General features: G+C 64.8%; 55 protein-coding genes, 1 tRNA gene and 2 pseudogenes (1 of these 58 cut by a window edge). 29 read left to right on the top strand and 29 right to left on the bottom strand.

Features of this window, described 5'->3' with window-relative positions:
* Window positions 1-348, bottom strand: partial view of an NAD(P)/FAD-dependent oxidoreductase gene (locus tag ACFFWD_RS28590; protein WP_376970948.1) — the start only. It extends 756 nt beyond the left edge of the window; the window shows 348 of its 1,104 coding nt (coding positions 1-348); its start codon is at window positions 346-348; its stop codon lies beyond the left edge, outside the window.
* 271 nt (window positions 349-619) lie between these two features.
* On the opposite strand from ACFFWD_RS28590, the gene ACFFWD_RS28585 reads away from it, so the two are divergent.
* From ACFFWD_RS28585 to ACFFWD_RS28575, 3 genes are all read left to right on the top strand, one after another.
* Window positions 620-3,313: a sensor domain-containing protein gene (locus ACFFWD_RS28585; protein WP_376970946.1), complete on the top strand. Its 2,694-nt coding sequence runs from the start codon at window positions 620-622 to the stop codon at window positions 3,311-3,313.
* Between the two features lie 340 nt (window positions 3,314-3,653).
* Complete coding sequence (locus tag ACFFWD_RS28580; RefSeq protein ID WP_376970944.1) at window positions 3,654-5,177, top strand: ABC-F family ATP-binding cassette domain-containing protein; 1,524 nt, start codon at window positions 3,654-3,656, stop codon at window positions 5,175-5,177.
* Between the two features lie 65 nt (window positions 5,178-5,242).
* Window positions 5,243-6,706 carry a glycerol-3-phosphate dehydrogenase gene (locus tag ACFFWD_RS28575; protein WP_376970942.1) on the top strand — a complete coding sequence of 488 codons (1,464 nt, stop codon included), beginning with the start codon at window positions 5,243-5,245 and terminating at the stop codon, window positions 6,704-6,706.
* Window positions 6,707-6,714: 8 nt separating this feature from the next.
* Here ACFFWD_RS28575 and ACFFWD_RS28570 read toward each other — a convergent pair whose 3' ends face one another.
* Entirely contained in the window at window positions 6,715-7,944 is a 1,230-nt protein-coding gene (locus ACFFWD_RS28570) for a tetratricopeptide repeat protein (RefSeq protein WP_376971053.1), read from the bottom strand.
* A 280-nt stretch (window positions 7,945-8,224) separates the two neighbouring features.
* On the opposite strand from ACFFWD_RS28570, the gene ACFFWD_RS28565 reads away from it, so the two are divergent.
* From ACFFWD_RS28565 to ACFFWD_RS28555, 3 genes are read left to right on the top strand one after another with little or no spacing between them, the layout of a single operon-like run.
* The gene (locus ACFFWD_RS28565; protein ID WP_376971051.1) at window positions 8,225-9,325 is read left to right on the top strand and encodes an ABC transporter ATP-binding protein; all 1,101 of its coding nucleotides are present in this window, start codon (window positions 8,225-8,227) and stop codon (window positions 9,323-9,325) included.
* Window positions 9,322-10,236 (top strand): ABC transporter permease, encoded by a 915-nt coding sequence (locus ACFFWD_RS28560; RefSeq protein WP_376970940.1) that lies wholly within the window; start codon window positions 9,322-9,324, stop codon window positions 10,234-10,236. Before ACFFWD_RS28565 ends, ACFFWD_RS28560 begins: the two co-directional genes overlap by 4 nt.
* On the top strand, window positions 10,236-11,051 hold the full coding sequence (locus ACFFWD_RS28555) for an ABC transporter permease (protein ID WP_376970938.1): 816 nt from the start codon (window positions 10,236-10,238) through the stop codon (window positions 11,049-11,051). Before ACFFWD_RS28560 ends, ACFFWD_RS28555 begins: the two co-directional genes overlap by 1 nt.
* Before the next feature lie 4 nt (window positions 11,052-11,055).
* On the opposite strand, the gene ACFFWD_RS28550 is transcribed toward ACFFWD_RS28555, so the two are convergent.
* From ACFFWD_RS28550 to ACFFWD_RS28535, 4 genes are all read right to left on the bottom strand, one after another.
* Window positions 11,056-11,907, bottom strand: a complete 852-nt coding sequence (locus tag ACFFWD_RS28550; protein ID WP_376970936.1) for a carbohydrate ABC transporter permease — start codon at window positions 11,905-11,907, stop codon at window positions 11,056-11,058.
* Window positions 11,904-12,773 carry a carbohydrate ABC transporter permease gene (locus ACFFWD_RS28545; protein ID WP_376970934.1) on the bottom strand — a complete coding sequence of 290 codons (870 nt, stop codon included), beginning with the start codon at window positions 12,771-12,773 and terminating at the stop codon, window positions 11,904-11,906. The genes ACFFWD_RS28550 and ACFFWD_RS28545 overlap by 4 nt, the downstream gene beginning before the upstream one ends.
* Before the next feature lie 221 nt (window positions 12,774-12,994).
* Window positions 12,995-14,338 (bottom strand): ABC transporter substrate-binding protein, encoded by a 1,344-nt coding sequence (locus tag ACFFWD_RS28540; protein WP_376971048.1) that lies wholly within the window; start codon window positions 14,336-14,338, stop codon window positions 12,995-12,997.
* Window positions 14,339-14,585: 247 nt separating this feature from the next.
* Complete coding sequence (locus tag ACFFWD_RS28535; RefSeq protein WP_376971046.1) at window positions 14,586-16,517, bottom strand: AsmA family protein; 1,932 nt, start codon at window positions 16,515-16,517, stop codon at window positions 14,586-14,588.
* 244 nt (window positions 16,518-16,761) lie between these two features.
* Here ACFFWD_RS28535 and ACFFWD_RS28530 point away from each other — a divergent pair, with 244 nt between their 5' ends.
* The 6 genes and pseudogenes from ACFFWD_RS28530 to ACFFWD_RS28505 all read left to right on the top strand — a co-directional run bounded on the left by ACFFWD_RS28530 (window position 16,762) and on the right by ACFFWD_RS28505 (window position 22,189).
* Window positions 16,762-17,469, top strand: a complete 708-nt coding sequence (locus ACFFWD_RS28530) for a CoA transferase subunit A (protein WP_376970932.1) — start codon at window positions 16,762-16,764, stop codon at window positions 17,467-17,469.
* A 24-nt stretch (window positions 17,470-17,493) separates the two neighbouring features.
* Window positions 17,494-18,144 (top strand): 3-oxoacid CoA-transferase subunit B, encoded by a 651-nt coding sequence (locus tag ACFFWD_RS28525; protein ID WP_376970930.1) that lies wholly within the window; start codon window positions 17,494-17,496, stop codon window positions 18,142-18,144.
* A 22-nt stretch (window positions 18,145-18,166) separates the two neighbouring features.
* Window positions 18,167-18,727: a GNAT family N-acetyltransferase gene (locus ACFFWD_RS28520; protein WP_376970928.1), complete on the top strand. Its 561-nt coding sequence runs from the start codon at window positions 18,167-18,169 to the stop codon at window positions 18,725-18,727.
* A gap of 950 nt (window positions 18,728-19,677) precedes the next feature.
* Window positions 19,678-20,697: a GlxA family transcriptional regulator gene (locus ACFFWD_RS28515; RefSeq protein ID WP_376970926.1), complete on the top strand. Its 1,020-nt coding sequence runs from the start codon at window positions 19,678-19,680 to the stop codon at window positions 20,695-20,697.
* Window positions 20,698-20,800: 103 nt separating this feature from the next.
* Window positions 20,801-21,328: a tautomerase family protein gene (locus ACFFWD_RS28510; protein ID WP_376970924.1), complete on the top strand. Its 528-nt coding sequence runs from the start codon at window positions 20,801-20,803 to the stop codon at window positions 21,326-21,328.
* A gap of 13 nt (window positions 21,329-21,341) precedes the next feature.
* Window positions 21,342-22,189: pseudogene (locus ACFFWD_RS28505) on the top strand (nitrilase-related carbon-nitrogen hydrolase).
* 307 nt (window positions 22,190-22,496) lie between these two features.
* Here ACFFWD_RS28505 and ACFFWD_RS28500 read toward each other — a convergent pair.
* The gene (locus ACFFWD_RS28500; protein ID WP_376970922.1) at window positions 22,497-26,162 is read right to left on the bottom strand and encodes a PAS domain-containing protein; all 3,666 of its coding nucleotides are present in this window, start codon (window positions 26,160-26,162) and stop codon (window positions 22,497-22,499) included.
* A 324-nt stretch (window positions 26,163-26,486) separates the two neighbouring features.
* Between ACFFWD_RS28500 and ACFFWD_RS28495 the strand changes: the two genes are divergently transcribed.
* The 3 genes from ACFFWD_RS28495 to ACFFWD_RS28485 all read left to right on the top strand — a co-directional run bounded on the left by ACFFWD_RS28495 (window position 26,487) and on the right by ACFFWD_RS28485 (window position 27,846).
* Window positions 26,487-26,870: a phasin family protein gene (locus tag ACFFWD_RS28495; protein ID WP_376970920.1), complete on the top strand. Its 384-nt coding sequence runs from the start codon at window positions 26,487-26,489 to the stop codon at window positions 26,868-26,870.
* 279 nt (window positions 26,871-27,149) lie between these two features.
* A complete protein-coding gene (locus ACFFWD_RS28490; RefSeq protein ID WP_376970918.1) occupies window positions 27,150-27,584 on the top strand; it encodes a phasin in 435 nt (144 codons plus the stop codon).
* A gap of 185 nt (window positions 27,585-27,769) precedes the next feature.
* Window positions 27,770-27,846, top strand: a tRNA-His gene (locus tag ACFFWD_RS28485).
* Window positions 27,847-27,961: 115 nt separating this feature from the next.
* On the opposite strand, the gene ACFFWD_RS28480 is transcribed toward ACFFWD_RS28485, so the two are convergent.
* Window positions 27,962-28,414 (bottom strand): hypothetical protein, encoded by a 453-nt coding sequence (locus ACFFWD_RS28480; RefSeq protein ID WP_376970916.1) that lies wholly within the window; start codon window positions 28,412-28,414, stop codon window positions 27,962-27,964.
* A gap of 289 nt (window positions 28,415-28,703) precedes the next feature.
* Window positions 28,704-29,309, bottom strand: coding sequence for an NAD-dependent epimerase/dehydratase family protein (locus ACFFWD_RS28475; RefSeq protein ID WP_376970914.1), 606 nt, complete (start codon window positions 29,307-29,309; stop codon window positions 28,704-28,706).
* A gap of 158 nt (window positions 29,310-29,467) precedes the next feature.
* Between ACFFWD_RS28475 and ACFFWD_RS28470 the strand changes: the two genes are divergently transcribed.
* A complete protein-coding gene (locus ACFFWD_RS28470; RefSeq protein ID WP_376970912.1) occupies window positions 29,468-29,797 on the top strand; it encodes a hypothetical protein in 330 nt (109 codons plus the stop codon).
* A gap of 175 nt (window positions 29,798-29,972) precedes the next feature.
* Window positions 29,973-30,284 carry a hypothetical protein gene (locus tag ACFFWD_RS28465; protein ID WP_376970910.1) on the top strand — a complete coding sequence of 104 codons (312 nt, stop codon included), beginning with the start codon at window positions 29,973-29,975 and terminating at the stop codon, window positions 30,282-30,284.
* A gap of 21 nt (window positions 30,285-30,305) precedes the next feature.
* Here ACFFWD_RS28465 and ACFFWD_RS28460 read toward each other — a convergent pair whose 3' ends face one another.
* Window positions 30,306-30,524, bottom strand: coding sequence for a hypothetical protein (locus ACFFWD_RS28460; RefSeq protein ID WP_376970908.1), 219 nt, complete (start codon window positions 30,522-30,524; stop codon window positions 30,306-30,308).
* A gap of 34 nt (window positions 30,525-30,558) precedes the next feature.
* Between ACFFWD_RS28460 and ACFFWD_RS28455 the strand changes: the two genes are divergently transcribed.
* Window positions 30,559-31,239 carry an AAA family ATPase gene (locus ACFFWD_RS28455; protein WP_376970906.1) on the top strand — a complete coding sequence of 227 codons (681 nt, stop codon included), beginning with the start codon at window positions 30,559-30,561 and terminating at the stop codon, window positions 31,237-31,239.
* A 131-nt stretch (window positions 31,240-31,370) separates the two neighbouring features.
* Here the strand turns inward: ACFFWD_RS28455 and ACFFWD_RS28450 are convergent, their stop codons facing one another.
* The 3 genes from ACFFWD_RS28450 to ACFFWD_RS28440 form a co-directional block, all read right to left on the bottom strand.
* Entirely contained in the window at window positions 31,371-31,571 is a 201-nt protein-coding gene (locus tag ACFFWD_RS28450; RefSeq protein WP_376971057.1) for a hypothetical protein, read from the bottom strand.
* Window positions 31,572-31,654: 83 nt separating this feature from the next.
* Window positions 31,655-31,804: a hypothetical protein gene (locus tag ACFFWD_RS28445; RefSeq protein WP_376970904.1), complete on the bottom strand. Its 150-nt coding sequence runs from the start codon at window positions 31,802-31,804 to the stop codon at window positions 31,655-31,657.
* A 125-nt stretch (window positions 31,805-31,929) separates the two neighbouring features.
* Window positions 31,930-32,223 carry a DUF4282 domain-containing protein gene (locus ACFFWD_RS28440; protein ID WP_376970902.1) on the bottom strand — a complete coding sequence of 98 codons (294 nt, stop codon included), beginning with the start codon at window positions 32,221-32,223 and terminating at the stop codon, window positions 31,930-31,932.
* A 178-nt stretch (window positions 32,224-32,401) separates the two neighbouring features.
* Between ACFFWD_RS28440 and ACFFWD_RS28435 the strand changes: the two genes are divergently transcribed.
* The 3 genes from ACFFWD_RS28435 (at window position 32,402) to ACFFWD_RS28425 (ending at window position 33,648) form a co-directional block, all read left to right on the top strand.
* The gene (locus tag ACFFWD_RS28435) at window positions 32,402-32,857 is read left to right on the top strand and encodes a MaoC family dehydratase (RefSeq protein ID WP_376971044.1); all 456 of its coding nucleotides are present in this window, start codon (window positions 32,402-32,404) and stop codon (window positions 32,855-32,857) included.
* An 8-nt stretch (window positions 32,858-32,865) separates the two neighbouring features.
* Window positions 32,866-33,348 carry a MaoC family dehydratase gene (locus tag ACFFWD_RS28430; RefSeq protein WP_376970900.1) on the top strand — a complete coding sequence of 161 codons (483 nt, stop codon included), beginning with the start codon at window positions 32,866-32,868 and terminating at the stop codon, window positions 33,346-33,348.
* A gap of 156 nt (window positions 33,349-33,504) precedes the next feature.
* A complete protein-coding gene (locus ACFFWD_RS28425; protein ID WP_376970898.1) occupies window positions 33,505-33,648 on the top strand; it encodes a hypothetical protein in 144 nt (47 codons plus the stop codon).
* 46 nt (window positions 33,649-33,694) lie between these two features.
* Here ACFFWD_RS28425 and ACFFWD_RS28420 read toward each other — a convergent pair whose 3' ends face one another.
* From ACFFWD_RS28420 to ACFFWD_RS28395, 6 genes are all read right to left on the bottom strand, one after another.
* Entirely contained in the window at window positions 33,695-33,832 is a 138-nt protein-coding gene (locus ACFFWD_RS28420) for a hypothetical protein (RefSeq protein ID WP_376970896.1), read from the bottom strand.
* A 203-nt stretch (window positions 33,833-34,035) separates the two neighbouring features.
* Window positions 34,036-34,452, bottom strand: coding sequence for a hypothetical protein (locus ACFFWD_RS28415; protein ID WP_376970894.1), 417 nt, complete (start codon window positions 34,450-34,452; stop codon window positions 34,036-34,038).
* A 155-nt stretch (window positions 34,453-34,607) separates the two neighbouring features.
* Complete coding sequence (locus tag ACFFWD_RS28410; RefSeq protein ID WP_376970892.1) at window positions 34,608-35,516, bottom strand: hypothetical protein; 909 nt, start codon at window positions 35,514-35,516, stop codon at window positions 34,608-34,610.
* A 166-nt stretch (window positions 35,517-35,682) separates the two neighbouring features.
* Window positions 35,683-36,117: a nuclear transport factor 2 family protein gene (locus tag ACFFWD_RS28405; RefSeq protein WP_376970890.1), complete on the bottom strand. Its 435-nt coding sequence runs from the start codon at window positions 36,115-36,117 to the stop codon at window positions 35,683-35,685.
* A 200-nt stretch (window positions 36,118-36,317) separates the two neighbouring features.
* Entirely contained in the window at window positions 36,318-36,584 is a 267-nt protein-coding gene (locus ACFFWD_RS28400; RefSeq protein ID WP_376970888.1) for a hypothetical protein, read from the bottom strand.
* Window positions 36,585-36,911: 327 nt separating this feature from the next.
* Window positions 36,912-37,361 carry a nuclear transport factor 2 family protein gene (locus tag ACFFWD_RS28395; RefSeq protein WP_376970886.1) on the bottom strand — a complete coding sequence of 150 codons (450 nt, stop codon included), beginning with the start codon at window positions 37,359-37,361 and terminating at the stop codon, window positions 36,912-36,914.
* A gap of 295 nt (window positions 37,362-37,656) precedes the next feature.
* On the opposite strand from ACFFWD_RS28395, the gene ACFFWD_RS28390 reads away from it, so the two are divergent.
* Window positions 37,657-37,893, top strand: a complete 237-nt coding sequence (locus tag ACFFWD_RS28390) for a hypothetical protein (RefSeq protein WP_376971042.1) — start codon at window positions 37,657-37,659, stop codon at window positions 37,891-37,893.
* A 94-nt stretch (window positions 37,894-37,987) separates the two neighbouring features.
* Entirely contained in the window at window positions 37,988-38,179 is a 192-nt protein-coding gene (locus ACFFWD_RS28385) for a hypothetical protein (protein ID WP_376970884.1), read from the top strand.
* Between the two features lie 1,067 nt (window positions 38,180-39,246).
* On the opposite strand, the gene ACFFWD_RS28380 is transcribed toward ACFFWD_RS28385, so the two are convergent.
* The 8 genes and pseudogenes from ACFFWD_RS28380 to ACFFWD_RS28345 all read right to left on the bottom strand — a co-directional run bounded on the left by ACFFWD_RS28380 (window position 39,247) and on the right by ACFFWD_RS28345 (window position 47,157).
* On the bottom strand, window positions 39,247-39,468 hold the full coding sequence (locus tag ACFFWD_RS28380; RefSeq protein ID WP_376971040.1) for a hypothetical protein: 222 nt from the start codon (window positions 39,466-39,468) through the stop codon (window positions 39,247-39,249).
* Between the two features lie 18 nt (window positions 39,469-39,486).
* A pseudogene (locus tag ACFFWD_RS28375) lies at window positions 39,487-40,014 on the bottom strand (DpnI domain-containing protein); the annotation flags it as partial.
* 111 nt (window positions 40,015-40,125) lie between these two features.
* Window positions 40,126-41,184 carry a hypothetical protein gene (locus tag ACFFWD_RS28370; RefSeq protein WP_376970882.1) on the bottom strand — a complete coding sequence of 353 codons (1,059 nt, stop codon included), beginning with the start codon at window positions 41,182-41,184 and terminating at the stop codon, window positions 40,126-40,128.
* A gap of 66 nt (window positions 41,185-41,250) precedes the next feature.
* Window positions 41,251-44,178, bottom strand: coding sequence for an excinuclease ABC subunit UvrB (gene uvrB, locus ACFFWD_RS28365; RefSeq protein WP_376970880.1), 2,928 nt, complete (start codon window positions 44,176-44,178; stop codon window positions 41,251-41,253).
* A 99-nt stretch (window positions 44,179-44,277) separates the two neighbouring features.
* Window positions 44,278-44,469, bottom strand: a complete 192-nt coding sequence (locus ACFFWD_RS28360; RefSeq protein WP_376970878.1) for a hypothetical protein — start codon at window positions 44,467-44,469, stop codon at window positions 44,278-44,280.
* A gap of 11 nt (window positions 44,470-44,480) precedes the next feature.
* Entirely contained in the window at window positions 44,481-44,717 is a 237-nt protein-coding gene (locus ACFFWD_RS28355) for a hypothetical protein (protein WP_376970876.1), read from the bottom strand.
* A gap of 324 nt (window positions 44,718-45,041) precedes the next feature.
* On the bottom strand, window positions 45,042-46,262 hold the full coding sequence (locus tag ACFFWD_RS28350) for an NAD(P)-binding domain-containing protein (RefSeq protein WP_376970874.1): 1,221 nt from the start codon (window positions 46,260-46,262) through the stop codon (window positions 45,042-45,044).
* The gene (locus ACFFWD_RS28345; protein WP_376970872.1) at window positions 46,255-47,157 is read right to left on the bottom strand and encodes a LysR substrate-binding domain-containing protein; all 903 of its coding nucleotides are present in this window, start codon (window positions 47,155-47,157) and stop codon (window positions 46,255-46,257) included. The genes ACFFWD_RS28350 and ACFFWD_RS28345 overlap by 8 nt, the downstream gene beginning before the upstream one ends.
* A gap of 91 nt (window positions 47,158-47,248) precedes the next feature.
* Here ACFFWD_RS28345 and ACFFWD_RS28340 point away from each other — a divergent pair, with 91 nt between their 5' ends.
* The 3 genes from ACFFWD_RS28340 (at window position 47,249) to ACFFWD_RS28330 (ending at window position 49,156) form a co-directional block, all read left to right on the top strand.
* Complete coding sequence (locus ACFFWD_RS28340) at window positions 47,249-48,010, top strand: TSUP family transporter (RefSeq protein ID WP_376970870.1); 762 nt, start codon at window positions 47,249-47,251, stop codon at window positions 48,008-48,010.
* 21 nt (window positions 48,011-48,031) lie between these two features.
* Window positions 48,032-48,265 carry a hypothetical protein gene (locus ACFFWD_RS28335; protein ID WP_376970868.1) on the top strand — a complete coding sequence of 78 codons (234 nt, stop codon included), beginning with the start codon at window positions 48,032-48,034 and terminating at the stop codon, window positions 48,263-48,265.
* A gap of 183 nt (window positions 48,266-48,448) precedes the next feature.
* Window positions 48,449-49,156, top strand: coding sequence for a glutathione binding-like protein (locus ACFFWD_RS28330; protein WP_376970866.1), 708 nt, complete (start codon window positions 48,449-48,451; stop codon window positions 49,154-49,156).
* Between the two features lie 156 nt (window positions 49,157-49,312).
* Here ACFFWD_RS28330 and ACFFWD_RS28325 read toward each other — a convergent pair whose 3' ends face one another.
* Complete coding sequence (locus ACFFWD_RS28325) at window positions 49,313-50,104, bottom strand: crotonase/enoyl-CoA hydratase family protein (RefSeq protein ID WP_376970864.1); 792 nt, start codon at window positions 50,102-50,104, stop codon at window positions 49,313-49,315.
* 92 nt (window positions 50,105-50,196) lie between these two features.
* Between ACFFWD_RS28325 and ACFFWD_RS28320 the strand changes: the two genes are divergently transcribed.
* Entirely contained in the window at window positions 50,197-50,793 is a 597-nt protein-coding gene (locus ACFFWD_RS28320) for a TetR/AcrR family transcriptional regulator (RefSeq protein WP_376970862.1), read from the top strand.
* A 136-nt stretch (window positions 50,794-50,929) separates the two neighbouring features.
* On the opposite strand, the gene ACFFWD_RS28315 is transcribed toward ACFFWD_RS28320, so the two are convergent.
* A complete protein-coding gene (locus tag ACFFWD_RS28315) occupies window positions 50,930-51,604 on the bottom strand; it encodes an HAD family hydrolase (protein WP_376970860.1) in 675 nt (224 codons plus the stop codon).
* Between the two features lie 329 nt (window positions 51,605-51,933).
* Between ACFFWD_RS28315 and ACFFWD_RS28310 the strand changes: the two genes are divergently transcribed.
* Window positions 51,934-53,502 (top strand): DUF1800 domain-containing protein, encoded by a 1,569-nt coding sequence (locus ACFFWD_RS28310; RefSeq protein ID WP_376970858.1) that lies wholly within the window; start codon window positions 51,934-51,936, stop codon window positions 53,500-53,502.
* A 2-nt stretch (window positions 53,503-53,504) separates the two neighbouring features.
* The gene (locus tag ACFFWD_RS28305) at window positions 53,505-54,728 is read left to right on the top strand and encodes a DUF1501 domain-containing protein (protein WP_376970856.1); all 1,224 of its coding nucleotides are present in this window, start codon (window positions 53,505-53,507) and stop codon (window positions 54,726-54,728) included.
* The last annotated feature ends 46 nt before the right edge of the window (window positions 54,729-54,774 follow it).

Raw genomic sequence — 54,774 nt, 5'->3', positions numbered from 1 at the left:
GTCGTCGACGCCGTTGGCCTCGGCGTGGGCCCGGATCGACTGCAGCTTCTCGGTCTCCTTCGCCGTGGTGGCGACGATCAGTTTGCCGCAATTCCGGTACGGGATGCCGTGCTCGACGCAGTAGCGGTACAGCGCGCGCTTGCCGCTGACGCACATCCGCGCCATCAGGCTGCCGGCGCGGTAGTAGATGCCGGCATGGATCACCTCGCTGTTGCGCGAGGAGGTCACCGTCCCGATCCCCTCGGCCTCCTCGAGGACGACCACCTCACGCCCGGCCTGTGCCAGCCGGCGCGCCACCGCGAGGCCGATCACCCCCGCACCCACGACCACGCAATCAACCCTGTCCATCTTGTCCTTCAAGTCCGGGATTCTGGCGCGACAACAGGCAGCCATCGCGCGCGATCATCGTCGTTCCGGCGGGAATCGTCACGGCCAAACTCACCAGCAAGTGCTTGGAGCGCTTTGACTAAGTTCCCGAGCCGTGCCCCGTTAGTGGACTATTAATCACGTCAGGGCAATTGCCGTAAATTAAGTCACATTTTCCAGTTGCATCGGAACGCGTTTACCCGATCCAAACCGCCCAAGTCGGACACTCCGCGCGGAAATTCGCGGGTGACTGATGGCTGGTAAGAATTGGCAGGCAGGCGGGAAAGATTCGATTCCGGCACGGGCCGCGCTTTGCCTGGTGGCCGTCGTCACGCCATGCGGCTTCGCATCGGCGGCGTCCGGTGCATTCGCGCCCGCGAGCTATCTCGGTGACCTCGATCCCAATTTGGTCTGGGAGCTGCTGATCGGCAGTGTGGTTGTCGTTGCTTTCCTCGGCGCGGTCGGGCTGTGGGTGCTTTCGGCGCTGCGCAGGGCCAAGCGGTTGCAACTGCGGCGCAATGTCTTCATCTCCTCCGCGCTCAATCACCTGAACCAGGGCGTGGTGATGACTGATCCACGCGGACGGATCATCCTGTGCAACGACCGCTACCTTGACATCTACGGCCTGTCGCGCACCGACATTTCGCGCAATATGACTGGCACTGAGCTCCTGGAACTGCGCCGCAGCCGCGGCGTGCTCGATGTCAGCGACGACGATTACTTCAGCAAGGCGGCAGCGCCCGAAGGACACGTCACCGAACTTCCGAACGGCAAATCGGTGTTGGTGAAGTATTTCGCGCTGCCGAACGGCGGCTCGGTCGCGACCCACCTGGATTGCACCGATCAGCGCAAGCTGTCGCGCAAGCTCGCCTCGACCACGCAATTCCTGGAATCGGTGCTCGACAACGTCCCGGTCTGCGTCGCTGCCAAGAACATCGAGGACGGCCGCTACATCTTCGCCAACCGCGCATTCGAGCGCTTCTCCCGCTTCTCGCGCGATCACATCGTGGGCCGGCGCGCCGACGAGATCTTCGGTCTCGAGACCGCCGCCAGCATCGAGGCCGCCGATCAGGCGGCGCTGAATGCGCCTCAGGGCTACCACCGCAGCGAATTCTTCGTCGAGCGCGGCGCGGAGAAGCGCATCCTCGCGTCCAACCGCGTCATCGCCCGGAACGAGGTCGGCGATCCGGAATTCCTGATCGCGTTGTTCGAGGACGTTACCGATCGCCGCGCGCTGTCACGCGAGATCGAGACCAACAAGAAGTTCCTGGAGCTCGTGGTCGACAACATACCGGTCGCGCTGATCGTCGAGCGCGTCAAGGACGGTCGCTACCTGCTCGCCAACCGCAGCGCCGAGACGATCCTCAACCGCCGTCGCGAGGATGCCACGGGGCTCACCGCCGCCGATATCTTCAATCCGCGCGAGGCCAAGCTGATCATCGCCCGCGATGAAGCCGCGATCAGGAAGCGCAGCATGGTCGCGGAGGAGCATCCGATCTCGACCAAGGACGGCTTGCGGCTGTTCCTGACCCGCCGCATGACCGTGCTCGATGACAATGGCGAGCCGCAATACCTGATCAAGACTCATGAAGACGTCACCGACCGGCGCCAGACCGAGTCGCGCATGGCGCACATGGCCTATCACGACGGCCTGACCGATTTGCCGAACCGCGCGGCTTTCCTGCAGGCTCTGACGCAGATGATCGAGGCCTGCGCCGGTACCGACGAGGAGTTCGCCGTGCTCTGCGTCGACCTCGACGGGCTGAAGGAGATCAACGACGTGTTCGGGCACGCGATGGGCGACAAGGTGCTGATCGAGGTCGCCCAGCGCCTGCAGGCCGTCGCGCGCGGCGGCGTGGTTGCGCGCCTGTCCGGCGACGAGTTCGGCCTGATCATCGACGGCAAGCAGCCCGCCGCCGGTATTGCGCTCGCCGAACAGGCGGCGGAGGCTTTGGGCCAGGACTTCCCGATCGACGGCAAATCGGTCCGCACCGGCGCCACCACCGGCATCTCGGTGTTCCCGCACAACGGTTCTGACGCCGCCTCGCTGCTCGCCAATGCCGGTGCGGCGCTGTTCCGCGCCAAGGTCAAGTCGCGCGGCACGATCTCGATCTACGAGCCGCAGATGGACGAGCAGATCCGCGACCGCCGCGTGCTGCATCAGGAGCTTTCAGTCGCGATCAAGAACGGCGAATTGTCGCTCTATTACCAGCCGCAGGCGGCGGCGGGCCCGACGGTTGCGGACAGCGAGGCGATCGGTTTCGAGGCGCTGGCGCGCTGGCACCATCCGGTGCGCGGCTTCGTTCCGCCCGGCGATTTCATTCCGCTCGCGGAAGAGAGCGGCCTGATCGTCGAGATGGGCGAATGGATCCTGCGTGAAGCGTGCCGGGAGGCCGCCTCCTGGGCGGCACCGCTGCAGATCGCCGTCAACCTGTCGCCGGCGCAGTTCACCCATGGCGACCTCGTCGGCCTGGTCCATTCGATCCTGCTCGAGACGGGCTTGGCACCCGACCGGCTCGAGCTCGAAATCACCGAAGGCGTGCTGATCGAGGATTTCGACCGTGGTCTGGCGCTGCTGCGGCGGTTGAAGGCGCTCGGCGTGCGCATCTCGATGGATGATTTCGGCAGCGGCTATTCCTCGCTGAGCTATCTGCAGGCGTTCCCGTTCGACAAGATCAAGATCGACCGCGCCTTCGTGATCAATCTCGGCCGCAACCCGCAATCGGCCGCGATCGTGCGCGCGGTCATCGATCTCGGCCACGGCCTGGAAATGTCGATCGTCGCCGAGGGCGTCGAGACCGAGGAGCAACTCGCCTTCCTGTCGGAAGAGGGCTGCGACGCGGTGCAGGGCTATCTGATCGGCAAGCCTGCCCCGATCGGTCACTTCGCGGCCCTGGTCGGCGGCAGCGGTGACAATGCCGTGGAGCCCGTCCGCAAGACCGGGTAACTCCGCGGCAGGTCCGAGGTGGTCAGCTTGCCTTGAGCTGCACGCCCGGCTACTGTCGGAGCGTCACATCGTTCAACCGAGAAAGGAGGGCTGCGTCGTGGCGACATTTCTCGATCACCACTTCAGGCGTGGCCCCGTCAACGCCCTGCAAATGCGTTTGCAGGGCTGACCGGAAACTCGCGTAAAATCTCTTCCTGGTCTGCCCTTCGTGGCCGTGCGGCATCGAACGTTTGAGCGTTCGTGCCAGCATTTGAATCACTCGCCGCGCTTCGACACGCACATCCGATGACGGTTGCATGCCGCCCGATGTCGTGATTGCCGGCAAGACCAGAGAATAATCGTGACCCTCATCAACGTACGTAACCTCGGCGTGACGCTGAACGCCCCGCTGTTTTCCGAACTCAACTTTGTTGTCAATGCCGGCGATCGGATCGGGCTCGTGGCCGCCAACGGCCGCGGCAAATCTACGCTGCTGCGCTGTATCGCCGGTACATTGGAGGCGAACGAGGGCGAGATCACCCGATCGCGCGGGCTGACCGTCGGCCATGTCGAGCAGGATGCTCCGCCACGATTGCTGGATACGCCGTTCGATGCCGCCGTGCTCGAGGCGCTTCCGGGAGCGCAGCGCGCCGATGAAGGCTGGCGGGTCGACGTGGCCTTGCAATCGCTCGAGGTGCCCGAGGAGCTGTGGACGAGACCACTGAAGCAACTGAGCGGCGGCTGGCTTCGGTTTGCCGCGCTTGCCCGCGTGCTGGTGACCGAGCCCGACGTGTTGCTGCTCGACGAGCCGACCAACCACCTCGACCTTGCCAAGATCGGCCGGCTTGAAGCCTGGTTGAACACGCTACCGCGCGAGATACCGGTCGTGATCGCGAGCCACGATCGCGCCTTTCTCGATGCAACCACGAACCGGACGCTGTTCCTGCGCCCGGAGCGCTCCCAGCTTTTTTCGCTGCCCTATACGCCGGCGCGTGCGGCGGTCGACGAACTCGATGCCTCGGATGGGCGGCGCTATCAGCGGGATATGAAGGCCGTCCGGCAGCTCCGTCAGCAGGCCGCGAAGCTCAACAACCTCGGCATCAATTCCGGCAGCGACCTCTTGCTGTCGAAGACCAAGCAACTGAAGCAGCGCGCCGAGAAGCTCGAGGAGACGGCAAAGCCCGCGCATCTGGATCGTTCCGCCGGAACGATCAGGCTCGCCAACCGCGGTACCCATGCCAAGGTGCTGATCACTTTGACCAACGCCGCGATTACATCACCCGACGGACGGCTGCTGTTCCGGACCGGGCCGCAGTTCATCTGCAAGGGCGATCGGATTGCGCTGCTGGGAGCCAATGGCGCGGGCAAGACCCGGCTCATCGCAACGCTGCGGCAGGCGATCGAGAGGCCCCAGGCGGCATCTGCCGAGATCAAGGCCACCGAGTCGCTGGTTACGGGCTATTGCGACCAGGCGCTGGCCGATCTCGCGGACGCGGACACGCCGATGCACGTGATCACACGTCGCTTCGAGGTGGGCGACCAGCGCGCACGCGGTCTGCTCGCCGGCGCCGGCCTGTCGATCGAGATGCAGGGCCGTCCGATTGGGCGGCTGTCTGGCGGGCAAAAGGCCCGGCTCGGCATGCTTGTGCTGCGGCTCACCCAGCCGAACTTCTATCTGCTCGACGAGCCGACCAACCACCTCGACATCGAGGGGCAGGAGGCGCTGGAGGAGGAATTGATGGAGCATCAGGCCAGTTGCCTGCTGGTTTCGCACGACCGTCAGTTCGTGCGGACGGTGGCAAACCGGTTCTGGGTGATCGAAGGCAAAAGACTGACCGAGGTCGACGGACCGGAACGCTTCTTTGCCTCGGTCGGTGCGGGCTAATTTCCCCGAGGCATTTTTGTGCGAACGCGTATTCCGTTCGCACGGAAATGCGGTAGGCGTTGCGCATGGCGGACTACGATCTCGCGATCATCGGCGGTGGTTTGAACGGCACGAGCGTTGCGCGCGATGCCGCCGGTCGCGGCCTGCGCGTGATCCTGCTGGAACAGAGCGATCTCGGCTCCGGTGCCTCATCGGCCTCGCCGCGGCTCGTTCATGGCGACCTGGCGGGGCTGGAGCGACGGCACGTCTTCCGCGTTCATGCCGCCCTGAAAGAGCGTGACGTCTGGCTGCACATCGCGCCGCACCTGGTGCGGCCGATGTGCTTTGCGATCCCGGCGCATGCGGAGGAGCGTCCGCTATGGCAGTTGCGCTCGTTGCTGCTGCTCTATGACTGGCTGGCGTCGCGCAGCCGCCTGCCGCGCTCCGCGACGGTCGACGTCACCCATCATCCGATCGGCAACGCGCTGAAGCGGCCGTTCGGTACCGCGTTCGAATATTCCGACTGTGTCGTCGACGATTCCCGGCTCGTCGTCCTCAACGCCGTCGATGCGGCCGCACGCGGCGCCGACATCCGCACCGGCGCCCGCGTGACCCGGGCCGACCGCGGCGAGACCTGGCGGCTGGTCGCGATCGATCGCGGCTATCGCCGGGTGGTCACGGCGCGGTCCCTCGTCAATGCGACCGGCGCGTGGACGGGGTCGGTCGCCGACACCGTGCTGCGCGTGCCGGCGCCGCCGCTCCGCACCGTGCAGATCAACCAGATCGTGGTGCGCCGGTTGTTCGACAGCGACAATGTCTATGTGTTCCAGAAGACCGACGGCCGGCTGATCTTCGCCAGCCCCTATGAGCGTGATTTCACCCTGATCGGCACCGTCGATCACCCGTTCAGGGGAGATCCGGCCATCGTCGCGATCGGCGTCGGCGACGTGGCCTATCTCTGTAATGCCGCCAACCGCTATTTTCGCGAGAGCATCGCCATGGTCGACGTGGTGCGGGCGGTCTCAGGCGCCAACGCGGTGTTTGTATCGTCGCAGCGTAACGGTGGGATCATGCCCGATTTCAGGCGCGGCAAGGCGCCGTTGCTCACGATCGTCGGCGGCGACGTCACCACCTCGCGCCGCGGCGCCGAGAAGGTCGTCTCGGAGCTGACGCGGTTCTATCCGATGACGCCGCGCTGGACTGCGAAAGCGCCGTTGCCCGGCGGAGATTTCGCTTGGCAGCGCTTCGAGACCGAGGTCGAGATCGCGCGCCAGCGCTGGCGGTTCCTTAGCGAGGACCAGGCGCGGCGGCTGGTCGCGGCCTATGGGCTGAACGTCAAGGACGTCCTCGGCGATGCCAAACAGGAGGCCGATCTGGGACCCGCTTTCGGCCCCGACCTGACCGGCGCGGAGGTGCGCTATCTGATGCGGCGTGAATGGGCCCGCTTTCCGGACGACATCCTGTGGCGGCGCTCCAAGCTCGGCCTGACGATGCCGCAGGCCGACCGCGAGGCCCTCGCGGCGTTCATGGTGACGGTCGATGCAGCCTGACGGGGCCGCTATTGCTGCGCGGCCTGCTGTGACCAGGCCAGGTCGCGCCGCGACGGCCGGCGATGCAGCCGCTCGGAGATCAGGCTCGCGGCCTGATGGCCCTGTCCGGCGCGAAGGCATGCCACGATGAACGTGTCCTCCCACAACTCGCGCTGCGCATGGCTGCCGCCGATCCGCACCAGGTCAGGCATCAGCGGCGCCAGGATGCGAACCGCGTCGGCGTGATCGCCGGCCGCGAAGGCGGCAATTCCCCGGCAGAGGCCGATGGCGGACGGGCCGGGCGCAAGCTTGCCGTCGGCCTGCCGCGCCTCCATCTCGGCGAGCCGCGCCTGCAACGCGCCCGCGTTCGTCGTCGCCGCAACCAGTGCTTGGTGGACGTCGGCGAAGTGCGCGCCGGCTTTCGGAAAATATCCGTCTCCATAGGCGGCGACATCTCGCCAATGCGACTCAAGGCCGGTCTTTCCGGCGAGCGACATCCGCCACAGCAGCGAGGCCGTATCGGTGTAGATATTGAGCGGCGGATACGGCCGCCCCGCCGGCTTGATGTGGCGCTCGTAGATATCCATCGCGCCGTCGGCGTCGCCTTCCTCGAGCGCGATCAGCGCGAGATGCCAGGCAAGATGCCCCTGCAGGAAGCTCGTGCGATCGTTCGCCGGCAGCCAGTTGGTCAGGAAGGCGCGGCCTTCCGCCGCATCGCCCTGCTCGAACAGCGCATGCGCAACGGCGTGCGCGGCGCCGGCATTGTCCGGCTTCAGCGCATAGCCGCGCTCCGTGATCGCGCGCCCCGAAACGACATCGCCGGCTTCGGTCTTCGACCAGCCAAGATAGGTGAGGAACCACCAGTCTTCGCCGTAGTCACCGGCATATTGCTCGCAGACCGCAAGCCGCGCCGCGTCGTGATCGGGCCGGCCGGAGAAAGCATAGAGTCCGAAGGCGCCGAGCAGTAATGACAAGACCTGTGCGTCGCGCGGATATTCCGCCAGGTGCTGCTCGGCGGCCGTCATCGCCTTCTTGGCCTGGCTCTCGATCACCGACGCCATGATGTCCACGTGCTGGCGCTCGCGCGGGCTTGCGGCTGCGGCCAATTGCCGGGCCCTCGTGGCCTCGGCGCGCGCTTCTGCGCCTTCCATGTTGAGCTGGTGGACGCGGGCGCGCCCGATATGCGCCAACGCGAAGTCCGGATCCTCCGATATCGCGGCGTCGAACGCCGCATCTGCGCCGTGCAGGGCGGCAAGCATGCGGTCGACACCGTCGACATAATAGGCCGCGGCGCGGTCCGAGGCTGTCGTCAGTGGCAGGCCGTAACGGTCGCGATTCATCGGTTGTCCTCCCGAGTTGGAGATCAAGCTTAGCAGAGCTGCACAAGGCGACAATATTGCGAGAGTTGCCGCGTGAGGTGGTTGAGCCGATCGCGATCCGCCGCTAGCTTGCGGCCTTTGTCGGGCCAGCGGGGAATCGGGGCTGAAGGACGTGATATCAAGCCAAGCGGGCGCAGAGGCGGAATCGGTTGCGCCTGACATGCCGCTGCTGCGGATCGAGGGCGTCGCCAAGACGTTCGGGAATTTTCGAGCGGTCGACAGCCTTTCGCTCGATATCCGCGCCGGCGAATTCTTCGCGCTGCTCGGCCCGAGCGGCTGCGGCAAGACCACGCTCTTGCGCATGCTGGCCGGCTTCGAGACACCGGATGAGGGACGTATCCTGCTCGGCGGCAACGACATTGCCCCGGTGCTGCCGCATGAGCGGCCCGTCAACATGATGTTCCAGAACTACGCGCTGTTCCCGCATTTATCGGTGCGCGACAACATCGCCTTCGGCCTGCGCCGCGCCGGCATGGCACGCAAGGATATCGCGACCCGCGTCGCCGAGATGGTGGCGCTCGTCAAGCTTGAGGGCATGGAGAAGCGCAGGCCCGATCAGCTCTCGGGCGGACAGCGGCAGCGCGTGGCGCTGGCGCGCTCGCTGGCGCGGCGCCCGCAGGTGCTGCTGCTCGACGAACCGCTGGCCGCGCTCGACAAGAAGCTGCGCGAGAGCACGCAAGCCGAATTGATGGACCTGCAGCGCCGCCTCGGCATGACCTTCATCATCGTCACCCACGACCAGGAAGAAGCGATGACGATGGCTGATAGGATCGGCGTGATGAACGCCGGTCGGCTCGAGCAGGTCGCGACGCCGCGCAACCTTTACGAGGCGCCGGCGTCGCGCTGGATCGCCGAGTTCGTCGGCGACATCAACCTGTTCAAGGGCCAGGTCACCTCGCGCGAGCACAGCCGCCTGACGGTCGTGACGGCAGAGGCCGGCTCGCTCGTGGTCAGCGAGCTGTGGCCGCCGGTGACCAAGGACGTCGTGAATGTCGCGATCCGCCCGGAGAAGGTGAAGCTATCGCGCCGCGCGCCCGCGTCGGAAGATGGCGCGTCGCAAGCGATCAATCGCCTGGAGGGCGTCGTCGCTGACGTCAACTATCTCGGCGGCGTCACGACCTACAAGGTGAAGCTGGAGTCCGGGCTCGTGGTGCGGTCCTCGATGGCCAATACCGCGCGGCTCGATGTCGACGCCTATCTGGCCGGCCAGCGCGTGGTGGCATGGTTCACGGCCGACGATTGCCTGGTGCTGGAGCAATGAGCGCGCGCCGCATCTTCACCCGTCCGGCGCGGCTGGCCGCGATCGCGCCCTATCTGTGGATGGTGCTGTTCTTCCTGGTGCCGTTCGGCTTCGTGCTGAAGATCAGCCTGTCGCAGACCGCGATCGCGCAGCCGCCCTATACGCCGGTGTTCGATTTTGCCGCGGGACGCGCGGCGCTAGCCGCGGCCTTCGCGCAATTGTCGCTCGAGAATTTCAGGCTGCTGCTTCAGGACAATCTCTACATCCTGTCGTATTTGCGCAGCGTCACTGTCGCCGCGACCTCGACGCTGATCCTGCTGTTGATCGGCTATCCCGTCGCCTACGGCATGGCGCGGTTGCCGCGGCGCTGGCAGGGCGTCGCGATGATGCTGGTGATCGTGCCGTTCTGGACGTCGTTCCTGATCCGGATCTATGCCTGGATCAACATCCTTCAGCATGACGGCCTGCTCAACCAGATCCTGCTGGCACTGCATCTCGTCTCGTCGCCGGTGGTGTGGCTGTCGACCGACAGCGCGATGTATCTCGGCATCGTCTATTCCTATCTGCCGTTCATGATCCTGCCGCTCTATGCGACGCTCGCGAAGATGGACGCGTCGCTATTGGAGGCCGCCAACGATCTCGGCGCGTCGCCGCTTCAGGCGTTCTGGCTGGTGACGTTCCCGCTGTCGCTGCCGGGCGTCGGCGCCGGCGCGCTGCTGTGCTTCATTCCGATCATCGGCGAGTTCGTGATCCCCGACCTGCTCGCCGGCTCCAATTCGCTGATGATCGGCCAGACGTTGTGGCTCGAGTTCTTCACCAACAAGGACTGGCCGGTGGCCTCGGCCGCCGCGGTCGCGCTGCTGGTGCTGTTGGTGCCGCCGCTTCTGCTCTATGACCGTCTGCAGCGGCGGCAACTTGAAGGTGGCCGTTGATGGCGCCGACCGTCACCAGGGTCACCCGCTTCAACATGACGTCGCTGACGCTCGGGCTTGCGTTCCTTTATCTCCCGATCGTCATTCTCGTGATCTACTCCTTCAACGCGTCGCGCCTGGTCACGGTGTGGGGCGGCTGGTCGCTGCGCTGGTACTATGAATTCTTCAATGACCGCGCCATGCTGGAGGCCGCCTGGATGAGCCTGAGGGTCGCGGCGGTCTCGGCGACGCTCGCCACATTGCTGGGCACGCTGGCGGCGATCGGCCTCGCCCGCGGCGAGCGCTTTCGCGGCCGCGCCCTGTTCTCCGGAATGCTCTATTCGCCGCTGGTGATGCCCGAGGTGATCTCGGGCCTGTCGCTGCTGCTGCTGTTCGTCGCGCTGAACGCCGAGCGCGGCTTCTGGACCGTGACGATCGCCCACACCACGCTCACGATGTGCTTCGTCACCGTGGTGGTGCAGTCGCGCCTGACCTCGCTCGATCGCAGCCTGGAGGAGGCGGCGATGGACCTCGGTTGCGATCCGGTGCGCGCCTTCCTGCTGGTCATGCTGCCGCTGATCATACCGGCGATCGTCGCCGGATGGATGCTGGCCTTCACGCTGTCGCTCGACGACGTCGTGATCGCGAGCTTCACCACCGGCCCGGGCTCGGCGACGCTGCCGATCCGGATCTATTCGGAGGTCCGGCTCGGCGTGAAGCCGGAGATCAATGCGATCTGCACGCTGGTGATCGCATTGATCGCGGTCATCATCGTGGTGGCGTCCTTCGCCTCGAAGCTGTCGACATCGCAGGGCGAGAGCACGGCGCCGCTTTAGTCGATCACGACTTGACCGCGCCGGCGGTGAGCCCGCCGACCATGTAGCGCTTGAAGGCGTAGTAGACGGCGGCCGGCGGCAGCGCGTAGATGAAGCCGGTGGTCATCAACAGCTCCCACGGCGAGTCGTCGGCGGCGAGGAAGTTGCCGAGCGCGACCGGCAGCGTGATGTCGGTGTCCTTGGACAGCAGCAGGAACGCGTAGAGATATTCGTTCCAGGCGAGCAAGATCGCGTAGGTGCCGACCGCGACCAGCGACGGCATCATCAGGGGCACATAGACCAGGCGGAACAGCTGCAGCGTGGTGGCGCCGTCCATGGTCGCGGCTTCATCGAGCTCCACCGGCAGCTTGTCGGACGCCTGCTTGAGCACCCAGATCGCGTAGGGCGACGCGATCGTCACCATCGCCAGGATCAGCGACCAGTGATTGTTGAGCAGGCCGTAATTGCCCATGGTGCGGTACATCGGCACGGCGAGGAACGCGGCGGGGATGAAATAGGTGAACAGCGCAAGGTTCATCACTGCGCGGCCGCCGGGCACGCGCAGCCGCGAGATCGAGAATGCGGCGGCGGTCGCGACGAACAGCGTCAGCGCACCGGCGGCAAGTGCGATCACGGTCGAATTCCAGAACTGGATCCAGAAATCGCGCAGAAAATAATGCTGCTGGTGGAACACGATCTCGAAATTGTGCAGCGTCGGATGTTCCGGCCACAGCTTGCCCGAGAACGCATCCTCCTTCGGCGAGATCGCGAACACGAACATGTGGTAGATCGGCACCATGGTCCAGATGAAGACCGGAATGCCGATCAACAGCAGCTTGGCTTCGGTGCCGACTTCGCGGAGGGTGGGCAGCTTCATCGCGACAACCGTTTCATCATGAAATAGACCAGCGGCAGCACGAACGGCATCGCGCAGACGATCGAGGCCATCGCGAGCGAGAGCTGGTCGAGCCTGAGATAGCGGATGCCGAGCGTCGACAGCACGTGGGTGAGGTCGGCGGGCCCGCCGCCGGTGAGCAGATAGACGCTGTTGAAGTCACCGAGCGTCCAGATCATCGAGAGCAGTGTGCAGGTGACATAGAGCGTCTGCATCGACGGCCAGGTGATGTAGCGGAACTTCTGCCACCAGTTGGCGCCGTCGACGTCGGACGCCTCGTACAGATCGTGCGAGATGGCGAGCCGCCCGGTCAAGAGAATCAAGGTCCAGAACGGCAGCGATTTCCAGATGTGCACGCCGATCGCCATGGCAAGCGCAACCGCCGGATCGTTCAGCCAGTTCGGACCGTCGTCGCCGGTGAACTTGAAGATCAGCTGGTTGACCATGCCCCATTCGGGATTGAGCATGAAACGCACCGACAGGATGGTCGGGATCGACGGCACCGCCCAGGGCAGGATGAAGATCACCGACAGCCATTTGATCCAGGGACGCTGCTGGGCGAAGAAGCCGGACAGGAACAGCGCGATCAGCATCTTGATGTTGATGCCGACCAGCAGGAAGATCAGCGTGTTGACCGCAGCGCGCGCGAAGATCGGGTCGTGGAACAGCGCGACATAGCTCGTGGGCTGCCGCGCCAGCCACAGCCCGTAGCCGACCGGATAGAGCACGAAGGCGAGGAACACGAGCAGATAGGGCGCAAGCAGCACGATGCCCCAGACCTGCGGCGGCGACAGTCGCGCCGACAGAGGCGGGCCCGGGATTGCGTGATCGGAAACCGTGATCGCCATTCGTCTACTCTTGGAACGAGATGCCGGTCGCGACCACGCTGTCGTCCCGGCGAAGGCCGGGACCCATAACCACAGGTCCCGGCTGTTGCGCGAAAGCCGTCGACCGGCATACTCCAGAACTGCTGCCGCGGCTTCGCGATGAGCGCAAGCGCTCACGCGGGTGTCCCGGCTTTCGCCGGGACGACGCGGAACGAGCTTTGGCGCTGGCCGACATCGTTGATTTAACCCGCCACCTGCTTGATGCGGGCGATCAGTTCGTCGACCGCCTTGTCCACCGGCACCTTCTCGCTCACCACGCGGTTCATGGCCTTGGCCCAAACGTTCTCGTTGTTCAGGATGGTGAACTTCCAGTTCTTGGTGAAGTCGAACGGCGCGGTGCCGCCGGTGAACTGATTGTAGACCGCCTTGCGGTGCCGGTCAGCCTGCCAGAACGGGCTCGCCTGGCTCGCCTTGGTCACCGGGAACCAGCGGCCGAGCGCGCCCTCGATGTAGGGGCGGACATTCTCTTCCTGCAGCAGGAACGCGATGAACTGCTTGCCCTCGGCCTTGTTCTTGGCGCTGGAGAAGATCAGCCCGGTCTTGACGTCGGAGCGGTAGCGGATGGTCGATCCGTCCGGCGCCTTGGGGAAGGACGCGGTGATGATGTCCTGCTCATAGGCTTGCTTGCCGGCGGCGCGTTGCGCGTCGGTCAGCGCCGGGTTGGTCGAATCCTCGAACCACTTCGCCGCGATCGAGATCGTGAAGTTGTGGGTCATCACGATCGTCTTGTTGTGGAAGGCGACGTTGTTGTCGGGGTCCTTCCAGGTCGTGGAGGAGGGCGGCGTGCAGCCCTTGATGTAGGTGTCGGTGTAATCCTTCAGTGCGTGGATCAGCGCCTCGCGCACCTTGGGATCGTCGACCAAGAGCTTGCCGTCGTCGTCGACGAGCTTGACGTGGTAGGCGTCCATGAAGGTGTAGAACGACTGGAACGAGTCGGTGGATTCCACTCCCATCGGCTGGCCGACGCCGTAGATGCGCTGGGTGGTCGCCTTGCGGATCGCCGGCTGCACCTTGTCGCACCAGAACGTCCAGTAGTCCTCCCACTTGGTCGGGATGTCGGCTGCCTTGAAGCCGGCCTTCTCCAGCATGTCGCCCCAGATCTGGACGTGCATGCTCTGCTGCTTCAGCGGGAAGCCGTAATAGGTCTTCTTCTTGGCGACGTCGTTATAGAGCATCGCCGTTTCGAGCGTGTTCGGCGCGAACGCGTCCTTCATCGGCACCAGGATGTCGGAGAGATCCTCGAGCTTGCCCTCATAGGCCCACTTGCCCTGCGCCTGCACGTCGTAGGAGTCGGAATAGGCAACGTCGGGCACGGTGCCAGAATCGAGCGCGGCCACCGTCTTCGGGATCATGTCCTGGATCGCGTATTGCGACAGTTCGACCTTGATGCCGGTCTTGGCCTCGAACTTCTTGATCGTCTCGAGCAGCGCGTCGTCTTCGGACTTGTAGAACCCCTTGCCCCACCAGACCGTGATCTTCTTGTCCTGAGCGAAGGCGGGTCCCGCCGCATACGCCAGCCCGACCATCGCGACTGCGCCTGACAGCGCTATCAATGCCTTGGATCTCACGTTGTTCTCCCTAACGCTTTGGCCCGGTTATGAACCGGTTAGCGCAGCATTACCGAATGGTTCCCAATCATTCTAGATGCTTCGCGGTCGGCTTGAGCTGGTGTGGCAGGTATCTCGATACGCGCGGGGTGTCCCGCGGCGGGATGTATCCGTGATGCGAGCGGCCGGCCCGACGCATCCGCGGTTCGACCGACGTGCGACCGCGTCAGTTCGATTTTGCGTCGGCCGTCGGCGCGCCTGCAGGCGCGGGCGCCGCAGTCTTGCCGCCGGTGAAGCGCTCGATCACCGAGCGCACGGCGTCGCGCGCCTTGCTGTCCTTCAGCGATTCCAGCAACTGGGTGGCGCCCGGCGAGCGTCGGATCAGGATGTCGGGATCGGGAAACACCAGCGGGTCGTCCCACGGGCCCTGCACTACGAAGGGCAGATCGAAGCCGTTGCCGCCGGCGGGCGCCGAGGTCAGGCTGGCGATGCCCTTGAGGTCATACTCGCGCGACGGCACCGAGGCCGTGCCGGTGAGCTTGATCCGCGTGGTCGGACCTTCGAGGCGAATATCTTCCGCGGTCGCGACGCCGTCGGCGAACTTCACCGAAATGTTGAGGTTGTTATAGGGCGTGGAGCCGGAGCGGAAATTGCCGCCGCCCGACAGCGGCCGCCGCTCCAGCCGCCTCAACAGCTGCTCGGCATTGAAGCCCGCGATGGCGCCGTCATGCCCGGTCAGGGTTGCGGTGCCGTCGAGCGATTGCGCGAGGCCAAACGGGCTCGAGCCCGACGCCATCAGCGAGACGTTGAGGTTGCCGCGTCCCGAGAGCTTGGTGATGCCGAACAATTCGCTGGCGCAGGCCATTAGGTCGACGTCGATGAACTGGAACTGGGCCCGCACGTCGGCAACCGCGTCCGATCGCGCGACCGCGAACGAACCCTTGGCGATGCCGCCATACATCTGCGCTTCGCCGATGCTGAGCGCGAGCGCGCCGCTGCGCAAATTGGCGCCGAACGCGGTGCGGCCGAGTTTCGAGGGGCCGACCGTCACCTTCGCCGCCGACAGGCGCATATCGAGATCGGTTGATGACAGCGAGGAGAGGTCGAACAACTGCCGGTTCCAGTCGCGCTGGCCGCTGGCCAAGAGGCGGAAGGTCGAGATGTAGGGCGTGAAGTCGAGGTTGCCGGCGGCGAGCGTCGCCTGCAGCGTCTGCCGGCCGTTGTTGGCGTAGGTCATCACGCCCTCGGCGACGTTGCCGTCGAGCTCGACATTGACATTGGTGAGCGCGACCGAGCCGCCGACCACGTTGGTACGCGCCTTCAGCGCGAAGCGGCCGAAACCGCCGCCCCCGCCGGGCGGCGCCTGTCCCATCCAGCGCAGCGCGTTGCGCAGCGACGGGCTGTCGACGGTGGCGACGCCTTCCATCATCAGGCTGGTGCGGTTGGCAACCGTGCCGTCGAACGCGACCTTCAGCGGTGCGCTGGCGAGCCGCGCCTTCAGCCCCGAGCGGTCGCCGGACAGCATGGCGACGAAATCGTTGGCGCTGATCGAGCCGTCGACGCGCTCGCCGCGCCAGTCGAACTGGCCGGTTGCGGCAAATGACCGCGAGATCGACGGCCAGGCCAGCGACAGGTCGATGTCGCCGAGCTTCTCGGAGACGTGGTTGGTCGCATCCTCGTAGTTCAATTCGCCGTCCTGGATGCGGATTTCGGAGAAGGACACCTGATTCTCGGCGCCGGGCGTCATCGCCTTGGCGATGGTTTGGACGAACGGCGTCCAGTTGCTCTCGCCGTCCGCGTCGCGCACTACATGGATATGCGGGCGCAGCATCATGACGTCGGCGATCTCGAACCGCCGCAGCAGCAGTGGCAGCAGGCGCAGGTTCGCCGTCAGCACGTCGACCTGCAGCGCCGGGTCGACGGTTTCGGCGCCCTTCAGCCCGACATTGTGGAACGAGACGTAGCTGCCCGGAAACACCGAGACATCAATGTTGCCGTTGACGACCAGCTCGAGCCCGGTGACGGCGCGAATCTGCGCCTCCACGGCGCGCTGCAGCGCGTCGCGGTTGAGGAACCATGACGTGCCAATCAGGCCGATCACCGCCGCGCCGAGCAACGCCGCAATCGGCATCCCCAGGCGCTTCATTCCTTGGGCCATCGTCAGTGACATGTCCGGGTCAAATTGAGGTTGTCGGGTCGTCGTCGAACAGTTTCGGGCGGTGATTGGTAGGCCCGTGCCAACCCACGCAACTTGAAGGGTTTTCTTGTCGCTTTCAAGGCCATCATGAGGTCGCGGGCGGCCTCCGATACCCGCACCGAGGTATCATTGACGCACTGCGAAGATTTCGCCTAATAATCCCGCCAGTCACAGCCGTTAGCCCCCTTCATCAGGTATTTGTTGCATGAACAAGGTCTATCCCGACGCCAAATCGGCACTCGATGGTCTTCTCAAGGACGGCATCATGATCATGTCGGGCGGCTTCGGCCTCTGCGGCATCGCTGAGACGCTGTCGGACGCAATCCGCGACTCCGGCGTGAAGGGACTGACCGTCGTCTCCAACAATGCGGGCGTCGACGGCATCGGGTTGAGCCGGCTCCTGGAAACCCGCCAGATCAAGAAGATGATCTCGTCCTATGTCGGCGAGAACAAGCTGTTCGCCCAGCAATATCTCGCCGGCGAGCTCGAGCTCGAGTTCAATCCGCAGGGCACGCTCGCCGAGCGCATCCGCGCCGGCGGCGCCGGGATCCCGGCCTTCTACACCAAGACCGGCGTCGGCACGCTGATCGCCGAGGGCAAGGAAGTGAAGGAGTTCGACGGCGAGAAGTACATCATGGAACGCGGCCTGTTCGGCGATCTTGCCATCGTCCACGCCTGGAAGGGCGACACCGCCGGCAACCTGGTCTATCGCAAGACCGCGCGTAACTTTAATCCGATGATGGCGACCGCCGCCAAGGTCACGGTCGCCGAGGTTGAACACCTCGTGCCGGCCGGCGAGATCGATCCGGATCATATCCACACGCCCGGCATCTTCGTGAAGCGCATCATCGAGGTCGGTTCGGCTAACAAGCGGATCGAGTTCCGCAACACCCGCCCGCGCCCCGCCGCCTAACCCGCAACTCGTCAGGAGAATCCCATGGCCTGGACCCGTGAACAGATGGCTGCGCGTGCTGCCAAGGAGTTGCGCGACGGCTACTACGTCAACCTCGGCATCGGCATTCCGACGCTGGTCTCGAACTACATCCCTGATGGCATCGACGTCAGCCTGCAGAGCGAGAACGGCATGCTCGGCATGGGCCCGTTCCCCTATGAGGACGAGGTGGACGCCGACCTCATCAATGCCGGCAAGCAGACCGTGAGCGAATTGCCCTCGACCAGCTATTTCTCCTCGGCCGATTCCTTCGGCATGGTGCGCGGCGGTCATATCGACCTGTCGATCCTCGGCGCCATGCAGGTCGCCCAGAACGGCGACCTCGCCAACTGGATGATCCCCGGCAAGATGGTGAAGGGCATGGGCGGCGCGATGGACCTCGTCGCCGGCGTCAAGCGCGTCGTCGTGGTGATGGAGCACTCCGCCAAGGACGGCCCGAAGCTGCTGAAGACGTGCAACCTGCCGCTGACCGGCGAGCGCGTGGTCGACATGGTCGTCACCGATCTCGCCGTCTTCACCATCGACAAGCACGGCAAGGACGGCATGGCGCTGATCGAGCTCGCCGACGGCGTCACGCTCGACGAGGTCAAGGCCAAGACCGAGGCGGAATTCCGCGTCGCGCTGAAGAACACCTGACATGGTCGCGGCGGGACGATCGATGATCCGTCCCGCCCGACCCGACGACGCTCCCTTCATCGCCCGCATCATCCTGTCGTCGCAGCGCGGCCCGTTGCCGCGCGGCTGGTGCGACATCGCGCTCGGCCTCGGTGAGCCGGAGTGCCTAGCCTTCATTGAGCGGCTCGCCGTTGCGCGAGCGCGATCCTGGTATCACGTCGATCATTTCCTGGTGGCCGAAGTCGATGGCGTGCCGGCCGCGGCGCTGTGCGCGATGCCGGCATCCGGAACGCTCGTCGCTGCGCGTGCGGCGATCGCCGAAGTCGCGGCGGAGAGCGGGATCGATGCGGCCAGCATCGGCGAGCGCGGCGCCTATGCCCGCAATTGCTGGGTGCAGCGCGGCGACGGCGACTGGCTGATCGAGCATGTCGCAACGGATGCGGCCTTTCGTGGCCGCGGGCTGGTGCAGGCCCTGATCGGCAACGCGCCCGCCGAGCGCTGCTATACCAAGGCGGGCTTTGTCTTCGCCGAAGAAAGGCGCGATGCCGCCTTCGAGGCGCTGACCGGCGCGCCGGGCTTTCGCCGGTTTGCCCGCGCGATGTGAGGGGGCGTAGGGTGGGCAAAGGCGCGCTTGCGCCGTGCCCACCATCCACGGTGTGCTCGCGATGGTGGGCACGCTTACGCTTTGCCCACCCTACGTTTCTGCGCCTGGACGACATGGACGGCTGTTCAACAGGCGGCGCCGTCATTGCGAGGAGCGACAGCGACGAAGCAATCCATCGCTCCGCGTGCGCGGACAGATGGATTGCTTCGCTTCGCTCGCAATGACGGTGTCTGGCATTTGGGCAAAACCCTTCGTTCTCGCGGCACGATGTGTCCGAGCTTTGCAGTTTGTTTCGCCCTCTCATGTAGCAGAGGGCGCAGGGAAAGCCGGGTGCCGATTGCACCCATGGGCCCTGTGCAACAAAAAGCACAGGGGTAGGACCACAGGTGAAACCGGAAAACACTCCGGCTTTCCCTGCGCGATGGTTGTACGGCTTCCTTCGTGCTCTCCCCGGCGAGACCGGGCTTTTTTGCCACCGTCTTCGCAGAGACGCTTCGCGTCTTGCGAAGAGACACCAGCCACTGGGCGTCAGGACCACACGACTTCACCGTCCGTCTCTCGCGTGCTCGTCAGTCGCGCGATCAACGTCCACCGCATCTCGACCCAACACTCGTGACGATCGCGAAGCGCCCCTCAAGCGGGTGAGACGGGCGGACTATTACACTGAGTTGTCGTTTCGGAAAACAGAATTATTTCTTGCGCGAGGGCTTGCGCCGGCGGGCAAATCAGTGGCATGGGCCGCCAAGCCGTAGGATGGGTAGAGCGCAGCGAAACCCATCAATACCGCTGAAAATATGATGGGTTTCGCTTCGCTCTACCCATCCTACAGCATTGTTTTGCCTGTCGGGCAGTCACACAGCGCGTCACAATCGGCGCGAATCCCCGTCGCTTGCCCTGTCGAAGGCGCGATGGCAAGATCGCACCATCTTGGGCAAAAACGGACACAAGCCATGCCCCTCATCCGGATCTGGGTCTACGACGGCATTCTCGCGTCGGGCGTCGCTGGCATCATCGACGTGTTCACCGCGGCCAATTCGGTGGCGGCGGGCCGGCAGCATCAGCGCGGCGGCAAGCCATCGCCGATGCGGTGGCGCATCGAGTCGTTGAATGGCCGACCGGTGCAGACGGTGTCCGGCCAGACCATCGACGTCGATGGGCCGATCAGCGCGCGGGCATCGGCGGACGCGGTCGTCATTCCGGGACCGTTCGTCGGCGATATCGAACGCTTCTTCGAGCGGCTCGATATCGTCGAGCCGCTCACCGCGGCGCTGCGCCGCCAGCACGAACGCGGCACGCTGCTCGCGTCCTATTGCACGGGCAGCTTCATCCTCGCCGAGGCCGGCCTGCTCGACGGTCGTGTCGCGACCACGCATTGGGCGAAGGGGCGGTCGTTCGCGATGCGCTATCCGGCGGTCGATTTGCGTGTCGCCGAGATCCTCACCGAGCAGAACCGGATCGTCTGCTCGGGGGCGGTGACCACCTCGCTCAATCTGGCGCTTCGGCTGGTCGAGAAGTTCGCAGGTGGCGAGGTGGCCGCCGCGACCGGCAAGTTGATGCTGATCGACAGCAATCGCGTCTCGCAGGCATCCTACGCCAGCCGGACCCACGACACGCAGCATTCGGACGCGCTGGTGGCGCAGGCGCAGAGCTGGATGGAGAAGTCGCTGCAGCAGGGCTTCAGCCTAGCTACGCTGGCGCGGCACCTTTCGGTCAGCGAGCACACCTTGAACCGTCGTTTCAAGCTGGCGGTCGGTGAGGCGCCCCTGCAATACCTGCAGGCGCTCCGCGTCGACGTGGCCAAGCGGCTGATCGAATCCTCGCGGCTGAAGCTCGACGCGGTCTCGGCGCGCGTCGGCTACAACGACCTGTCGACCTTTCGCCGCCTGTTCAAGCGCGAAACCGGGCTTTCGCCCCGCGAATACCAGCGCCGCTTCGCGCGGGGCACCGTGCGCAGGGCGCCGGCCGCCTGAAGATCGGGCATGTCCGAATTTGCCCTAAAAATGGCGATACTGCCACTGCCGGCCGGATCGCCCAGCGCATAGACCTCGTCTCGTCAGCAAGAGGAGGTCTTCCATGCCCATGATCGACGTGACAATCCCCGAAGGAGCCTTGAAACCCGAAGCGGAAGCGCGGCTGATCAAGGAGCTCGGCGATATCCTGATCACCCACGAAGGGTTCGGCGCGACAAACGAGGTCGCCCAGAGTGTCACGGTGGTGTTCCTGCATCGGCCGGCGGCGGTCTATGTCGCGGGAAAACCCTCGGCATCGCCGCGCTATCGCATCGTGCCGACGGTGCCCGAAGGCCAGTACACCGAAGCTTCGCGCAAGGCGTTGGTAAAGGACGTCACCGATGCCGTCGTGCGCGCCGAAGGCGGTTCGTTCGAGGATGTGGCGCCGCGGGTCTGGGTGTTTCCGAGCGAGATCCCGGATGGCCAATGGGGCAGCCGCGGCGTGATCCGCCCGTTGCCGGATATCCAGGCCTTCATCGCCGGCGAGCATGAGCGCAAGGTCGGTGAGGAGCGGCTTGCGCGGCGGCGGCGCGTGAAGGCGCTCGAATTGCTGGCGGGCGCGCTCGACGCCGCGCGCAAGGGCGTCGACTGACGCGAGCGCAACCATGACAGTGGACACGCATTTCCGGCTCGCGGCGATCCAGGCAGCCGCGGTGCCGTTCGATCGCGAGGCCTCGGTGGAGAAGGCCTGTTGCCTGATCCGCGAGGCCGGTGCGATGGGGGCAACGATCGCCGCCTTCGGCGAGACCTGGCTGCCCGGCTATCCCTTCTTCTGTCACGCGCCGACCGGGCCGAGCACGTTTCGCGCGATGGCTGACTATCTCGACAACGCCGTCGAGATTCCGTCGCCGGCCACCGACCGGCTCTGCGACGCCGCCGAGGGCGCCGGGATCGACGTCGTGATCGGCGTCGCCGAGCGCGACGCCGTGACGAAGGGCACGGTCTATTGCACGCTGCTGTTCATCGGCCGCGAGGGCCGGATTCTCGGCCGCCATCGCAAGCTCAAGCCGACCTTCAACGAGCGCTCGGTGTGGGCCGACGGCGACGCGGTGGGCCTGCGCGTTCATGAGCGCCCCTATGGCAGGATCAGCGGGCTCAATTGCCGGGAACACAACATCATGCTGCCCGGCTATGCGCTGGCCGCAAGGGGACGCAGATTCATGTCGCCGCGTGGCCCCGGGAGCCCGCCGTGGCACCCCCGTCACCGACGCCACTGTGGCCGCGCCAGCTATTGCTGTCGCGCGCGTTCGCATCCCAGGCCGGCTGCTATGTCATCGCCGTGGGCGGCATGCGTTCGCACGAGGCGACGCCCGAGCGCTATCGCGAGCTGTCGACGATCGAGTACAGCGGCGACAGCGTCATCATCGATCCGCGCGGCGAGATCATCGCCGGGCCGGCACAGGGCGAGACCATCCTGATCGCCGACGGATCGCGCGGCTATCGCTTACCATGACGTGAGGTGAGTACGCTGGTCAGGTTCCCTCCCCCACAAGGGCAGGGCTATCGCATATCGCACCAGCGGGCTCTTGCGCTGACGCTTCCGCATCGTCGTGGCCGGGCTTGTCCCGGCCATCCACGTCTTTCTTCGCGCGGAAACGAAGACGTGGATGCCCGGGACAAGCCCGGGCATGACGAGTTTTGTGGAGTGGCCGACTATAGTGCGATCCGCATGCGATAGCCTCCCCCGCAAGGGGGGAGGGAACCCTCCCGCCGGTGTCTTCCTCACAGCGCGAGCAGAGAGATGGCGCGCGCGTCGCGCATCACGCCCGCGCGGCGGCGTGGGAGAACACGACTTCGATCAGCGTGCCGGAACGGCCGCCGGTCCTGATCTGGAACTTGGCGCGGTTGGCTTCGACCAGCGCTTTCGTCAACGACAGGCTGACGCCGCCGGAGCCTGAGTGATCCGACGGCGTCGGGGCGCGGAACGGCTCCAGCGCCGCGGCGACCTCGTTGTCGTTGAGGCTCTGCCCGGTGTCGCGCACTCGCAGCATCACCTCGCCGAAATCGGACAGCGCGGTCGAGACGATGACCTGGCCGCCGGTATTGGCGAGATGGATCGAGTTGCCGATCAAATTGAGCGTGATCTGGCGCAGCGCGCGGGCGTCGGCGACGACAGGCGGCAGCGTGTGCGCGAGCGAGGTGCGGATGATGATGCGCTCGCGGTTGGCCTGCGGCTGCATCACCGCGACGCAGCTTTCCACCATCTCGTTGAGGTTCTGGCTGGTGAAGGCGAGATCGAGCTTGCCGGTTTCGATCCGCGAGAGATCGAGCAGGTCGTTGATAACAGCGATCACCCGCTCGCCGGAGGCGCGGATGTCCTTCATGTATTCGCCGTAGCGTTCGTTGCCGAGCGCGCCGAAGCGCTCCGATATCATCACCTCGGCAAAGCCGATGATGGCATTGAGCGGCGTGCGCAGCTCGTGGCTGATCCGCGCCAGCATGTCGGTCTTGGCGTTCGCCGCGCGCTCGGCGAGCCGCCGCGCCTCGCGCAGTTCGCTCTCGCTCTTCTTCGCCTGCGAGAGATCGCGGAACACCGCGAAGAAATTCGGCCCGTCGCTGCGGGTGCGTCCCATCGTCACGGAGAGCGGAATGATACCGCCCTGACGCACGCGGCCGAGCACCTCGCGGCCGTGATCGAGCAGGCTCGCGACGCCGGCCGATTTCAGGCCCGCGAGATAATCGAAGATGTCGCGCTGGCTCTCGGGCGCGAACAGGTCGGCGAGATTGTGCCGGATGAACTCGTCGCCGTCATAGCCGAACAGCGCCTCCGCGCTGCGGTTGCAGGAGCTGATCGTGCCGTCGGCATCGAACATGATGATGCCTTCGGCGGCGGTGTCGAGGATCGCGCCGAGCTCTTCGGCGTCGGCGTGCCCGGCCTCGGGCGGCGCCGGCACAGCCTCGCGCGCCGCATCGGGCGCGGATAGCGCCTCGGCGATCGCCGCATCCTCGTCGCGCGTGCCGGTGAAGATCAGCGCGAGCGCGGAATCGTTGTCCCAGGAAATGGTGTGCAGCCGCGCGGCCGCCGAGACCGCCGCCGCTTCGCCGGCCTGGTTGGCCGAGATCGTCACCGGCGTGCCGGTGCCCGACGTGCTGCTCGCGTTCGACACGCCGGGTTCGACATAGAGCGCATCTAGCCCGCCGGCATCCTCCAGCGCGTGCAGGCTGTCATAGCCCATGCGCTCCAGGAAGGCGCGGTTGGCATAGAGCAGGCGGTCGAGCCGGTAGATCAGGATGCCGACTGGCAACAGATCGAGCAGCGCCTTGTCGCGCCGGGATTCGCCGCGCGGCGGCGGCGCGGGCTCGGCGAGCCACCCGGCCTGCGGGCCTTCAGCCTGCGCCTCGTGCGGCGGCTCGGCTGCTGCGGGCAGCTCGGCGACCGTCTCCTCCGCGGTGCTTTCCAAGGTCGTGGTGGTGAGGCCCGCTTCGCTCTCGAGACGCGCCGACAATTGGCGGGCGAGCTCGTTGAAGGCGTTGTTCTCGACCGGCGTCAGCGACGGCGGCCTTGCGTCGCCGGCGGGACGGAACGGGACCACGTTCGGTGGCGTGTCGTCCTGACGTGTGTCTTGGGTCGTTTCCACGGCGCTATCCAGATCGGCTGGGTGTGACGTCTCGGTTGTGATCGGCTCGGTCGGTTCCTCAGGTGGTGGTGCGGCGTTGGTCGTGGGCGGCGGAGGCGGCTCGGCCGCGGGCCCAACCGCGGCAACCGGCGGCGGCACCGGCGGGCCGCTGAAGAACTCATAGCGGCGCAACGCGGCGAGTCGCGCAAGCCCGTCGAGGTCGCGACACACGCCAAATCCACGATAGCCGGCAAAATTCCTGTTCCGGTCGAGCACCGGCAGGCCCGACAGTTCGACCGGCAGGCGGCCGCCGCCATCCACCGGCCAGTTCAGCACGATGCCGCTCCAGGTGTCCTGCGTGGCGAACGCCTTCATCACGCGGCCCTCGGGATCGAGGGCGAACGTTGCGGCGATGTCGGACCACAGCCGGCCGAAGCCCGCGGCGGTGTGCATGCCGATCAGGCGGGTGAACTCGTCGGAGCCGAGCGAGAAGCGGCCCTCATGATCCATCTGCCACATGAAGCGCAGCGGATGCCGCCGCGTGGTCGGTACCGGCTCGTCGAGCCAGGACGGCGGCCTTGGTGGCGCGGGCTCGGGTGCTTCAGCGGCGGGCGCGGGCGCGATTTGATCGGGCGCGGGATGCGCGAAAGCTTCGGCTTGTGTGGCGTCCGCCGGCTCATCCGCCACCGGCTCGACATAAGGCGAGGGCTCGTGCGGCGGCGTCTCGATCTCGCTTGTATCAGCGCTCATCGGCGCATCGGCGAGCGACGGTTCGACGTTCAGCTCGGCATGCACAGTCGCAACCGGCGCGCGTTCGACGTCCGTCGTTTCGACGGCGGCTGGCTCGATGTACAGCTGCGCCGCTTCGGCGGGGAATGGCTCGAGGTCAGGCTCATGCTCGTGCGTCTCGGCGACCGACTCGCTCGCCGCCGTGGGCATCAACGCGTCGGCCAGCGACGGTTCGACCGCAAGCTCGGCGTGCGCCGGTGCTGCGGTATCTTGCCGGATCGAAGCCTCGTCCTCCGCCGGATCGAGCGCATCGAACAGCGTGAAGGTGGTAGCTGCGGCATCGGCCGGCTCATCGTCTTTTGCGACCGGCTCGGCGACGACAGCAGCGGTCGGCGGCTCGGTCACGATGGCAGCGGCGTCTGTTGCGAGCTCCGGCGTCGCGACGTCGGGCGCAGTAGGCGGCGCGGCCCACGGATTGGTCGCGCGCGCGACGGCGGGCTTGATCACGGCGACCAGTCCGACATCGGCGCCGCGGCCGACCCGGTGCAGCACGACGCGGCCGATCCCGACATCGGCTGCGGCGCGGCCCTGCCTCAGCGCGTCGCTGCGCGCCGCGTCGAGGCCGGCCTCGGTGAGGTCGTGGAGGCCGAGCAGGGAGCGCGCCGCATCGTTGGCGCCGACGAACAGGCCGTCGCTCGCCAAGGCCACGACCGGCCGGTCGAGCCCTTGCACCAGCCGTTGCAGCCGCTCGACCAGCGGCATCGTTCGCCCCGTAGCGTTGAGTGTCGAGATCAGGATGCCGTGGCTGCCGTCAGGCAGATCGAGCCGCGCGCAGGCGCAGGTCGCAAGTCCGCCGGGAGCCGCGCCAAAGCCGGGCAGGCGCTCGAGCCGCACCGCGCCGTCGGCGGCGAGGCTGCGGCCGAGCCGCGCCACCTGGCGCCGATGCGGATCGGCCGGGCCGAAGCTGCGTTTGGCCAGCGCCAACGCATTGGCGGCGCCGAACACCTGCGCTCCGACCGGATTGGCCCAGAGGATCCGCGCACCGTCCGCCGACCACAGCCATGCCGGCAGGGCGCTCGTCGCAGTCACCCCTAGTCGGGGATCGCCGAGGGCCTGGAGCTGGAATTCCGCATCATTCATCACGCAAAACATGACCGTATTGGTTGGGCTTTCACCCCTGATCGCCGCAGGATTCGGCAGCCGCAGGGGGACAGCCTCAACGGATCGTTAGTATCGCAAGCGGGCGGCGGCAGGTCCACGGCCGCGCCCGGCGAAGCCGCGCATAAGGCGGGATAACGTTAACTTGTTGCCTGAACGATCCGGCCGGTTTGGCGTTGTCGCGGCGAACGGCCCGGGACGGGGGGAACTGGCGGCGTCACAGCCGCGCGGCATCCTCGCGATATCCTGACGCAGGCCCCGCCGGGGCCCAATCCGCAAAGGCCGACAACAGGAAGGAGCGCGACCATGAGCGACACCGAGCGTGACCATTTCGAGATTCCCAAGGATATGCGGTCGATGGCGGAGGCGAGCTTCGATCAAGCGCGCAAGGCCTTCGAGAATTTCGTCGAACGCGCGGAGGCCACCGCCGGCTCGATCGAGGAGCGCAACGCCACCGTAGCCGCCGGCGCCAAGGACATTTCGACGAAGGCGCTCGCCTATGCCGAAAAGAACGTGCAGGCCTCGCTGGACTACGCCCAGTCGCTGCTCAAGGCCAAGGATCTGACCGAGGTCATGAAGCTGCACAGCGACTATGTGCAGGGCCAGATGCGCGCGCTCGCCGAGCAGGCCAGCGAAATGGGCCAGATCGTCAGCCGTGCCGCCATGGAGGCGGTGAAACCCAAAAGCTGAGAAGGAGGTGACAATGGCCGGGCGCCGCGCGGCCACTTACTGCAAAATTGTGACGGCCGGACGGGAACTTGCGCCCGGTCTGGTCAAAAATGTGGCACCGCACGCGATTTTACGTTGCGTTGCACAAAACTGACATGATATGGGTGTTTATTGGCCATGCCCGACAAGGGCATTCCCGTGAACCAAGGCAGCGTGACCCATTTCGACGTGTCCGGTCATTTGGCTCCGGGGCGTTCGTAATGGTCACATCGTTTCAACCGTTGCGAAGGATACACGTAAATGACCAACCCGTCCGATCCGTTCTCTGCTTCGATCATCCCGTTCGAGGTTCCCGAGCAGGTGCGCGCCTTCGCCGAGAAGGGCGTGTCGCAGGCCCGCGACAACTACGCCAAGTTCAAGGACGCTGCCGAGACCCACAACAGCACGGTCGAGGCGGTCTTCACCACCGTGAGCAAGGGTGCGAGCGCCTATCAGGCCAAGCTGATCGAGTTCTTCAAGACCAACACCACCTCATCGCTCGACTTCGCCCAGGAGCTGTTCGGCGTGAAGTCGCCGTCGGAGGCGCTGGAGCTGTGGACCTCGCACGCCCGTAAGCAGTTCGAGACCTACACCGCCCAGGCCAAGGAACTGACCGAGCTCAGCCAGAAGGTCGCAACCGAAGCCGCCGAGCCGATCAAGGCCAGCGCGTCGAAGTTCTACAAGCCCGCCGCCTGATCGGCCGCAACACTTTGCGAAAGGCCCGGGCCACGCGGTCCGGGCCTTTTTGCTGGCCGAACGGTCGGTCAGACCGGCAGAGATTACCGCGCAAAAGCCCGCGTTACGGCCTTGCCAAAGCCGGGCGTTGCACCTAGTTTCCGCCCGAAATCGCCGCCCCTCCTGAGGGGGCCGCGTGCAAGGATGCAGTTGTAGCTCAGTTGGTTAGAGCGCCTGTCTGTGGAACAGGAGGTCGGTGGTTCGAGCCCACCCAACTGTACCAATCAGCCGAAGCTTCCATCGGATCGAGACGCGAGAAGGCCCCGCACGTTGCCGGAGCTGTGGTCGCGGCGTGGATCGTCACCTCGGTGACCGTTCTTGCTCGCTTGTTCGGCTCGTCAGGTCCGTTTGAGGCCGTCGTTGCCCTCGCTGCATAGCCAGTAGGTCAGGCCCCCAATGAAGCCGGAGACGAACACGGCGAGCCCGCTAGTTTCAACCGCCAACTCGAATCCTTCGAGAAATGTTGGATGGCCGCGTCCTGGCAATATCCCTCCGAGTGTGCCCAAAACGAAGAACGCACCGACAGCCGCGCTGACGGCAAAATAGGCGGGCCCGCTGTAGTGTAACCTTCCAGATAGCCAGGCCACCAAGCACCACGGCAAGGACATCAGCAAAAGCGCTCCGCCAAGGATGTGAGGCCAGACGGACAAGGCGTGACCCATAACATTTAGTAGACCCGCCTGTTGTCCTATCGGACCAATGATTTCGATGCAGGCCATCCATGCGGTGAAGACCACAGATGATGTCACTCCCGCAGCGAAATGGCCCGCCGGATGCGCTACGATCCACATGTGGTCACTACCTCTTCGCCTGAAGCCCGCCCGCTCAAGAGGCGCCATCGGTTCGCGGGCGCCGCACCCGAAGGGTCGGTATCGGCGGAACTTCTTACAGCAATAGCTCCGTCAAAAGCCCTATTGATGCGCGAAGTCCTCGAAGACTTGATCACCGCCGCGGAAAACGACTGAGCGTCATCGCCCGACATCGGGGAGGGAGGCCAGTCGCTGGGTGGCCGGTCGGCCCAATGGGAGCGCCAGTGCCCTCTTGGGCATGTCCGCCACCGCCTCGCGCCCGCCCGTAAAATCACGTCGTCACAGCCGGCCGAGTGGCCCAAGACTTGTTGATCAGTCCGTGTTCCCAATCCAGCGTATGGCGCACGATGAGGTCGAGGCCGTCCCGCTTCGGGCGCCATCCGAGTGCGCGCGCGATCAATTTCGGATTGGCGATAACGGCGGCGAGGTCGCCGGGGCGGCGGTTTGCGATGTTCACCTGGAAGTCCACGTTGGCGACGCGCTTGACCACGTCGATGACGTCCTGCACCGAATAGCCGCGTCCGTAGCCGGCGTTGCACTCCAGGCTCGCGCCGCCCGCGCGCAGATAGGCAAGCGCCGCGCGATGGGCGTCGATGAGATCGCTGACATGGATGTAGTCGCGCAGGCAGGTGCCGTCGGGTGTCGGATAATCCCGGCCGAAGATCTCAAGGCGCGCGTGCTGGCCAAGCGCGGTCTGCACCGTGCGCCGGATCAGGTGCGTGGCATTGGGGGCGGACTGGCCGAGCCGACCTTTTGGGTCGGCGCCGGCCACGTTGAAATAGCGAAGCGCCACATAACGCATGGCGTGCGCGCGCGCCGCATCGGCGAGCATCCACTCGACCGCCAGCTTGGATCGCCCATAGGGGGTTGCGGCCACGGCGCCGTGGTCTCGTCGATCAATTAGCCCGCGGTCTCGCCGTAGACGGCCGCGGTCGAGGAAAAGATGAAGTTGCGGACGTCGTGCTTCACCTCTCCAGCTTGCCATTTTCCGTCCCGTCACCCACTATTCCCCGAAACGACGCCTTGGGGGGACGCATGGGTATCGCCGGTTCAAGGATTTCTTCGTTCGCGCTGATGCTGACGGTGGGGCTAGCGGCCGCGCTGCTCCCGACCCGGAGCCAAGCCTACACGGCCGACGAGCAGCAGGCCTGCACCGGCGATGCGTTCCGCCTTTGCAGCGCCGACATTCCCGACGTCGATCGCGTCACCGCCTGCATGGTCCGCAAACAGGCGCAGCTGTCGCCGCCCTGCAGGGCGTTTTTCCGTTCCGAACCCGGCGAGGTCTCGGCGCGACCGGCCAAGCGGCCGGTGGCCACGCGCAGGGCCGCGAAGTCGCGCAAGGCGAAGAAGCCTGCGGCGAGCTGAAGCAGCCACATCGCGCGCATTGGATGGCGTGGCGGCAATTTCAAGGCCGTCGTGCGCGACAGACTGACGCCTTGCGACGGTGTCACGCAGCATCATCTTCCTGTCAGTGTTCCTAATCAGCGTTGTTGGCGAGACGACTCCATTTCGGCAGCTCGAAATGGACGAGGAGTGATGCGTGAGCGACTTTTACAAACTGGAAATCGATCGGCACTTCGCCTGGTTCGAAGCCAAGCTTCCGGCGCGACCGGCGCGCTTCGTCGCCTGGCTGCGCAAGCCGTCGTCGCGCTATGTGCGGATTCCGCTCGCGATCCTTTTGATCTTCGGCGGCATATTCAGCTTCCTGCCGGTGCTCGGGCTCTGGATGCTGCCGCTCGGACTCCTTTTGTTCGCGCAGGACGTCCCGTTCCTGCAGAAACCGACCGCGCAACTGCTCGGTTGGGTTGAGCGCAAATGGCTCGAGCGCGAGCGCGCCAGGCGCGCACGTTGAGTCAATCAAGCGCTTAGCGCCTCATTCGGCCGGATTGAATGAGCTGCAAGGCGCCAGATTCTTGTTTTGACTCGTCTTCTCCGGTTGAGGCGGATCCAGCCGAAGCGGCGATTTCGCGCCTTCCATCTCCGGTTGTGCCATATATGAAGTGTGACTCAAAAACCAGAACGCGCCGGTAATCTTGGCGTCTTTGCGATTTGCAAGAAATTTTTTCTTCCACGAATCAGCGCGCTGATTCATTTTCGCCTTCTGGGGTCAATGTGGAGGCCAAGGTATGAACGTCATTGTTTTCGCTTCGCGTAAGGGGGGCTCGGGAAAAAGTACCCTGGCTGCCCACCTTGCCGCGCAAGTGCACAAGGCAACGAAGCCGTGTCTGCTGATCGACGCCGATCCGCAGGGCTCGCTGACTCTCTGGCACAAGTTGCGCGGCACCAACGAGCCGCCGATCAAGACGGCCGTAAACTCGGTGAGCGGCATCATCGCGCAAGCCAAGCGTGACGGCATCGAATGGGTGTTCATCGACACGCCGCCGAATCTCTCGGCTGTGGTCGACGACGCCATCAAGAATGCCTCGATGGTGATCATTCCGGCGCGGCCGGGCGTGTTCGACGTCAACGCGGTGCAGGAGACGATCCAGACCTGCCGCTCGATGCGCAAGCCCTATGCGGTCGTGATCAACGGCGCGCCCGCGCAACGCGACGGCGTCGAGAGCCGCATCGTCGCGATCGCACGCGAAGCGCTGGCGAAATTCCGCGCACCGGTGTGGAGCGGCCAGATCACCAACCGCGCCGATCTGCTGATGGCGCTCGGCCAGGGTGAGGGCGCGCGTGAATATTATGCGGAGGGCCGTGCGGCCGCCGAGATCAACCGGCTGTGGGCCGCGATCGAGCGTTCGATCAAGGCGATCCGCGGCACGGCATCCGCCAGCGGCGCGATGCACAAGCAGGCGGCGTAACCACGCTGCATTGCCGGACTACAAGAACGCGCGGTCCCCGCGCGTTTCTCATTGGCGACTAAAGCGACGAGGCAATTCATGAGCGGCCATGAATTGCTTCGTCGTTTTGCTTTCGGTGAGAGTAAGCGGCTTCACGCTACCATCAGCACGTAGAACAGGATCACCGGCGACAGGGTCAGGATCACCGACCAGATACCGGCAGCCCACAAAATATCCTCGGTCGTAAAGCCCGGCTTCGCAGCGAGTCCCGGCTTCACGGCAATGCAATGTTCTTGAGAATTCACGTCGCCCCCGCACAGTTCTTGTTCGTAGCGGAGGCTGTGATACGCCACCGGTTTTAAGATCCCGGTCGCAAATTCGCTCGCATTTGACCACAGGTGCTACCGCCGATTAACCACGGCGGAACCGGCTGCCTTCAAGCGACCAGCAGGCGATAGGTCATGATCGGCACGAAGCCGATCAATGTCGCCCAGATCGCAAACGACGACACCAGCAGCACGTCATGCATCCGCTGGGCGCGCTCGCAGATCGGATAGCGCGGATCGTGATCGATTTCGGTATTCATTGCTCTCCCCCCGATATGTCCGAGGGGACAGCCATAAGCCTAAAACTTGAAGTTTCGGCTGGCCGCGCCGTTCGACTTTGCGCGGCGGCAGTCACCGGTCCTTAACCAGGGCGCCGCGCCCGGTCTCAGCGCATGCCGCCCTGCTCGCGGATCGCGCCGAGGTGCTCGTTGATGCGAAACACGATCAGGATGAATTCGGCCACGATGCGCGAGAACACGATGCCAACGATGACGCTGGCGATCGATGCGAGCAGCAGGACGAACCCGATGAAGGGACTGATCGCCATGGCCGAGAGTGCGGACAGGATGCCGGAAATCCCGAACAGCACGATGACGCCGATCACCAGCCAGTAGAACGTCTTGATGATCGTGGGCGTGATAAAGCGGTCCCACTGAAACAAGTCCTGGAAATCGAACATCGATGGTTCTCCCGGCAAGCGGAAACTGATTCGCGTCTAAGCTGTCCCCGAGGGCCAAGGGCTAGCCCTGAACCGGGCGCCGGGCAAGTCAGGGGGTGAGCTATGCGAGTGGGCCGGTTGTGATTGCCGCAAATAACGGCCACAATCGGGCTTCCTTCCGGCATATCCTCACCTCATGATCACGCTGACTTTCGAAGACTTCAAACCCGGCCGCTTCGGTACCTTCGGCCCGCGCCACGTCACCCGCGAGGAGATCCTCGCCTTTGCCGCCGAATTCGACCCGCAACCGATGCATCTCGACGAGGAGGCGGCGCGGAAGTCGATGCTCATGGGTCTGTCCGGCTCGGGCTGGCATCTCGGCTCGATCATGATGCGGATGCTGTTCGACGGCTTCATCGGCCGCACCGCTTCGCTCGGCTCGCCCGGCGTCAACGAGATGAAATGGCTCGCGCCGCTGCGCCCGGGTGACGATCTGACGCTCGATGTCGATGTCGCCGAGGCCCGCCTGTCGCGCAGCCGGCCCGAGACCGGCATCGTGACCTTCAAGGGCACGATCCGCAATGCGAGCGGGCAGGTGCTCTGCGAGATGGAGTCGCCGATCATCGTGAGCCGCCGCGCCGGCGAGAGCGTCTAGGATTTCCCATGCGTTTCTTTGAAGACATCGAGATCGGCGTAGAGCGCGAGTTCGGCTCGTTCACCTTCACCGCCGAGGACATCAAGCGGTTCGCCTCGCAGTTCGATCCGCAGCGCTTCCACCTCGACGAGGAGGAGGGGCGCAGATCGCTGTTCGGCGGGCTCGCCGCATCGGGCTGGCATGTCGCGGCCGTGTGCATGAAGCTTCTGGTCGCCGACGGCAAGCGCCTGGCGGCGGAGGCGGCTGCGCGCGGCGAGACGGTCGCGGTGTGGGGGCCGTCGCCCGGCTTTCGTGAGTTGCGCTGGCTTCGCCCGGTGCTCGCAGGCGACACCATCACCTACCGCAACCAGGTCGAGACCAAGCGCACGTCCGAGAAGCGCCGCGAATGGGGCATCCTGCAGGCTCGCAACAGCGGCACCAATCAGCGCGGCGAAGTGGCGTTCTCGTTCCTTGCGACCGCCTTTGTGCCGCGGCGCAATCCCGGTTCCTGATGTTGCGCCCACGCCTCTGATGTTGCACGGACGCCATGATTGGCGGCGACTTCGCGCGCCCGCGCAGTTGTGCATTGCGCAGAACCCAATTTTTGCTAACGCATTTTGAACTTTGTCACTGCCATATGGATTGGGCAGGGACCTTAGGGGATGACCATGGCAGATCGCAGCGCGCTGAAACTGGTCGGCTTGATCTTCGCAACGGTAACGCTTGTCGTGATGCTGGCCACCGGCATGGTGGTGAAGGGTTTTGCCGACGGCAATTATTCGTTCGAGACGACCTCGAGCATCGATCGCTGATTTAAGGCTCCGCTAACCATGGACGCCGATCGCTGATCCGGCGTCCTTACCGGTTCCAGATCAGCACCATCACGACAGTCGCTGCCGCCAGCAGTCCCAGAAACCGGATCATGATTGTCCCGACGCCCTGCTGCGACTGGCGCAGCGGAATGGGATCGGTGTTGTCCGGTCGAACGCTCTGCATGAATGAAGTCCCCCGATGCCCGCGGCCCGATCCTTGGTCGCGGCTTGGGCGTTGAAAGTTCAAATCAATTTCAGTGAGAATTGTCGTATGCGGTGCTTCTGCCACGTCGAAGCCGCGGCTTCCGGCACGAAAACCCTCTCAAAAACGAAGCCGCCGCACTCCCGTCGGGAGGCGGCGGATGACAGTTTTGCGACGGGTCGGGATCAGCTGTTGCGCAGGCCGTCGGCGGCACGTTTCCACTGCGTGACGTTGTCGGCGATCATGCGCGTCGACTTCATCGCGGCCTGGCTGAGCTGGGCATAGCCCGAGATCTCGCGCTGGACGCGCTGGCCCTCGGCGTGCAGCAGGTCACGCAGGCTCTCGAGCTCCGAGATCAGCTTCTCGATTTCGGCGAGCGAGGTCCCGGCGACGCGCTGGATCAGCGAGTTGACGTTGTTGACGGTGGCGTCGGTGTTCGGATCCATCGGGGCGGTCTCCGGGCTGGCCACGGGGCGCCGCAGATAGGCGATGTCATTGCGCACGAAGTCGCGGATCCCGGCCTCGACTTCGGAGACCGCAGCGAGGTTGGTGTCGACTTCCTGCTCGGTTTCAACTTCTTCGGTACGATTGATGGCGTTCATCGGCTTTCCCCTGGTTCGCGTAGCGAAGCGCGGTTATGTCCCCCGCACGACGAATTGACGAAGTTAAGGGTCTATCAGGGCCGCCGAATTTGACAGCATCTGGGCCAAGTTGCGGCAATGCTTGAGCATTTCGCGGAACAGGGTTGAGAGGATATTTACCAACTGCGCTTGAAGCCGGCGCTGATGCTCTTGTTGGTCGTGCCCTGGGCGGTCTCGCCGACCGAGCCGGAGACGGTGACGCCGTCGAACAGCTTCTGCTCGGCGCCGATCCGGCGCAGCCATTTGTCGTCCGACCTCGACAGCGTCTGTCCGGCGATGATGCTGGTCCCGGTGTCGTTAACGCTGAGCTTGGCGGACTGCTCGGTGTCGTAGCTGAGCGAGGGATGGCCGATGAGGCCGGGCACCGGCACGACGCCCTGCTGGGTGACGTTGTAGCCGTTCTGCAGGGTGAGCGAATATTGCTCCGACAGCGGCACCGATTTGCTTAAGGAGGTGCCGATCTTGCTCTGCTCGGCGCCGGGGTCGACGCGGGCTTCGACCGAGGTCTTGTCCCAGATCGAGGCGACGCCGGGCGCCGTAATCGCGGCCCAGGCGCTGCCTCCGGATTGCGGCAGGTTGCCACCATTGGCGAGGCGTTCCGACAATTGCTCTGATGTCGTCAGCGTCCCCTGCTTGGCGACGGTCATGTCGGCGCCGACGCGCGTATCCAGGAAGGGCGAAACCGACTGCTTGACCGATACCGCCGATGTGCCGTTGGCGTTGCGGTTGGTCGACCAGGCCGGATCGTTGCCGGCGGTGCTCACGGGCTTGCGCGCACCCTTCGGCGCCAGCGCCGGCAGGGTGGTCGGATCGGTGTTGAGCTGGCTCCAGTCGAGCTTGCTCTCGTCGATCCCCTTCAGGATATCGGTGTCGTTGGCGTCGGCGGCCGGCATGGCAGCCTCGTCGGCCGGCTCGTCGGTCTCGTTGACGGGCGGGGTCTGCGCCGCCGCCGCGAGCGTCATTGCCAGCGCAAAGCCGGCCGCCAGCGGCAGCGTTGCCCAGCCAAATCGTGATGTGGAGGTCATTCCCAGCCCGCGCATTCCAAGGCCGCAGGATGCGGTTCCCGTGGTGCAAAATTGTGGCAGAGGCGCTTGGAGGTCCCAGTCTCGTCGTGGCCGGGACATCTAGCGCGAAGACGCGCTTCGCGCTTCTGCCCGGGCATGACGAACAGGAAAGTCGGGCAGGCGGGGATTACACCGCTATGCGCGGCAAATGGATGGGATAGCCGACGGTCTGCTCGACGAGGTCGAAGGTGTCGACCAGGACGCGGAAGCTGGTCAGCTTGCCGGCCTTGAACTGGGCGAAATGCGCGATCCGCAGCGAGATCGGCTTGTTGGAATCAAGCGCGGTCAGCGAATAGCGCATCATCGAGGAGGCCGAATCCACGCCCAGCATGATCGACTCGCGGTCGAAACGGTGGACCCGCACGTTCTCGCTGATCTGCCTGATCACCTCGAGCACCGCTTCCTTGCCCCGGCGCGCGCCGAAGAAGGGATACATGTCGATCGGCCCGTAAATGGCCCATTCGACCTCATCGTCGAGCAGGGGCTCGAGATCACCAAGCTGGCGTTCGTTGATCGCGCGATGCAACGCGCGCGAGAAACGCCAGAGACTATGCTCTGTCATTTGTCGTGTTCCTGAAACTGGATTGTCAAAAACAGCGGATGGCCCAGGGCGTCAGCGTCGACGCCGTGCCAGGTTGCTGCACATCACTATTGCCGCCTGAAATAGTGCGGATCGGGCAAAACGCAATTGCCAATTTCGCATTGCACAATTGCGTAGGATTTTACCGGAATGTGAACCGGTTCATGGCCGTGTCAGCCAATTCAGCGGTCGCGGCGGCGCACCGGCTCCCGCTCGATCGCGATCTCGGCGTCGCGGATCGCGATCACGGCGAACAGCAGGGCGCCCCCGATGCCGCCGATCGCCGCCCCCAGCGGCATGAAGGTGAAGAACACCAGCATGCCGCTATAGCCTTCAAAATTCGGGGTTTTAAAGATTTCGATCCAGGCGAGCCCGGCGCCGATGCCAAGCGCCGCACCGCCGAGAGCGCCCAAGGCCAGACCGAGCAGCGCCAGCAACGCGATTTTCATGGTGATTCGTCAGCCCCACTGTCCGCATCAAGCCCAGTGATGGGTCACGGCGGGCCCGTCGAGGTTCAAGGCTGGCGCGGAAATTCGCAGCCGCGGCTGTCTGATCAAGACTCGGGCAGGGCCGCTTTGGAATTCCGAGTGCCGTCTTGCGGCGCTGCCAGGGCTCCCTCTCCCGCTCGCGGGGGAGGGTGGGGTGGGGGTGTCGCCGCGAGTCATATCGTGGAGAGAGCCCCCACCCGCCGCGCTATGCGCGGCGACCTCCCCGCAAGCGGGAGAGGTGGGCGTGCCGTGGGGCTAGATCGTTCAAGCGACCGTCCACCGCTCGCCCTAAATCCCCGCCCCCTCGTCGCCGATCAGTTCCGCCGCGACGTCGCGCTCCAGCACCTGCTGGATCAGGTCGAAGGTGTCGATGATCTCGCGGATCTCGGCGATCTTGCCGTCGCGCAGGGTGTAGAACACCGCGACATCGAACTGCACCATCCGCGCATTGCCGCGCTTGCGGAAGAAGACGCGCAATTGGGCCGCGACCTTGTCGCCCTCGGCGACCAGGTTCTGCGCCTCGTAGCGCATGTCGCTGTAGCGGTTGTGGATGGTGGTCCACATCTGGCGCAGCGCGGCCTTGCCGCGGTGCTGGCCCATATGCGGCAGGATGTCGATCGGTGCATTGGCGAGGAACGCGACGTCGTCGGTGCAGCGATCGAGCGCACCCTCGATGCCGCCGGCATAATAGATGTCGAGGAAGTTCAGTACGTGCTGTCGGTTGAGATTCTCGCGCATGTCCCGCTCCGTCGGTTTCTTTTCCGACTCGCCCCGCCGCATTGTGGGCCGAACCGGCCCGCGTTCAATCGGCAAAAAGCATCAAGTGTATGACGCGGAAGGACCGGGTTCGGTTCAGCAACCATCGCGTGCATGAAGGGGTACCGCACGACGGTGCCGGCGCTGTTACGGCGCGGCGGCGTTGCATCGCTTCAATACGAGGCCGACTTAATCGGCTTTGGCCAACCAGGCAATCGGCAGGAACCGCACCGCCCACATCGCCGTTGTTGCTGTGTCGCTTTGGAGCCATGCCATGATCAGATCCGCCGTTCTTGCATCAGTCATTGCGATCGCCGCGCTTGCCGCGGCCTCGCCCGCCGACGCCAAGGGCTGCATCAAGGGCGCCATCGTCGGCGGCGTCGCCGGCCACTATGCCGGCCATCACGGCGTGATGGGTGCAGCGGCCGGCTGCCTCTACGGCCGCCATCGCGCCAAGGAACAGTCGCGCCAGCAGCAGGAGCAGGGGCATCGGGTGCAGCCGGAGAAGCTGTAGCCAGCGTCATTCCGGATCGTGCCGCGAGTTGATCGCGCGCCCCCGGAACGCCGTCCGTTCGCTCAGCGTTTCCCTGTGCGCAACGGAGACCTGAATGACAAGACCACTGAGCAAGACCATCAAGCCTGTTCCCGAGGAGAACCAGAGCCACAAGGGGCCCGGCAGCACACCGGCCGTTCCACTCGACACCACCAAGGGCCATCGCGACGACGAGAAGCACAACATCCGCGAACAGGCCGCACATGGCAATCTGACGCAGAACACGAGCAATCGCAGGTCGGGGTAGGGCGCGTCCGCCTGCGCGTCTCGCGGCACAAGTCACCAGCGCGGGGGTGACGGTGATAGATTTGTGCACACTATTCAATCCACGTCATTGCGAGGAGCGAAGCGACGAAGCAATCCATGCCTCCACACGTGGCGACATGGATTGCTTCGCTTCGCTCGCAATGACGGGCGGAGATTCCGATTCACATATCAAACAGCGTGAGGATGCGCGTTCGCATTCTCGCGGCGCCACGCGCCCGAGTCTTGCTTCACGTTCCGCCCTCTCAATCCGCAGAGGGCGCAGGGAAAGCCGGGCGCCGATTGCACCCGCGGCGCCGATCGCACCCATGGGTCCCGTGCAACAAAAAGCACGGGGGTAGGACCACAGGTGTAACCGGAATCCCGGCTTTCCCTGCGCGATGGTTTTACGGTTTCCTTCGTGCTCTCCCCGGCGAGACCGGGCTTGTTTGCCGCCGTCTTCGCAAGGACGCTTCGCGTCCTGCGAAGAGACACCAGCCACTGGGGCGTCAGGACCACACGACTTCGCCGTCCGCCTCACGTGCGTTCGTCTTGTGCACGATCAGCGTCCACCGCATCCCACACCACGTTCGTGACGATCGCGAGCCGCCCCTCGTGTCGGGTGAGACGGGTGGATTCATACACTGAATTGCGCTTCTGAAAAATAGAAATATTTTTGCGCCTGGGGCTTGCGCCGTCGGGCAAATCAGTGGCATGGCGGCCGGCAGGCCGCGACCGTGCTGCGCCAGACGACCGCAATCGCACCGTCGGTAAAACGAGTCATGTGGGCTCGAACGACGCCAGGAATTCCTCAGCCTTCGCCCGAGTCGGAAATCGACCGAGTTCTCGATAGTCGGGATCGTCCTCCGCTGAGTCAGGAGAGTGCAGCGCAACGAATTCGGCGCCTCGCTGCTCGACCAATTCCGTCAGGTCTTCGCTCCTCATGGGGGACATATCCCGTGCGCCGCAACGCGGGCACTCGTCGTCACACGTACAGGACCATTCGTCGGTCCATCGTTTGTCGCAGCGCTCGCATCGGTAGAAATTGAGGAACCAGGCCATGGCGAACCTTCACGATTTCAGTCGATAATTGCCTCGCGATACAAACTCGATAAATCCACGATCACGCAGGTACTGAAGCTGCTGGCGTATCTTGGGTTTGACATTCTGGTTACCCGGATAGAGATCGCCAAGATGTCGCTCAAACGCATAGACTTCCTCGATCGTAAATTCACGCTTGCCCAGCGACTCCACGCATTTCATCACGTCGAGCAGCCAGCCTCGGGCCTCCAGCGACTCGCTTCTTAGAAATAGTGTCTTCTGCCACTCGGCCAGAACAAGCTCCTTGTCGCGAATGACGCCGTTCTGAACGATGTGGATTTTCCCTGCTTCCGGCACCTTCCCGATCAGGATGTTGGACCCGATCCAGCCTGCGCGTCAGGCGGTTGCCGCCAGCGGCTTCCGCCTTTCGATGATGTCATGAACAAAGAAGTGCTTCGGCACGATCAACAGATTTACGACCGCAAGCGTCTTGAGGTCGTAGTTCATCAGCAGAAGATTGGGATTGTTGCTCGCGGCCAGACGCTCGCATTTCGTCTTGTAGGCGCCATCGGCGACCTTCGGACCAAATTTGCCCTTCTGGCTCTTGAGCTCGAACTCTTCGCTACATGATCCGCACAGGAAGTCGGCCACAGGACTGTTGTTGGGAAATTGCGACATCTTCGCGTTGCCGCAGTGCGGGCAGTACGCCCAAGTCTTGACCCAGGCTTCAGTCCAGGTTCGAGCGCTTTGAGAGCCGCTGGCGTAGGCGGATTGGGATTCTTCGAAGCCGAGTTTCATGGTGCAGCATCAAGGTCTCTTGGCATGCACGACCATCTTTCCGTCACTGATGCCTAGTGGCTTACGAATGCCTACCGATCTTGGTGCATGAGGCAAAACTAGTGATCTCACTCAGCCTGCGGCAAGATAGATACTGTAAGCCGATATAATTCTTTCGCGGACGTAGAACTGAGCCGCATTAAAGTGCTGAGTCATTAGCTCTGATGACATTTCCTCGCCAAGTCGATCTGTGAACTTGGCGAAGTCCTTTTTGCTCGTGCATGCATCGTATTCCTCAATCGTGAAGTTGCGGGCATTTATGTAGAATTCCGAAAGAAGAAAGAAGGCAATGAGCGCTCGCCAAACCACAGGATGAGTATGGGGGTGAAATCCAGTGAGGATCTTCTTCATTGGATCATAGGCATTGTTAAGGTCGGTTTTCTCTTCTTCTAGATCGATTTCAAATTGAAACCATTCGATAGGTGCTGGGCCGTTTGGTCCGCTAACAATCATCGCTGAGACGAGCCGCTCAACTTCGCCGCGCACAAGTCCTTGAAATTTGAATTCACCTGGCTTGTGTTCAAGCTGAGCCTTTGTTGGCTCCGCGTAAGGATCATAGGGAAGCGTGAAATTTGGGACATTGGCTAGGTCAAAATGATCGACTAGGATATCGGGGTAAATTGAAAGGGTCATAAATTTTCGACCGATCACCGGCTCGAGGGTGACATCGAGTTGAGAAAGCTTCCGCAAAAGGAGACGGTGCAGAACAATTGGTAGAAACATCCTGTAAACGGTCGATCGTTGATAATAGTGATCAGCCATCCAGGTTTTGCGCTTGTCACGGCTGATATAGCCTTCGCGAAGCCGGTCGGCGAAGGCATTTAGCCTCCCTCGCGTGCTCCTTGCTGCAAAATGTGCGATGAAGAGGATGGGTTCGACCTCGTCATACAACCTCTTTCGTGCTTCATATTCATAATCTAAGCGCGCTTCCTTTAAGCGATTTTCATGGCTGTACTTGGATTTGAGTTCCTCCAATAAGCGTGATTGTTCGCCTCTCAACGTCTCAATTGATTGATCCGCTCGGCGCTTAATAAAAACTGAAAGTATACCCGTAGTAAGAGCGGCGACGACAGTTGCTATCGCTCCCGCGATTGCTGCGAGTACCTTTAGATCGTTTTCATCGAGCGTCACTGACAACCTCAACGAGTGCTAGCCCTTCTATAGCACGTCGCTTCTTGGTTGAAACAATGACTTTCCCTACCGCTTCTTCCACCCACCCCGCTTCCCCGGCGCGCCACCACTGGAGCGCGGCGACGGGCCGAACTCCGGCCCCGACTGCCGCGAGTCCGTCGGCTGGATGATGCGGCTGGTGGTGCCGAACGGCTTCGTCGGCAGCGCGCCGCTCGGGCGGTAGGGCAGCGATTCCGGGCCGTGCATTTCGTCGAGATGCGGCTTGTGGACCTTTGAGCCGGAGCGGCCGCTGCCGCTTGCCTTGACGGCGGAGGACACGCCTTTCTTCTTCATCGCGCTGACCGGCAGGTTCGCGGCGTCGCCGTATTTCCTGGTGCCGGCATAGGCGCCGGCCTTGTTCTGCACCGCGCGCTGCTTGGCGGTGGGGTCGTCGACCACGGCCATTTCGGTGGCGCGCAGGCGTTTGACCTCGTCGCGCAGGCGGGCGGCTTCCTCGAAGTTCAAATCGGCCGCGGCCTCGCGCATCCGCGTTTCGAGATCGTTGAGCACGGCCTCGAAATTGTGGCCGATGCTGATGACGTCGTCGGCCATGCCGCCGTCGCCGATCTCGACCAGCACATGGTCGCGCTCGTAGACGGAGTTGAGGATGTCGCCGATCGACTTCTTCACGCTCTCCGGCGTGATGCCGTTGGCCTCGTTGTATTCGACCTGCTTCTCGCGGCGGCGCGCGGTCTCGGCCATCGCGCGCTCCATCGAGCCGGTCATCTGATCGGCATAGAGGATCACCTTGCCGTCGACATTGCGCGCGGCGCGGCCGATGGTCTGTATCAAGGACGTTTCACTGCGCAGAAAACCTTCCTTGTCGGCGTCGAGGATCGCGACCAGCGCGCATTCGGGAATGTCGAGGCCCTCGCGCAACAAGTTGATGCCGACCAGCGCGTCGAACGCGCCGAGGCGAAGGTCGCGGATGATCTCGATGCGCTCGATGGTGTCGATGTCAGAGTGCATGTAGCGGACGCGGATGCCCTGCTCATGCAGATATTCGGTGAGGTCCTCCGCCATGCGTTTCGTGAGCACCGTGATCAGCGAGCGGTAGCCGGCCGCGGCCGTTGCGCGCACCTCGCCGACGAGGTCGTCGACCTGGGTGCGCGCCGGGCGGATGTCGACCGGCGGGTCGATCAGCCCGGTCGGGCGGATCACCTGCTCGACGAACACGCCGCCCGACTCGTTGAGCTCCCAGCCGCTCGGCGTCGCCGACACCGCGACCGTCTGCGGCCGCATCATGTCCCATTCCTCGAAGCGGAGCGGGCGGTTGTCCATGCAGGAGGGCAGGCGGAAGCCGTACTCGGCCAGGGTCGCCTTGCGGCGGAAGTCGCCGCGGAACATGCCGCCGATCTGCGGCACGGTGACGTGGCTCTCGTCGGCAAACACCAGCGCGTTGTCGGGGACATATTCGAACAGCGTCGGCGGCGGCTCGCCGGGACGGCGGCCGGTGAGATAGCGCGAATAGTTCTCGATGCCGGCGCAGCTCCCGGTCGCCTCCATCATCTCGAGGTCGAAGGTGGTGCGCTGCTCAAGCCGCTGCGCCTCCAGCAGGCGACCCTGATCGTTGAGCTGGTCGAGGCGCAGCTTCAACTCCGATTTGATCGACTTGATCGCCTGCACCAGCGTCGGGCGCGGCGTCACATAGTGCGAATTGGCGTAGATCTTGATGAATTCAAGCTCGTCCTGCTTGTGGCCGGTGAGCGGATCGAACTCCTCGATATTCTCCACGGTGTCGCCGAACAGGTTCACGCGCCAGGCGCGGTCCTCATAATGCGCCGGGAAGATGTCGATGACGTCGCCGCGGACGCGGAAGGTGCCGCGGGTGAATTCGGCCTGCGTCCGCTTGTACTGCAGTGCCACGAGGTCGGCGATCAACTGCCGCTGGTCGATGCGCTCGCCCTTCTTCAGCGCAAACGTCATCGCGGTGTAGGTCTCGACCGAGCCGATACCGTAGATGCAGGACACCGACGCCACGATGATGACGTCGTCGCGCTCGAGCAGTGCGCGCGTCGCCGAATGGCGCATGCGGTCGATCTGCTCGTTGATCGAGGAGTCCTTCTCGATATAGGTGTCGGTCCGCGGCACATAGGCTTCCGGCTGGTAGTAGTCGTAGTACGAGACGAAATATTCGACCGCGTTGTCGGGGAAGAAGTTCTTGAACTCGCCATAGAGCTGCGCCGCCAGCGTCTTGTTCGGCGCCAGAATCAGCGCCGGGCGCTGCGTCGCCTCGATCACCTTGGCCATGGTGTAGGTCTTGCCCGAGCCGGTGACGCCGAGCAGCACCTGGGTGCGGTCGTTGCGGCTGATGCCCTCGACCAGCTCCGCGATCGCGGTCGGCTGGTCGCCCTTCGGTTCGTAGGACGACTTGATCTCGAAACGCACGCCGCCTTCGGATTTTTCCGGGCGCGGCGGCCGGTGCGGCGTCCACACCCGCATCGAGCCGTCGTCCTTGCGGAATTCGGGGCGGCCGTCGCGGATCAGGTTCTCCAGCGCGTCGGCGGTCGCTTTGACGCCGAGCGCTTCCATCTTGCTGCGCGGTGGGCGGGCGAGTGCCTCGTCATCATCCTCGGCGGTCGGCAGTCCAAGCTGCCGCGCCAGTTCGGGATCGAGGGTGGGGATCGTCGCCGAGGTGCCGTAATTGGCCTGCGGGGGTTCCTCGAGGCCTGCGGCATCGCGCTTGGCGACGTCCTCGCTGGTTCCGCGGGTCGAGGCCCGCGCGCGATGCGCGGCGGCCTCGCCGCCGGAGCGGCGGTCCAAGGAATTGTCGGGCGGCGGCTGCAATCCGGTGCCGGAGCCCATGCCGGCGTCGCCGCGATTGATCGCCGGGTTCAACAGTTCGGCAAGCGCCGGGCCGATCGGTTGGACGTCGGGCCTCGACGCCTTAGAACTTGGGGCTTTGGATTTGGGGGATTTGCCGGGCTTTTTTGGAGTGCTTGGTGTCTTCGCCATGCCCCGAATATGGGACGAGTCCGGCAGCGAGAAAAGGGTTTTGGGCGAGCGACTTAGCCTGCGAACGTGCTGTCAGCAGGTGTCAGTAGCTGTTACGCGTCAGGCCCGCGGCGCGTCGACGATATCGAGATGGATCCCGCCGCAGCCCGTGCAGCGCATGGTCCAATATTCGGCGGCGCGGCCGGGAATGACGCGGAACACCGTGAGTTCGGCCGTGCAGTCCGGGCAGCTCGTTCTCACCTGCGGCGGCCACGCCGGATCGGGCTCGCATTGCGGCAGGGCGGCCACCATGGCGCTGCCGATCAGGCCGAAGCTCCGGCTGCCGACATTCTCACGCCATAGCGCTGCTGGAACTGGTCGATAAGCGTCTTGGCGTCCGCGATCGCCGCATCCCGATCGGACCACGCAAAGCCGATGTCGAGCATCGGAAACGAAATGCCATCGATGACGACCGGCTTTTGATCGGTTCGTTGAATCCTGGCGTGCCATTGCCCTTTCCCCATTTCAAACGACTTGATTTCAAATCCGCCGTAGATCATCCGCGACTCCGCGAGCTTTTTGCTTTTGCGGGGATCGAACCACGGGCGCCCGGGATCGAGTGTGAAGGAGATCACACCCCACCGGGTTTATTTGTGCGGAGCAGCAGGGGAGCGGTGCCTATGCACCATGATTGAATCGGCCGATCCGCAGGCTCGCTTCACCTCTCCCGCTTGCGGGGGAGGTCGCATCGCATCGACAGATGCGATGCGGGTGGGGGCTCTCTCCACGATATGACCCGCGGCGATACCCCCACCCCAACCCTCCCCCGCAAGCGGGAGAGGGGGCGCAATCCCTTCGGGGCGCGCAGCCTCATCCGATCGCTGCTACCGCCGGGCGGCGATGTGATCGGCTAGATCGGCGGCATCGTCGCCGACCCCCGACAGGAACGAGGATTTCATCCGCGACAGCCATTGCAGGCCGAGGAAATAGAGGCCCGGCACCTCGGAAATGCCGCGGCGGTGCCTCGGTTCGCCGCGCGCGTCGAGCACGGGAACATCGATCCAGTCGAGATCGAGGCCATAGCCGGTGGCCCAGACCACGGCGTTGACGCCCTCGGTGCGCAGGTCGAGCGTGCGAAGCGGCGCGGTGAGGCAGGCCGGGTCGGGCAGGCGGGCGCGGGCGGCGGGATCATCGGGACAATCGAGCCCGCGCGCGGCGATGAAGTCGTCGACCATGGCGAGGAACGTCTCGTAATAGGCGTCGCCATTGGCGATGCTCTCGGCGAGGTCGGGCGCGATCGCGATCACGCCGTCGCTGGCAGCGCTGACGCGGCCGAGCAAGGTGACGCCCTCGGCCGCGAAGCGGCGGAAGTCGACGGTGTGGCCGCCATAGGCGCCGGTGATGACCGGCAGCAGGCGCGACGCGCCGCGTTGCTCGACCGGCGTCTGGTCGATGCCCATCTCGGCGAGCCGCCCAATCAGGTCGCGGCCGCGATAACGGCGCGGCAGCCGGCTGTGCTGTCCGATCGAGAGGAAGACGCGGCGGCCGGCGCGCGCGAGCTCTTCGGCGATCTGGGCGCCGGAGGCGCCGGCGCCGACCACCAGCACCGCGCCATCAGGCAGTTGCGCCGGATTCTTGTAGGCGCTGGCGTGCACCTGGAAGATATCCGCGTCGCGCAGCAGGTCCGGCCGCAGCGGCCGCTGATAGGGGCCAGTGGCGACGACCACGTTGTTGGCGGCGATCGATCCATCGACGGTCTCGGCGATGAAGCCGCCATTGCCGTCCGTGTGCAGCCGCGTCACCGCGACGCCGCAGCGGATCGGCGGCGCGACGAAGCGGGCGTAATCCTCGATGAAGCGGATGATCGCTGCCGTCGGCGAGAAGCCATCGGGATCGTTGTGCTGAAACGCGAAGTCCGGCAGCCGCACCGACCAGTTCGGAAACTGGAACATCAATCCGTCCCAGCGTTCGCTGCGCCAGCGCTCGGCGATGCGCTGCCGCTCCAGCACGAGATGCGCGATCCCGCGCTGCTTCAGCCGGTGGCTCATGGTGAGCCCGGCCTGGCCGCCGCCGATCACCAGCGTGTCGATCGTCTCGTCAGGCACTGCGCGCCCCCTTGCGGCGCCCGGCGGGCTCGGCCGCGGCGCGGATGATCCAGCGCCGGAACGCGGCGAAGTCGCGCTGGTCGGCGTGGAAGCCGCGATAGACCAGGTACCAGCGCATGCCCTTCGGCACACCAAGCGCAAACGGCGCCACCAGCCGCCCGGCGGCGAGGTCGTCGTCGATATAGGGCCGGATGCCCATGGCGACACCGAGTCCGTCGATCGCGGCTTGCAGCGCCTGGCCGTAGAACTGGAATTCCTGGCCGCGCGCGGTGATGCGTGTAACCCCTGCGGCCTTCAGCCATGACGGCCAGTCGTCGGGCGAATGCGCGACGCGGATCAGGCTGGGCCCCTTCAGGTCGGCGGGGCGCTTCAGCGAATTGGCGAGCCGCGCCGTGCACACCGGCAAGAGATCGGCGGCGAACAGCGGCTCGGCGACCAGGCCCGGCCATTCGCCGTCGCCGAGCTTGACGCCGCAGGTCCAGTCGTCGCCGAACGGTGCGGCGGCGCCGCCGGTCGTGATCCGCACCTCGATGTCGGGCTCTTCTTTGCGGAATTCGCCGAGCCGCGGGATCAGCCATTTCATCGCAAAGGTCGGCCCGACGCCGATCGTCAGCACGCGCACGCTCGATGGCGCCGTGACCTGCGCGGTCAGGCTTGCGAGCGCATCGAAGATCGGCGTCAGCCCGCTCTGATAGGCGCGGCCGGCCGCGGTGGTGACGAGCTTGTTGGCCTTGCGCTCGAACAGCGCGACGCCGAGCCGCTCCTCCAGGAGATGCACCATCCGGCTAATCGCCGCCGCCGAGACGTTGAGCTCGTTGCCCGCGGCGGCGAAGCTGCCGGTCCGCGCCGCGGCCTCGAATGCCTTGATGCCGTTGAGAAAGAGCAGCCGCCGCATGCATGACCCTCAGGAAAGCTGATGCCAGGGCAAGATAACTCAGTTTGCCGGTGCCGTCCAAGCGCGGCAGAAATACCCTCGGAGGTTCAGCATGAGTCCGCTTCTGATCGCTGCACTTGGGGCCTTGATGGTCGCGACGGCGTTCCTGTCGGGGCTGTTCGGCATGGCCGGCGGGCTGATCCTGATCGGCGTGCTGCTCGCGATCCTGCCGCTGCCGTCGGCGATGGTGCTGCACGCGATCACGCAGATGGCCTCCAACGGCTGGCGCGCCTTCCTGTGGCGGGCGCATATCCGCTGGCGGCCGGTCGCGGTCTATTTGATCGGCTGCGCATTGGCGCTCGGCCTGTGGTCGATCACGCGCTACGTGCCGGACAAGCCGGTCGCGCTGCTCCTGCTCGGCGTCACGCCGTTCATGGCGCGGTTGATGCCAAAGGGCATCAAGCCGAATCCGGACAGCGTCTGGCAGGGCACGTTCTACGGCTCGATCTGCATGGGGCTGATGCTGATGACCGGCGTCTCGGGCCCGCTGATGGACACCTATTTCCTCGGCGGCAATTTCGGCCGGCGCGAGACGGTGGCGACGAAGGCGACCTGCCAGGTCGCGAGCCATCTCACCAAGCTGATCTATTTCGGCGGCATCATCGACCAGGCCGCTTCGCTCGATCCGACGCTGGCGGCGATCGCGGTCGCGGCCTCGATGCTCGGCACCTCGCTGGCGCGGCGCATTCTGGAAGCGATGAGCGACCAGCAATTCCGCACCTGGGCCAACCGGCTGATCACGACGGTGGCAAGCTATTACATCCTCTATGGCGGCTGGCTGATGGTGGCGCGCAACAGCGCGCTGGCGCACTAGAACTCGGAACGGAGGCGTCCGATGACGGAGACATCAGATGCATTGGTGCTCGATCTCGTCGAATGGATCGCGCGTGAGCCGAGACCCTATGCCGAGGTGATCGAGACCTGGCGCACCTCCTGCCCGCGGCTGACGATCTGGGAGGATGCAGTGGATCGCGGCTATGTCGTGCGCCGCCCCTCGGTCGATGGCCTGCGCGTGACGGTGACCGAAGACGGCGAGAAGTTCTTGCGTGCGCACGGCCGTAAGCATTGATGGTACTAGCGCTGGGTCTCCGCAAGCCGCGGCCGCGACTGCGCGGCCCGCAGATCACATTCGCGCGCGGTGCATCGCGCGCCGATTGACTTGGCTGGGGCTTTGCGCCCAAATCCATGCAGTCGCATCCTTTTCGCCAACGCGCGATTTCCTCACGTCCTCACGAGCCACAGGATCGTCCCCATGATCGACCTCCATTACTGGACCACGCCGAATGGTCACAAGATAACGATGTTCCTCGAAGAGACCGGATTGGAGTACAAGATTTTCCCGGTGAACATCGGCAAAGGCGATCAGTTCAAGCCGGAGTTTCTGCAGATCGCGCCGAACAATCGCATTCCGGCGATCCTCGATCGCGCGCCGAAGGGCGGCGGCAAGCCGATCTCGATCTTCGAGTCAGGTGCGATCCTGCTCTATCTCGCCGAGAAGACCGGCAAGTTCCTCCCCGCCGATCTCTATGGCCGTTACGATGCGATCCAGTGGACGTTCTGGCAGATGGGCGGGCTCGGGCCGATGGCCGGCCAGAACCATCACTTCCGCAACTACGCGGTCGAAAAACTGCCTTACGCGATCGATCGCTACGTCAACGAGACCAATCGGCTCTATGGCGTCCTGAACAAGCGCCTGTCGGACCGCGACTTCATCGCCGGCGACTATTCGATCGCCGACATGGCGAGCTATCCCTGGGTGGTGCCGTACAAGAACCAGGGCCAGAACATCGACGACTTCCCGCACCTGAAGCGCTGGCTGGAAACCATCGAGAAGCGGCCCGCCACGATCCGCGCCTACGCCAAGGCGAAGGAGGTCAATCCGAATTTCGGCCAGCCCGCGATCCGCACCGAGGAAGAGCGCAAGCTGCTGTTCGGACAGACCGCGGCCGTGGTGCGGTAACTCAGGTCCATCACTTCGTCATGGCCGGGCATAGTCGTCCGAAGGACGGCGTCGCTTCCGCGCGCCTATGCCCGGCCATCCACGTTTTGGGACTTGGACAGAAGACGTGGATGCCCGGGTCAAGCCCGGGCATGACGAGTTGGTGAAGCGTACGCCTCACGCCCCGACATATTTCGCCGGTCGCCGCGCTTTCCATGCCGCGAGGCCCTCTTCGAGATCGCGGCTCGGCACCAGGGCGGCGAACTGCTCGCTCTCGACCAATAGCCCCTCGGCAATCGCCATGTTGAGGCCGCGCGTGACCGCGGTGATGACGCTACTGACCGCGCCGGGCGAATGCCTGATGATGCGGCCGGCGAGTTCGCGCGCGGCCTTCAGTAATTGATCGTGCGGCACGATGCTGTTGACGAGCCCGATCTCGCGCGCGTGCTCCGGCGAGAACGGATCGCCGGCCAACAGCAGTTCCAGCCCGCGCTTGCGCCCCGCAAGCCGCGGCAGCCGCTGCGTGCCGCCGAAGGTCGGCGGCATGCCGAGCTTGATCTCGGGCTTTGCGAACAGCGCCTTGTCGCTGGCAACAGCGAGATGAACCGCTTCGGTGATCTCGCAGCCGCCGCCGAAGGCGAGCCCGTTGACGGCAGCGATGACCGGTTTCCTGAACGCCTCGAGCCGCGCCGTCATGGCCTGGCCGCGCCGGACGAAATCGCGCACGGCAATCGCGGTGCCCTGCCGGACGCTTTCAGAGAATTCGTTGATGTCGGCGCCGGCGGAAAAGGCGCGCTCGCCGGCGCCGGTCAGGATCACGGCACGCACGGCCGCATCGCCTTCGATTCTGTCGAGCGCGGCCATCAACTGGTCGATCAGCTCATAGTTCAGCGCGTTCAGCCGTTCCGGGCGGTTCAGCGTGATCAGCGCGATCTCGTCGTCGATCTCGAGCAGGATGGGGTTGGTCATTGATGCGGTCTCCGGCATTCGCTTGGTGTCGCGAGGGAATGTAGCGGCAGCCGCGATTTGTGTATATTCACTGGTTAGTATACATACAGGTCATGCCCAGACCCTCCGAACCCACCCGAGAGCGCATCATCCAGGCGGCGAATTCGCTGTTCTACAATGAAGGCATCCGGCGCGTGAGCGTCGACGAGGTGGCCGCCAAGGCCGGCCTGACCAAGCGCACGCTCTATTACCATTTCAAGAGCAAGGACGATCTGGTCGCGGCCTATCTCGCCGCGCGTGACCAGCCCAACCTCGCGCTGTTCCGGAAATGGTTCACCGAGGCCGAGGGCGGCCTGCCGGCCAAGGTCGAGGCGATCTTCCGCAATCTCGCGCGCTCGGCGCGGCACCCGAAATGGAAGGGGTGCGGCTTCCTGCGCACCTCGGCGGAGCTCGCCAATCTGCCCGGCCATCCCGCGATCAGGATCGGCGCCGCGCACAAGAAGAAGTTCGAGGACTGGCTGCGCGTGACCTTCGCGGCAGAGGGCATCGCCGATCCACTGCGGCTCGCGCGGCAGATGCTGCTGCTGCTGGACGGATCGTTCGCCGTCGTGCTGCTGCATCGTGATGCCAGCTACATGGAGACCGCGGGCGAAGCGGCGCGTGCGTTGATCGAGATGGCGTTGGCGAAGGCGGGGCGCAAACGGCGTTAGAGTCGCGGGACGCTCTCGTCGTCATTGCGAGGAGCTCGCGACAAAATTGCAAAGCAATTTTGCGCTGAAGCGACGAAGCAATCCATGGCCGCGCGAGCGGACAGATGGATTGCTTCGCTATCGCTCGCAATGACGGCTAAAGTGCGCCGCGCTCCCGCAACATCGCCAGCACCGCATTCAGATCCGGCAGCACGGCTGCGCATTTCGCGCGCGTCTCGTCGGTCGGTGGCGTCATGTCGGGCACCATCAGCGTGATGGCGCCGGCGGCGTGGGCCGCGGCGACGCCGTGGTTGGAATCTTCCACGGCGACGCAGGCCGCCGGCATCAGGCCAAGCTGTGCCGCCGCCTTGAGGTAGAGTTCGGGGTCCGGCTTGCCGTGCGTCACGTCGTCGAGCGTCAGCAGTGTGTCGAAGCGCTCGCGGATTCCGGCGAGTGTGAGATTGCGTTCAGCCGAGCGCCGCGAAGACGAGGTCACGATCGCCATCGGGCAATTGGCGGCCTCCAGGCCGTTGAGCAGTTCGAGTGTGCCTGATTTGAGCGGCAGGCCGGCGCGCATCATTGCGTCGCGATGGCCGATGAACGCCTGGTTGACGTCGGCCATTGGAAAGTCCGCACCATAGCGGTCGAGCAGCATCGCCTCGCAGGCCGGCGCGGGAAGGCCGACCATGGCGTGGCAGAGCGCGACGACATCGTCGGTGTAGCCGCACCCGTTCAGCGCCGCGACCAGGCTGTCGAAATAGACCTTCTCGGTGTCGAGCAGCGTGCCGTCCATGTCGAGCAGGACGGCGCTGACGGTCCAGCGCTCGCTCATGTCGCGCTCACGCTTGCGCGTTGTTGCGCGAGCTTGCGCAGGCAGGCGGGGCACAGGCAATCGCCGCCGTCGGTCGGCATCGCTACGCGATAGCTTTCATCGGCACACCAGCAGCCGCCGGCAGGGCTGCAGCCGAACTCGGTGCCGCATTGCGCACAGGCGAGGCGGCGCGGGGAGGAGCTTTCTGGCCGATCTGTCATCACGAGAGGTGCATTCTAACCGGGAATTAATCCTGGAATTAATCTCGGGTTCATCCCGAACCGCGCTATGATGCGGCGCAACTCATATAGCCGGGATACGGCGCCAAGGGAAATCTCAAGGACACTGCGATGGCCCGCGATTCGCAAGCAGCGCTGGTTGCCCTCAATCGCTTCGGATTCGGCGCCCGCGGCGGCGCATCCGGCGATTTCATCAATGCGGCCTCCGATCCGCGCGGCTTCGTCAAGGCGGAGTTGACGCGGCCGAACGGCGCGTTGCTCGAAGTGCCCGGCCTGCTCTCGACGGCTGAGCTCGGCAAACAAGTGTTCGACTATCAGTTCGAACAGCAGCAGGCGCGTGCCGCCGCGAAGGCGACCCAGCCGGCCGCGACCTTGACGCCGTCCCAGCAGCCGTCGTCCGATGCAAGACCGCAGCAACGGCGCAACCTGTCGCTCTCCACCATCGCCAAGGAGATCGCGGCGAAGGATCCGGCGATGCGGCAGGCGGACAATGCCAACGCCGCGATGGCGCCGACTGATTCGATGCAGCCCTTGGTCGATCCGCCGAAGCCGCCAGCACAGCCGCTCAATATCATCCAGAAGACGTTCCGCGCCGAGGCCCTGGCGCGACTGCAGCGCGGCGTGGTCGCCGATTGCGGCTTCGTCGAGCGGCTCGTCGTGTTCTGGTCGAACCATTTCTGCATCTCGGCCAACAAGGGCGCGCTGGCGCGGATGTGGGCCGGCTCGTTCGAGCGCGAGGCGATCCGCCCGCACGTGCTCGGCCGCTTCGCCGACATGCTGAAGGCGGTCGAGCAGCATCCGGCGATGCTGTTCTTTCTCGACAACCAGCAATCGCTGGGGCCGGAGTCCCGCGCCGGCATCAACCGCAACCGCGGCCTCAACGAAAATCTCGCGCGCGAGATCATGGAGCTGCATACGCTCGGCGTCGGCGGCGGCTACACCCAGGATGACGTCACCTCGCTCGCGCGCATCATCACGGGATGGACCTATGCCGGACGCCAGGGCCAGCTCGGCACACCCGGCACCTTCGTGTTCAACGCCAATGCGCACCAGCCCGGCGCGCAGCAGGTGCTCGGCAAGGTCTATGAACCAAGCGGCGTCGCGCAGGGCGAGGCTGTTCTCGCTGACATCGCGCGGCATCCGTCGACGGCGAAGTTCATCGCCACCAAATTCGCGCGCCACTTCGTGGCGGACGAGCCGCCGCCGGCGCTGGTCGCAACGCTGCGGGACGTGTTCACCAAGACCGACGGAAATCTCGGCGCGCTGGCGAACGCGCTGGTCGATTCCAACGAGGCCTGGCAGGCGCCGCTCGGCAAGATCCGCTCGCCCTATGAATTCCTGGTCGCGTCGGGCCGCCTGTTGGCGCGCAATCCGGAGGATCCGGGGCGCTACCTCAACGGCCTCAACGTGCTCGGCCAGCCGCTGTGGTCGCCCGCGGGACCGAACGGCTTTGCCGATACCAACGCGGCGTGGGCCGCGCCCGAAGGCATCAAGCTCAGGCTCGACATTTCGGCGCAGATTGCGTCCACGCTCGCCGACCGGCTCGATCCGCGCGATCTGCTCGAGCTTGTCGCGGCGGATGCCGCTTCGCCCGAGACGCGGCGGACGATCGAGCGCGCCGAATCGCGCCAGCAGGCGCTCGCGCTGTTGTTGATGTCGCCGGAATTCCAGAGGAGGTGACGATGGAGTGCCGTGAGAGCTTGATGGCGCAGGCGACGTCGCGGCGCGCGCTGCTCCTTGGCGGCGCCTCCTTTGCGGCCTGGGCCTATTTGCCGAAATTCGCACGCGCCGCCGACGGCCGCGATCCGCGGCTTGTTGTCGTGATCCTGCGCGGCGCGCTCGATGGTCTCGCTACCGTCGCGCCGATCGGCGATCCCGATTATCTCGGCCTGCATGGTTCGATTGCGCTCCGGTCCGATGGGCCGAATGCCGCTGTGATGCTCGATCCGTTCTTCGGCCTGCATCCGGCGATGCCGGAATTCGCGCGGATGTATCGCGCGAAACAGGCCGCGGTGATCCACGCGGTTGCCACCTCCTATCGCGACCGCTCGCATTTCGACGGCCAGGATGTGCTCGAGAGCGGCTTTCCCGGTCCGGGCCGCGTGCAATCCGGCTGGCTCAACCGTGCGCTGGAGGGGCTGCCGAAGGGCGAACGGGTGATGAGCGCGCTCGCGGTCGGCCCGACCACGCCGCTGGTGCTGCGCGGCGCAGCACCAACCGTCGGCTGGGCGCCGGTCGCGCTGCCGCAGGCGGCCGACGACACCGCGATGCGGCTCATGGATCTCTACCAGCACCGCGATCCCGCACTCGCGACCGCGCTGACGCAAGGGTTGCAGCTCGAGAAGCAGGCGCAGGGCGACGACATGAAGCCGAAGCCCGGCGTCAACGGAATCGGCGCGATGCGGCAGGTGGCGCGCGGCGCCGCCAAGCTGATGGCGGCCGACGACGGCCCGCGCATCGGCGCACTCGCCTTCGACGGCTGGGACACCCATGCCAATGAGGGCGGCCCGGTCGGGCGGCTTGCGCAACTGCTCGGCGGCCTCGATGGTGCAATCGCCGAGTTCGAGAGCGGCTTGGGGGGGCGCTGGCGCGACACTGTGATCGTGGTCGCGACCGAGTTCGGCCGCACCGCGCGCGTCAACGGCACCGAAGGCACCGACCATGGCACCGGCACCATCGCATTGCTCGCCGGCGGCGCGGTGAAGGGCGGCCGCATCATCACCGATTGGCCGGGCCTGAAGCCAGCCAATCTCTACCAGGCCCGTGACCTCGCCCCGACCACCGACTTGCGCGCCGTGATGAAGGGCGTGCTGCACGACCAGTTCGGCGTCGGCGAGCGCGTGCTGGCGGAAACGGTGTTTCCGGACAGCGCGCCGGTGAGGCCGATGAAGGGGCTGGTGGCTTAGAGCGATCGGAGTTCGCTCACCGCAAATGGGCGAACCTCGATCGGGA

The sequence above is a fragment of the Bradyrhizobium erythrophlei genome, assembly GCF_042430365.1.
Taxonomy (GTDB): domain Bacteria; phylum Pseudomonadota; class Alphaproteobacteria; order Rhizobiales; family Xanthobacteraceae; genus Bradyrhizobium; species Bradyrhizobium erythrophlei.
This window is presented reverse-complemented; position numbering and strand designations above follow the sequence as displayed.

What these genes read in the sequence shown, in the direction of transcription:
- ACFFWD_RS28445 (WP_376970904.1), bottom strand. Translation starts at nt 31,804, where the DNA reads ATGAATACCGAAATCGATCACGATCCGCGCTATCCGATCTGCGAGCGC.
- ACFFWD_RS28575 (WP_376970942.1), top strand. Translation starts at nt 5,243, where the DNA reads ATGGCGGACTACGATCTCGCGATCATCGGCGGTGGTTTGAACGGCACG.
- ACFFWD_RS28455 (WP_376970906.1), top strand. Translation starts at nt 30,559, where the DNA reads ATGAACGTCATTGTTTTCGCTTCGCGTAAGGGGGGCTCGGGAAAAAGT.
- ACFFWD_RS28315 (WP_376970860.1), bottom strand. Translation starts at nt 51,604, where the DNA reads ATGAGCGAGCGCTGGACCGTCAGCGCCGTCCTGCTCGACATGGACGGC.
- ACFFWD_RS28440 (WP_376970902.1), bottom strand. Translation starts at nt 32,223, where the DNA reads ATGTTCGATTTCCAGGACTTGTTTCAGTGGGACCGCTTTATCACGCCC.
- ACFFWD_RS28545 (WP_376970934.1), bottom strand. Translation starts at nt 12,773, where the DNA reads ATGGCGATCACGGTTTCCGATCACGCAATCCCGGGCCCGCCTCTGTCG.
- ACFFWD_RS28335 (WP_376970868.1), top strand. Translation starts at nt 48,032, where the DNA reads ATGACGGAGACATCAGATGCATTGGTGCTCGATCTCGTCGAATGGATC.
- ACFFWD_RS28495 (WP_376970920.1), top strand. Translation starts at nt 26,487, where the DNA reads ATGAGCGACACCGAGCGTGACCATTTCGAGATTCCCAAGGATATGCGG.
- ACFFWD_RS28420 (WP_376970896.1), bottom strand. Translation starts at nt 33,832, where the DNA reads ATGCAGAGCGTTCGACCGGACAACACCGATCCCATTCCGCTGCGCCAG.
- ACFFWD_RS28355 (WP_376970876.1), bottom strand. Translation starts at nt 44,717, where the DNA reads ATGATCTACGGCGGATTTGAAATCAAGTCGTTTGAAATGGGGAAAGGG.
- ACFFWD_RS28470 (WP_376970912.1), top strand. Translation starts at nt 29,468, where the DNA reads ATGGGTATCGCCGGTTCAAGGATTTCTTCGTTCGCGCTGATGCTGACG.
- ACFFWD_RS28430 (WP_376970900.1), top strand. Translation starts at nt 32,866, where the DNA reads ATGCGTTTCTTTGAAGACATCGAGATCGGCGTAGAGCGCGAGTTCGGC.
- ACFFWD_RS28560 (WP_376970940.1), top strand. Translation starts at nt 9,322, where the DNA reads ATGAGCGCGCGCCGCATCTTCACCCGTCCGGCGCGGCTGGCCGCGATC.
- ACFFWD_RS28535 (WP_376971046.1), bottom strand. Translation starts at nt 16,517, where the DNA reads ATGGCCCAAGGAATGAAGCGCCTGGGGATGCCGATTGCGGCGTTGCTC.
- ACFFWD_RS28410 (WP_376970892.1), bottom strand. Translation starts at nt 35,516, where the DNA reads ATGACCTCCACATCACGATTTGGCTGGGCAACGCTGCCGCTGGCGGCC.
- ACFFWD_RS28525 (WP_376970930.1), top strand. Translation starts at nt 17,494, where the DNA reads ATGGCCTGGACCCGTGAACAGATGGCTGCGCGTGCTGCCAAGGAGTTG.
- ACFFWD_RS28310 (WP_376970858.1), top strand. Translation starts at nt 51,934, where the DNA reads ATGGCCCGCGATTCGCAAGCAGCGCTGGTTGCCCTCAATCGCTTCGGA.
- ACFFWD_RS28400 (WP_376970888.1), bottom strand. Translation starts at nt 36,584, where the DNA reads ATGAAAATCGCGTTGCTGGCGCTGCTCGGTCTGGCCTTGGGCGCTCTC.
- ACFFWD_RS28405 (WP_376970890.1), bottom strand. Translation starts at nt 36,117, where the DNA reads ATGACAGAGCATAGTCTCTGGCGTTTCTCGCGCGCGTTGCATCGCGCG.
- ACFFWD_RS28540 (WP_376971048.1), bottom strand. Translation starts at nt 14,338, where the DNA reads ATGGTCGGGCTGGCGTATGCGGCGGGACCCGCCTTCGCTCAGGACAAG.
- ACFFWD_RS28425 (WP_376970898.1), top strand. Translation starts at nt 33,505, where the DNA reads ATGGCAGATCGCAGCGCGCTGAAACTGGTCGGCTTGATCTTCGCAACG.
- ACFFWD_RS28340 (WP_376970870.1), top strand. Translation starts at nt 47,249, where the DNA reads ATGAGTCCGCTTCTGATCGCTGCACTTGGGGCCTTGATGGTCGCGACG.
- ACFFWD_RS28500 (WP_376970922.1), bottom strand. Translation starts at nt 26,162, where the DNA reads ATGAATGATGCGGAATTCCAGCTCCAGGCCCTCGGCGATCCCCGACTA.
- ACFFWD_RS28565 (WP_376971051.1), top strand. Translation starts at nt 8,225, where the DNA reads ATGCCGCTGCTGCGGATCGAGGGCGTCGCCAAGACGTTCGGGAATTTT.
- ACFFWD_RS28395 (WP_376970886.1), bottom strand. Translation starts at nt 37,361, where the DNA reads ATGCGCGAGAATCTCAACCGACAGCACGTACTGAACTTCCTCGACATC.
- ACFFWD_RS28415 (WP_376970894.1), bottom strand. Translation starts at nt 34,452, where the DNA reads ATGAACGCCATCAATCGTACCGAAGAAGTTGAAACCGAGCAGGAAGTC.
- ACFFWD_RS28385 (WP_376970884.1), top strand. Translation starts at nt 37,988, where the DNA reads ATGACAAGACCACTGAGCAAGACCATCAAGCCTGTTCCCGAGGAGAAC.
- ACFFWD_RS28490 (WP_376970918.1), top strand. Translation starts at nt 27,150, where the DNA reads ATGACCAACCCGTCCGATCCGTTCTCTGCTTCGATCATCCCGTTCGAG.
- ACFFWD_RS28345 (WP_376970872.1), bottom strand. Translation starts at nt 47,157, where the DNA reads ATGCGGCGGCTGCTCTTTCTCAACGGCATCAAGGCATTCGAGGCCGCG.
- ACFFWD_RS28530 (WP_376970932.1), top strand. Translation starts at nt 16,762, where the DNA reads ATGAACAAGGTCTATCCCGACGCCAAATCGGCACTCGATGGTCTTCTC.
- ACFFWD_RS28515 (WP_376970926.1), top strand. Translation starts at nt 19,678, where the DNA reads ATGCCCCTCATCCGGATCTGGGTCTACGACGGCATTCTCGCGTCGGGC.
- ACFFWD_RS28555 (WP_376970938.1), top strand. Translation starts at nt 10,236, where the DNA reads ATGGCGCCGACCGTCACCAGGGTCACCCGCTTCAACATGACGTCGCTG.
- uvrB (WP_376970880.1), bottom strand. Translation starts at nt 44,178, where the DNA reads ATGGCGAAGACACCAAGCACTCCAAAAAAGCCCGGCAAATCCCCCAAA.
- ACFFWD_RS28305 (WP_376970856.1), top strand. Translation starts at nt 53,505, where the DNA reads ATGGAGTGCCGTGAGAGCTTGATGGCGCAGGCGACGTCGCGGCGCGCG.
- ACFFWD_RS28360 (WP_376970878.1), bottom strand. Translation starts at nt 44,469, where the DNA reads ATGGTGGCCGCCCTGCCGCAATGCGAGCCCGATCCGGCGTGGCCGCCG.
- ACFFWD_RS28480 (WP_376970916.1), bottom strand. Translation starts at nt 28,414, where the DNA reads ATGTGGATCGTAGCGCATCCGGCGGGCCATTTCGCTGCGGGAGTGACA.
- ACFFWD_RS28550 (WP_376970936.1), bottom strand. Translation starts at nt 11,907, where the DNA reads ATGAAGCTGCCCACCCTCCGCGAAGTCGGCACCGAAGCCAAGCTGCTG.
- ACFFWD_RS28510 (WP_376970924.1), top strand. Translation starts at nt 20,801, where the DNA reads ATGCCCATGATCGACGTGACAATCCCCGAAGGAGCCTTGAAACCCGAA.
- ACFFWD_RS28520 (WP_376970928.1), top strand. Translation starts at nt 18,167, where the DNA reads ATGATCCGTCCCGCCCGACCCGACGACGCTCCCTTCATCGCCCGCATC.
- ACFFWD_RS28460 (WP_376970908.1), bottom strand. Translation starts at nt 30,524, where the DNA reads ATGAATCAGCGCGCTGATTCGTGGAAGAAAAAATTTCTTGCAAATCGC.
- ACFFWD_RS28320 (WP_376970862.1), top strand. Translation starts at nt 50,197, where the DNA reads ATGCCCAGACCCTCCGAACCCACCCGAGAGCGCATCATCCAGGCGGCG.
- ACFFWD_RS28330 (WP_376970866.1), top strand. Translation starts at nt 48,449, where the DNA reads ATGATCGACCTCCATTACTGGACCACGCCGAATGGTCACAAGATAACG.
- ACFFWD_RS28585 (WP_376970946.1), top strand. Translation starts at nt 620, where the DNA reads ATGGCTGGTAAGAATTGGCAGGCAGGCGGGAAAGATTCGATTCCGGCA.
- ACFFWD_RS28325 (WP_376970864.1), bottom strand. Translation starts at nt 50,104, where the DNA reads ATGACCAACCCCATCCTGCTCGAGATCGACGACGAGATCGCGCTGATC.
- ACFFWD_RS28570 (WP_376971053.1), bottom strand. Translation starts at nt 7,944, where the DNA reads ATGCTTGCCGCCCTGCACGGCGCAGATGCGGCGTTCGACGCCGCGATA.